This is a genomic window from Burkholderia sp. ABCPW 111 (assembly GCF_000773065.1).
GTDB classification, from domain to species: Bacteria; Pseudomonadota; Gammaproteobacteria; order Burkholderiales; family Burkholderiaceae; genus Burkholderia; species Burkholderia savannae.
In genome coordinates this window covers 1-40,419 of record NZ_JPWT01000093.1, presented here as the reverse complement: position 1 = coordinate 40,419, position 40,419 = coordinate 1, and the positions used below count along the sequence as shown (strand labels likewise).

Annotated in this window: 29 protein-coding genes and 2 pseudogenes; 13 read left to right on the top strand and 18 right to left on the bottom strand. The window is 68.6% G+C overall.

The window, feature by feature from the left end; genetic code table 11:
* Positions 1–644, bottom strand: a pseudogene (locus X946_RS21800) (beta strand repeat-containing protein); the annotation flags it as partial.
* Between the two features lie 829 nt (positions 645–1,473).
* Here X946_RS21800 and X946_RS36375 point away from each other — a divergent pair.
* Positions 1,474–1,626: pseudogene (locus tag X946_RS36375) on the top strand (NAD(P)-dependent alcohol dehydrogenase); the annotation flags it as partial.
* Between the two features lie 40 nt (positions 1,627–1,666).
* Here the strand turns inward: X946_RS36375 and X946_RS21795 are convergent.
* The 6 genes from X946_RS21795 to X946_RS21765 all read right to left on the bottom strand — a co-directional run bounded on the left by X946_RS21795 (position 1,667) and on the right by X946_RS21765 (position 8,800).
* Positions 1,667–2,683, bottom strand: a complete 1,017-nt coding sequence (locus X946_RS21795; protein WP_038751883.1) for a hypothetical protein — start codon at positions 2,681–2,683, stop codon at positions 1,667–1,669.
* Positions 2,684–3,170: 487 nt separating this feature from the next.
* The gene (locus X946_RS21785) at positions 3,171–3,686 is read right to left on the bottom strand and encodes a hypothetical protein (protein WP_038751877.1); all 516 of its coding nucleotides are present in this window, start codon (positions 3,684–3,686) and stop codon (positions 3,171–3,173) included.
* A 115-nt stretch (positions 3,687–3,801) separates the two neighbouring features.
* Positions 3,802–4,626: an OmpW/AlkL family protein gene (locus X946_RS21780; protein ID WP_038751874.1), complete on the bottom strand. Its 825-nt coding sequence runs from the start codon at positions 4,624–4,626 to the stop codon at positions 3,802–3,804.
* Between the two features lie 78 nt (positions 4,627–4,704).
* Positions 4,705–5,958: a DUF2957 domain-containing protein gene (locus X946_RS21775; RefSeq protein WP_038751897.1), complete on the bottom strand. Its 1,254-nt coding sequence runs from the start codon at positions 5,956–5,958 to the stop codon at positions 4,705–4,707.
* 59 nt (positions 5,959–6,017) lie between these two features.
* On the bottom strand, positions 6,018–7,616 hold the full coding sequence (locus tag X946_RS21770; protein ID WP_038751871.1) for a DUF2957 domain-containing protein: 1,599 nt from the start codon (positions 7,614–7,616) through the stop codon (positions 6,018–6,020).
* Positions 7,617–8,353: 737 nt separating this feature from the next.
* Positions 8,354–8,800, bottom strand: coding sequence for a winged helix-turn-helix transcriptional regulator (locus X946_RS21765; RefSeq protein WP_038751869.1), 447 nt, complete (start codon positions 8,798–8,800; stop codon positions 8,354–8,356).
* A gap of 283 nt (positions 8,801–9,083) precedes the next feature.
* On the opposite strand from X946_RS21765, the gene X946_RS21760 reads away from it, so the two are divergent.
* From X946_RS21760 to X946_RS21730, 7 genes are all read left to right on the top strand, one after another.
* The gene (locus tag X946_RS21760) at positions 9,084–10,316 is read left to right on the top strand and encodes an MBL fold metallo-hydrolase (RefSeq protein ID WP_081989931.1); all 1,233 of its coding nucleotides are present in this window, start codon (positions 9,084–9,086) and stop codon (positions 10,314–10,316) included.
* 225 nt (positions 10,317–10,541) lie between these two features.
* On the top strand, positions 10,542–11,129 hold the full coding sequence (locus tag X946_RS21755) for a helix-turn-helix domain-containing protein (protein ID WP_038751867.1): 588 nt from the start codon (positions 10,542–10,544) through the stop codon (positions 11,127–11,129).
* Positions 11,126–11,653 carry a GNAT family N-acetyltransferase gene (locus X946_RS21750; protein ID WP_038751864.1) on the top strand — a complete coding sequence of 176 codons (528 nt, stop codon included), beginning with the start codon at positions 11,126–11,128 and terminating at the stop codon, positions 11,651–11,653. The genes X946_RS21755 and X946_RS21750 overlap by 4 nt, the downstream gene beginning before the upstream one ends.
* Positions 11,654–11,936: 283 nt before the next feature.
* Positions 11,937–12,551, top strand: a complete 615-nt coding sequence (locus tag X946_RS21745) for a LysE family translocator (RefSeq protein ID WP_038751861.1) — start codon at positions 11,937–11,939, stop codon at positions 12,549–12,551.
* Between the two features lie 363 nt (positions 12,552–12,914).
* Positions 12,915–14,051, top strand: coding sequence for a glycerophosphodiester phosphodiesterase (locus X946_RS21740; protein WP_038751860.1), 1,137 nt, complete (start codon positions 12,915–12,917; stop codon positions 14,049–14,051).
* Positions 14,052–14,178: 127 nt separating this feature from the next.
* Complete coding sequence (locus X946_RS21735) at positions 14,179–15,621, top strand: DHA2 family efflux MFS transporter permease subunit (RefSeq protein WP_038751857.1); 1,443 nt, start codon at positions 14,179–14,181, stop codon at positions 15,619–15,621.
* Between the two features lie 476 nt (positions 15,622–16,097).
* On the top strand, positions 16,098–16,892 hold the full coding sequence (locus X946_RS21730) for a sulfite exporter TauE/SafE family protein (RefSeq protein WP_038751855.1): 795 nt from the start codon (positions 16,098–16,100) through the stop codon (positions 16,890–16,892).
* A gap of 387 nt (positions 16,893–17,279) precedes the next feature.
* On the opposite strand, the gene X946_RS21725 is transcribed toward X946_RS21730, so the two are convergent.
* The 3 genes from X946_RS21725 to X946_RS21715 form a co-directional block, all read right to left on the bottom strand.
* On the bottom strand, positions 17,280–19,127 hold the full coding sequence (locus X946_RS21725; RefSeq protein ID WP_038751853.1) for a S10 family peptidase: 1,848 nt from the start codon (positions 19,125–19,127) through the stop codon (positions 17,280–17,282).
* Positions 19,128–19,733: 606 nt separating this feature from the next.
* On the bottom strand, positions 19,734–21,833 hold the full coding sequence (locus tag X946_RS21720) for a D-(-)-3-hydroxybutyrate oligomer hydrolase (RefSeq protein WP_038751850.1): 2,100 nt from the start codon (positions 21,831–21,833) through the stop codon (positions 19,734–19,736).
* A 117-nt stretch (positions 21,834–21,950) separates the two neighbouring features.
* Positions 21,951–22,319 (bottom strand): BON domain-containing protein, encoded by a 369-nt coding sequence (locus tag X946_RS21715; protein ID WP_038751848.1) that lies wholly within the window; start codon positions 22,317–22,319, stop codon positions 21,951–21,953.
* Positions 22,320–22,757: 438 nt separating this feature from the next.
* Between X946_RS21715 and X946_RS21705 the strand changes: the two genes are divergently transcribed.
* The 3 genes from X946_RS21705 to X946_RS21695 all read left to right on the top strand — a co-directional run bounded on the left by X946_RS21705 (position 22,758) and on the right by X946_RS21695 (position 25,957).
* On the top strand, positions 22,758–24,194 hold the full coding sequence (locus tag X946_RS21705; RefSeq protein WP_038751845.1) for a TAXI family TRAP transporter solute-binding subunit: 1,437 nt from the start codon (positions 22,758–22,760) through the stop codon (positions 24,192–24,194).
* A gap of 97 nt (positions 24,195–24,291) precedes the next feature.
* Positions 24,292–24,930, top strand: a complete 639-nt coding sequence (locus X946_RS21700; RefSeq protein WP_038751842.1) for a 2-hydroxychromene-2-carboxylate isomerase — start codon at positions 24,292–24,294, stop codon at positions 24,928–24,930.
* 79 nt (positions 24,931–25,009) lie between these two features.
* Positions 25,010–25,957, top strand: coding sequence for a LysR family transcriptional regulator (locus X946_RS21695; RefSeq protein ID WP_038751840.1), 948 nt, complete (start codon positions 25,010–25,012; stop codon positions 25,955–25,957).
* A 597-nt stretch (positions 25,958–26,554) separates the two neighbouring features.
* Here the strand turns inward: X946_RS21695 and X946_RS21690 are convergent.
* The 8 genes from X946_RS21690 to xdhA all read right to left on the bottom strand — a co-directional run bounded on the left by X946_RS21690 (position 26,555) and on the right by xdhA (position 38,302).
* A complete protein-coding gene (locus X946_RS21690; RefSeq protein ID WP_038751837.1) occupies positions 26,555–27,634 on the bottom strand; it encodes a FecCD family ABC transporter permease in 1,080 nt (359 codons plus the stop codon).
* Positions 27,631–28,659: an ABC transporter substrate-binding protein gene (locus tag X946_RS21685; protein ID WP_038751834.1), complete on the bottom strand. Its 1,029-nt coding sequence runs from the start codon at positions 28,657–28,659 to the stop codon at positions 27,631–27,633. The genes X946_RS21690 and X946_RS21685 overlap by 4 nt, the downstream gene beginning before the upstream one ends.
* Complete coding sequence (locus X946_RS21680; RefSeq protein WP_038751832.1) at positions 28,653–29,444, bottom strand: ABC transporter ATP-binding protein; 792 nt, start codon at positions 29,442–29,444, stop codon at positions 28,653–28,655. Before X946_RS21680 ends, X946_RS21685 begins: the two co-directional genes overlap by 7 nt.
* Before the next feature lie 39 nt (positions 29,445–29,483).
* Positions 29,484–31,760, bottom strand: a complete 2,277-nt coding sequence (locus X946_RS21675) for a TonB-dependent receptor (protein WP_038751829.1) — start codon at positions 31,758–31,760, stop codon at positions 29,484–29,486.
* A gap of 547 nt (positions 31,761–32,307) precedes the next feature.
* Positions 32,308–32,712, bottom strand: a complete 405-nt coding sequence (locus X946_RS21670) for a nuclear transport factor 2 family protein (protein WP_038751827.1) — start codon at positions 32,710–32,712, stop codon at positions 32,308–32,310.
* A 597-nt stretch (positions 32,713–33,309) separates the two neighbouring features.
* A complete protein-coding gene (locus tag X946_RS21665) occupies positions 33,310–34,095 on the bottom strand; it encodes a substrate-binding domain-containing protein (RefSeq protein WP_038751888.1) in 786 nt (261 codons plus the stop codon).
* Positions 34,096–34,390: 295 nt separating this feature from the next.
* A complete protein-coding gene (gene xdhB / locus X946_RS21660) occupies positions 34,391–36,754 on the bottom strand; it encodes a xanthine dehydrogenase molybdopterin binding subunit (protein ID WP_038751824.1) in 2,364 nt (787 codons plus the stop codon).
* Positions 36,755–36,784: 30 nt separating this feature from the next.
* Entirely contained in the window at positions 36,785–38,302 is a 1,518-nt protein-coding gene (gene xdhA / locus X946_RS21655; RefSeq protein ID WP_038751821.1) for a xanthine dehydrogenase small subunit, read from the bottom strand.
* On the opposite strand from xdhA, the gene X946_RS36730 reads away from it, so the two are divergent.
* A complete protein-coding gene (locus X946_RS36730) occupies positions 38,276–38,500 on the top strand; it encodes a hypothetical protein (protein WP_081989932.1) in 225 nt (74 codons plus the stop codon). The two genes, xdhA and X946_RS36730, sit on opposite strands and share 27 nt — an antisense overlap.
* Positions 38,501–38,581: 81 nt before the next feature.
* Positions 38,582–39,796 (top strand): MFS transporter, encoded by a 1,215-nt coding sequence (locus X946_RS21650; protein ID WP_038751818.1) that lies wholly within the window; start codon positions 38,582–38,584, stop codon positions 39,794–39,796.
* Positions 39,797–40,419 lie beyond the last annotated feature (623 nt).

Below are 40,419 nucleotides of genomic sequence, written 5' to 3'. Positions count from 1 at the left end.
TTGTTCGCCACCGCGTTTTGCAGCGTGCTTGCGGCGGTGCTCAGCGCGCCCGGCAGCGGATTGTTGTTCGCCAGATTCGTCAGCGTGCCCACCGCGTTGCTCGCGACACCGGGCAGCGGGTTGTTCGCCACCGCGTTTTGCAGCGTGCTCGCGGCGTTGCTCAGCGCGCCCGGCAGCGGGTTGTTGTTCGCCAGATTCGTCAGCGTGCCCACCGCGTTGTTCGCGACGCTGGGCAGCGGGTTGTTCTCCACTGCGTTTTGCAGCGCGCTTGCGGCGTTGCTCAGTGCGCCCGGCAGCGGGTTGTTGTTCGCCAGATTCGTCAGCGTGCCGGCCGCGTTGCTCACGACGCCCTGAACGGGGTTGTGGCTCACCGCGTTCGCGAGCGCGCCCGCCAAGCTGTCGAGTGCGCCGCTGCTGATCGACGCGTCGGCCGAACCGAGCGCGCCGGCATGGATCGCCCCATGCTGCGCGTCGCCTGCGAGCGCCAATGTCGCGCCGCCGGAGCCGGCGCTGCCGAGATCGCCGGTCGATGCGGAGACCGGAAGAGTATTCAGCCCCCCTGCGACGGCCGGCGTCGCAGCCGCGACCCCAAACGCGACTGCTGCGGACAGTGCAATGCTCGTCAACTTGAAGTTTTGTTTCATATGTGACCTCGTGTGGATAGGTACCGCCGTCATTACGGCGCGGAGGTCATCGCACGGAGCATGCCAGCATGTGCGCCGAGTCGATCGCCCACTGTTTTCTTCAAAAATGCAAATCGTCGGCGAATTTAATTGCTCGATATGTCGAACGGGCAGCATAGTTAACGTGTCGCCATACAGTCGTTACGAACGCCGTAACGTAACAATGCATTGCATTCCGTTACATTCAATCTCAAGAAATGTCATTATTCAATGCATACATAAATTCCTTAAAAATCCAATGAAAATTCAATAAAAAATTGCATTGATATTTCATGAAAAATATGTCCTTCGCCACTCCCTCGAGACGACGACGTGCGATCATCGTCAGGATCGAGGATCGGCCTCTCATTACGCAGATCCGTTGGGGATGGCAGGGCACTCGGAGCGAAGCAAAACTCCTTCCCGCGCGGCCAGAAAGATCCGGAGACTCGAACATCCCTGCCTCTTCCTCACGGCTCCGTCGCCCAGACGATCTACGACATGGTCAGGCACGGCCGCACATGCGGCGACGTTTGCACGCCCACTCGCCCGCACACATTCAATCGGCGACCGCCAGCCATCATCTTTCATGTCGAAATGAAATATCGATTTCATTCGCTCGACATTCTTTCTTCTTCCACATGAAATGCACTTTGAATTGAATAAAAAATGTCGACTTGACTCCTCCCAAGGTTCGTGATTTAGCTCAAAAAAAATCGACCGAATTCGATGCCGTTCACGAAACGGACATCTTCATCAAGATCGCGCGCCGAACATCGCACCCGGCGATCCGACGACAGGGCTCGCGAGAAGCACGAAGGATCAGATCGACGTGGCGCGCACGATCGATGCGACCGGCATCAAGCCGGCGATCGATCGCACGTTCGCGCTCGACGACATCGCCGGCGCGTTTCGCCGCCAAGCGGCCGGCAGACACTTCGACAAGATCGGCCCGTCGATCTGAGCGCGAACCGCGTGGGCCGCCCGCGCGGCCGGCTCGGCACTCAGCGCATCGATCTGCGCTTCGTGTGAACGATCGGGTTGTACCGCGACGTGAAGCTCATCGTTGCGGACAACCGCGCAAGCGCAGCCGCGCCCGCACCGCCGACCTCGCTGTGCGCGGGCGAGGCGAGAAGCGCAGCGAGCCACGCGTTCAGCGCGTCGCCATGAAAGCGGCGAGCCATCGCAGTCACGATGTCGGGCGCCGCGATCATCACGCCCGCGAGCAGGTAGCACGCCCAGAAGCTGCCGGCGCCCGTCAGGCGATCGAGCCGGCAGACGGCGAGCGCGGCGAGCAGCCCCTCGGTCGAAGCGAGATCCTGTCGCTCGCCGCGAATCGCGGCCGCAACGCCATTGTGTTCGCCGCCGTACGCGGCGAGCGTGATGGGCACGTTCGCCGCGAGCGTTGCCGAAAACGCCGCGAGTGCAGCCATCGCGTCGATGCTCTTTTCGTCCGCGCCCCACATGCGTCCGATCGCACGGTCGATCACGCGGCCCGCCGCCCGTCCGTCGAAGCGCACCAGACCGCGCATCGCGTCTTCGGCGACTTCGCTGTCCGTGGCGAGCCCGCGCCCGACGCCGAACTCGATTGAGTCGAGCGCGGCCCAGCCGATTTCGGGACCGACGTAGCCGCACGCGTCGGCAACGCCATACGCGCCGTCGAACACGGCTTTCGAACCGGGCAGATGGCGATCCACGGCCGCAAGCAGCCGCTTCGTCGGCATGCGCTCGAATGTGCCGAAAGCCGTGGCGAGCGCCGTGTCCGCAGACACGCCGCCTTGCAGCGCCGCAAGCAGTTCGTTCAGAAGATCGGCGGCGGCCGCCGGGCCGTGTCGCGCGTTCGCGCCCGCCCGCGCGAGCGTGTCGCGCGCGGCGGTTGCGATGCGCGCCTCGCGGCTCGCCGCCGCCGAGGATGCGAAGCACTCCGCATGATCGAGGAGATGCCGAAGCCATGCTGCCGTGCGCAAGCTGCCGAGCGACAGGCCTTGGGCGTCGACGCGATGATTATGATTGTCAGGCATGGGTCATCCGAGAAATAGCGATGCGGATCGTGTCCGCACTCGGGCGACGGCAACTGTCGCTGCACGTCGCGCACGAGCCGCCTTCGCCCATGCGTCGAAGGCTCGACTCCGCGCGCCGCGTCGATGCGCGAACGCGTCGCCCCATTCTTTTCGACGACGGCCGCCCCGCTTTCGATCGGGCTCCGAAACGCCGGCGCGACGGCTGTTTCGCCTTCGCACCCGTTTCGCGCGCCTGCGCGCCACCCGCGCACGCATCGCGCGACGCGCATCGCGGCCCCACGCGCCTACCCCTTCAGCGCGATCGCGATGCTCGCCGGGCCGCGCATCCCGGCATAACGGCATGCGCGGCTGCCCTCGCGTCAGGCGGCCTTTCGGTCGCACTTCGTCTCGCGAACGCGGCGGCTCCTGGCGGCCGCGTTCGCGCAATGCACGCGCAGCGGCTCATGATCGACGAGCCGCCGCACGCAGGAACCCCGACGAACGCGAATTACTGCACGCGGAACTTCGGCGACGTCACGACCGTCCCCGTTACCTTGCAGTCCGGCGTCAGCACCGCATTGCTGAAGGTCAGCGACGAATTCGCATCGCTCCACGTCGTGACGATCTTGCTCGGGCCGCACTGGCCGAGCAGCGTCACGTTGACCTGCGCGTTGTTGATCGTCAGTTGCGTCGCGCTGTCGGCCTGGCCCGTCCACGGACTCGTGCCGCTCGCGCTGCCCTTGATGAGCCCGCACAGGCTGTTGCTGCCGGTAAACGTCGTCGACGTGATGTTGACGATGCCCGCGGGCGTGATCGTGCCGTTGAACGTCGCGACGCAGTTCGCGGAAATCGAGCCCTTGGTCAGCAGCGTTTCGTTGGGAGACGACGTCGCCGAGAACGGCTCGCCGTTCGGATTCATCGGCTGCCCGTCGACGCGAGATACGGTGACGGCGAGCGCTGGCGTAGCTGCGGCCGCTGCGAATGCCAACGCGACAACGAACGGAACAAATTTACGGTTACGCATGGGTCTGCCTCACTTGACGAATGGCGGCATGCCGCCAGTGACGTGACGTCGCAGCCGACGAATCGCGACCGCTCGGTCACAGGAAGCCCGGGCGCCGGCGCCGCGCGCCCATGGCTCAGAACTTGTAGGAAATCCCGACGAACGTGATGAGCGGATCGGCCTTCAGCCGCGTGCGCGTCGTCGCGAGCGTCGTGCCGTCGGCCGCCTTGATGACGAGCGACGAGTACGTCTTGAGCGGCATGTACGACAGCGTCGCCGTCAGCGCCCAGTTCTTCGCGAACGCATAGCTCGCGCCGAGGTTGTAGACCGGCGTGAACGACGACGAAGCCTTCCCCTCGACCGACGTCGGCCCCGGCTTGCCGGCGCCCGCCGCGAGCACGCTGCCGAGGTTGTCGTTGATGTCCTTCGCGAAATTGCCGTTGAGCTCGATGTTCGAGAACCAGCTGTACGCCAGGCCGATGCCGACGAACGGCCGGAACTTCGCGGTCGGCGAATTGAAGTAGTAGTTCAAGATGATCGTCGGGCTCCATTGCCGCGCATTTTTCACGGCGGGCTGATTCGCCGGATTGCCGAGATCGACGCTGCCGAGCGATCCGGACGGACCGGGCGGCCGGATGACGCCATGCCCCGTCAGTGCGAACTCCGGCGGAATCCCGAGCACGGACGTCACCGCGATATGGTCGGTGAAGAAGTACGTGAACGTGAGGCCTACCGTGTCCGCGTTGTTGACCGTGAGGCTCGTGCCCGGTGACGTGAACGATCCCGGCAGCCGCAGCGGCCCGTTGATCGGCGAATTGACGACGTTGGTGGTGAGGCCGTTGGTCGAATCCTGCGGCATCACGTGCAGCCAGCCGAGCGTCGCGACCAAATCGCCCGCCCCCTGCGCGAAAGCGCTCGTCGATGCACCGGCAACGACGCACGCGGCAATCAGCTTCTTCATGAAGTCTCCTGATACTCCGGTCGGTCGACGCGGGCTGCAAGCCGCGCGTCGCCGTGTGTCTCCTGTTGCGCGCGGCGTTCACTGCACGAACGCGCCCACCGTGAAATACGGGTTGTTGACGTCGCTCATGTCGAGAAAGCCGAACACGCCGCCCGTGAAGATGAACTTGCCGGTAGGCGGCCCCGACGCGGCATTCGTCTGGACCGTCGTGACGACGCCCGGCACGGCCTGCGTGTAATCGAGATCGAGCGAGCGCGTGAGCGCGACCTGCGACGCATGGAACGGATCGAGCAGCGTCGCCTGCGCGCCGACGAGCGCCGTCGCACGGTAGTCGAGCACGCTGTCGACCCCCGTGTACTCGCCGTTCTGCGAGCCCGACGCGATCGTCGCCTGCGGGCTGAGGATCGAGATCCCTGATTCGTCGTCCGCGACGGGCGAGCCTTGCGTCAGGTCGGCATTCGCCGCGCCGGTGCGGATGAAGATCGGCACCAGCTGATTGCGCAGCTTGCCAACGATCAGGATGCCCTTGCCCGCCTTCGTCGGATCGAGCGACGGCAGCGTCGCCGCAATCTGCGGCTGATAGTTGAGCGACTGGAACGCCGGCGCGTCCGCGCGCAGCGTCAGTTTCTGATTGACGGTCGCGCTCGATGCGAGCGGCTGGCCGCCGTTCTTCTTGCCGAAGTTGTCAGTCTCGACGTACGTGCCGTCCGCGTTGATCGTGACCTTCGCGTCGACCGCCGCCGGCGCGAAGTTTTGCGACGGCACCTGGTGATAGCCGAGCTGGTTGTAGTTGCCCGCGATCTTCGAAAGATCGGTTTCCTGATCGGAGAAGCTGATGAACGGGTAGTAAGGGAACGTCGTCTTCGGAATCTGGCCGACGCCGATCACGCCGCCGAACTGGATCGTCGCGCCGGGTATCGCGCCGCCCAGCACGCCTTCGCCGAGAAACACCCGCGCCGGACGGTTCGGATCGAGGCTCGCGTTGTTCAGCCGGAACGTGCACTGATTCAGCTTTTCGGTCGGCAGCCCCGTTTCGTCCGTCAGCGTGCCCGTCACGACGTTGTTCGGCGGCGTATCGCGCGTCGGCTGCACGGTGCCCGTCGCCGCCGGCACCGGCGACGCCAGATACGTGATCTGAAACGTCATCTTCGTCGTGTCGAGCTGCACGCGGACCAGTTCGCCCGAACCCGAGCCGCCCGTGAACACGGTGTTGTAATCGATCGTCTTCGGGCACAGACGGACGACGGGCGCGGGCGGCGGATCGTCCCCGCCGCCGCAGGCGGTCAGGACGGGAGCCAGTACGGCGGCGGCCAGCGATTTTCTCCAATACATAGGAATCCTCGATATCGTGAAGTCCGCGGCGGCGCCCGGCGCCGCCGCCATGTCATGCGTTACTGAACGAATGCGCCGACCGTGAAGAACGGGTTGTACTGGCTGTTGTTGACGACCATTCCGTACACGTCGCCGACCTTGATGAGCCAGCCGTAGTCGCCTTTCTTGAAGATCGCGACCGCGCCCGTGCTGCCTTGCGCATTGAAGTCGCGCGTCGCCGTCACCTTGATCTTGCCGGGCGTCGTCTGCGTGTAATCGAGCGAGAACTGCGAGCTCACGGACGACGTCATCGGATCGAGAAATGCCGCAGTCGCGCCCTGGAACAACGTCGACGTATAGTTCGCCGCGAGCGTCGACACGGCCGAGCCGTCCGTGCAGTTTCCGGCGGACGGATAGAAGAAGCCGTCGTGATACGTGCCGGGCAATTCGGGATGAGGCGTCGTGTTGTCGAACGCGGAGCCGCTGTTGGCGGGCGCGTTCGAAGTGCCGCCGAAGCTCACGACGCCGCACGCAACCGCGCTCGTCGCGCCGATGAAGCCGCCTTGCAGCGAATTCGCCGCGAGCGGCGTGACGGGCGCGAGCACCGAGATGCCGATCTCCGCATCGGCGACCGACGCGAGCGGATTGCCCGCGTTGACGTTCGCGTAGCCGACGCGAATGACGACTGGCACGAGCCGGCCGTTGAGCTTGCCGACGATCATCACGCCCTGCGCCTGGCTCGGCGTGATGATCACGAGCGGCTGCCCCTGCCCCGCGGACGGATACGGCTGGTTCGGTTGCGGATGGCTCACGAACACGTTGTCGGGCGAGCCGTCCGCGTTCGTGCGCAGCGTCCAGGGCGTGCCGGTCGTGCGGCACGAGTAGTCGCTGCCCGGCGTGATCGTGCACGAGCCGTCCGCATTGAGCGTCTGAGTCCAGTTCACGACATCGGGCTGCCAGCCTTGCGGCGCGGCCGTCTGGAACGACGTGCCCGTCGGCAGCAGGTGCACGCCGACTTCGTTGTAGGCGCCCGCTACTTTCGTGAAATCCGTTTCGGTGTCCGTAAAACCGATGAACGGATAGAAATCGAACGTGCGCGACGGCACCGTGCCTATCGTGAAGCCGGGAAACAGCTGAAGGCCCGAGAACGCGACCGTCGCGCCCGGAATGCCGCCGCCCACGACGCCCATGCCGACGAACAGCATCGGCGGATCGGCTCGGTTGATCGTCACCGAATAGGCGCCGTCGCTCGTCGCGCCGTTGTCGAGCACGAACGCACAACGGTTCTGCTCGGCGGTCGGCAGGCCCGTTGCGTTGTGGAACGTGCCGTTGATCGTGAGACCGGCGCGCGTGTTGTTGATCTGCCCCGCCGACGTCGGCACCGACGACGCGACGAACTGCATCTGATACGTCTTCTTCGCGGTATCGAACTTGACCTTCACGTATTCGCCGCTGCCCGACCCGCCCGTGTACGTCGTCGAGTAATCGAGTGCGTCGGGGCAGAGCTTCGTCACCGTGGGCGGCGTCGTGCTCGGGCCGCTCGGCGGGCACGAGCCGCCCGAACATTGCCCGACCTGTATCGGGCTGGGATCGTCGCCGCCGCCGCAGCCGGCGACGAACGGCATCGCGGCGACCACACAGGACAACACGGCAGCGCGAAGATTAGGAATGCAAAACATCACCCCTCCTTTTTGATCGAATCCGGTCTCGTCCGGCGTGACCTTACCGCCCGCCGGATGGTTGGTATCTCGGTGTCGCCGACTGGCGACGCGGCGATTCGCGACGCTTGGCCGCGAACGCGCGGTCAGTGCGGAATCGACCCGCGGAATTCAATGCGCGCGCCGATTCGCGGCGCGGCATGGCGATGCGGCGCCCTCAAGCGGAAATTGAATGAATATCGACGGCTAATTAGCGATGCGATTGCGCGGGAAAGCAATGCACGCGACGACTGCCCGAATGGGAATTTGAAAAGACAACTGCTCCGCCGACCCCTCGTATGTGCGTATCATCCTCAGTCTCCGTAAGTACGCTCGTAGTTATCGTGCTGCTTTATTTGCCATGACTATGATCCGATGAATGGGCCGTGTAAACCGACACATGGTTCCAAACATCCGAGCCACGACAAACCTCGACCACTCAATGTTCTCAACGTTTTTTCAAACGTCGTACTTGGCGATGTCAAATTCCGATCGAACAGCTTTCGCGTTGCTTTCTCGCAAGCATGATGAATGACGCGGCGCATCAAAGCAACCCTTTCCGCATTTTTCGCTCGTTTCGTACGATGCAGGAAACAATGGCGTTGTTTCGATTCGCCAGAAAAAACATCAGTCGGGAATAAAAATCACATTGCGCCGGCATTTATTTTTCTCGATATTTCGCGGCGCCGATTACGAACCGGCCGAACGCTTGCGATCGCTCAGTCGGTCGCGCCGCTTTTCTGGGCGTCATAGGCCGTGCGCGCGTCGAGCACGGCGTCAATGTGCGTCTCCGCCCACACGATGATCGGCGAGATCGAATGCGCGAGCGTGTGGCCGAGCGGCGTCAGCGCATATTCGACCGATACCGGCACCGTCGCGTAAACGGTGCGGGCGACGAGACCGTCCCGCTCCAGCCGCTTGAGCGTTTGCGACAGCACCTTCTGCGACAAGCCTTCGATGTGCCGCAACAGCGTGTTGAAGCGCAGCGGCTGATGCGACAGCAGCGCGAGGATCAGCACGGTCCATTTGTCCGCGATGCGATCGAGCACGAGCCGCGTCGGGCATTCCGACGCGTACACGTTACCCTTGCGCAGCGCGTCGAGAAGCGAAGGTTTCCTCTCGGTAATCTGCTCACCTTTCGGTGCGTTCTTCCCCATCGTTGCCATCCAGTCTATAGTTTCCACCGGTAACTACCTATTCCACAGATACTAGCACCAATTGCACGACGGTTCGCTTCCGTCGCGCAACGCGCGCGGCGCAAGGCTTCCCGGCTTTCGGAGCGACCGGCAACGCAGCCGGTGCCGTGTCGATTCATCGATTCGTTTTGCTAACTTTTCAGCGAGGTGACGCGCCCAGATTCCGATTCGATGATACCGTCCTGCTTCGACGACGCCGCATCGCTTGCCCGCGCGTCGCCTTCACAAAACCAATACTCTCAGGGAATCCTTCATGTTCATGCGCTCCCTCGTGGCGCTCGCCGCCGCAGCCGCCTCCTTGTTCGGCGCAAGCCCCGCTCATGCGGCGGACGCCGCCGCGCCGCTTCAGATCGACGTCTACAACCCCGGCGAGAAAAGCCTCTTTCCCGTGTCGTCGGAGATCGTCACCGGCAAGACCGGCACGATCCTCATCGACGCGCAGTTCCAGCGCAACGACGCAGAAGCCCTCGTCAACAAGATCAAGGCGACCGGCAAGCCGCTCAAGCTCGTCTACGTGAGCCACAGCGATCCGGACTACTACTTCGGCCTCGATACGATCAAGGCCGCGTTCCCGGACGCGAAGATCGTCGCGACGCCGCAGACGGTCGCCGCAATCCGGGCGAACAAGGACGACAAGCTCGCGTACTGGGGGCCGATCCTGAAGGACAACGCGCCGCGCTCGCTCGTCGTGCCGCAGCCGCTCAAGGGCGACAAGCTGACGCTCGACGGTCACGAGCTGCGCATCGTCGGGCTCGACGGCGCGTCGCCCGACCGCACGTTCGTGTCGATCCCGTCCGCGCGCGCGGTCATCGGCGGCATTCCGGTCGCGGCGAACATCCACGTGTGGATCGCCGATACGCAGACGCCGGAATCGCGCCGCAACTGGATCAAGACGCTCGACAGGATCGCGGCGCTGCATCCGAAACTCGTCGTGCCCGGCCACTACCTCGCGAATTCGGACGGCAGCGAACCGTACACGCTCGCGTCCGTGAAGTTCACGCGCGATTATCTGGTCGCGTTCGACGCGGAAGCCCCGAAAGCGAAAAACTCCGCGGAGCTGATCGCCGCGATGAAGGCGCGCTATCCGAACCTCGCCGACGTGTCGTCGCTCGAAATGAGCGCGAAGGTCATCAAGGGCGAGATGCAATGGCCCGTCGCCGGCGCGGCGTCCGCCTTCCCGGCCGCGGGGAGGAAGGCGCTCGTGCAGTTCGGCGACATCGGCTTTCGCCTCGACTTCAAGGACGACCACACGATGACGTTCGTCGGCACGTCCGGCCAGTACCAAGGCGCGACCGACACCGTCGAATACAAGGCGACGCAGATCCGGCCGCAAGTATTCATGGTCTATTGGCACGAGCCGAAGAGCGGTGACAACGTCGTGCACGTCGAAGACTTCGAGAACGGCGTCGTCTACACGAACATCGCGCATCGCAACGGCGAGTCCCTGCATCTGAAGGGGACGATCCGCCTCGAGGACGCGAAGTAAAGCCGAGCGTCGCACCTCCGGCCGCCTGAGCCGGGGGCGGCGGTGCAGCGGTGCGGCCGTACGACGGTGCGAGCGGCGCGGCGCTTCGCCAACGCGGCGCGCCGCGCCGCGCCGCGCGAGCGATCCGCTCGATCCGGCCGCCGAACGCGCCTTCGATGCGCACGTGATCGCATCGCCCGACACGTCATCTAGTATTCTGGATTTTTATCCAATATACTGGATTGCATGGACGTCAACCAACTGATCGCGCGCCGCGTGCGCGCCCTCCGCGACCTTCGCGGCTACTCGCTCGACGCGCTCGCGGAACGCAGCAAGGTGAGCCGCTCGAACATCTCGCTCATCGAACGCGCGCAAAGCAGCCCGACGGCCGTCGTGCTCGAACGGCTCGCGAATGCGCTCGGCGTGTCGCTCGCGTCGCTGTTCGAGGACGATCGCGACGCGCACGCCGCGTCGCCGCTCGCTCGCGCCGCCGAGCAGCCGGTCTGGAAAGATCCGGCGTCGGGCTACGTGCGCCGCAGCCTGTCGCCCGCGGTGGCGTCGCCGCTGCAGCTCGTCGAGGTGAGGTTCCCGCCCGGCGAGCGCGTCGCGTACGACACCGGCGAGCGAGACGCGGATTGGCATCAGCAGATCTGGATGCTCGAAGGCGAAATGGACATCACGAGCGGCGACGACACGTGGCGCGTCGCCGCCGGCGACTGTCTCGCGATGCGTGTCGATCGCCCGACCCTCTTCTTCAATCCGGGCCGCAAGGCCGCGCGCTACGTCGTCGCGCTCGCCGCTGCGAACGCGATCCGTGCCGGGAGAATCGAATGAGCGACTCGATCGACGTGCGCTGCGTCGAGCCGAACGAAGCGGCCGCGTGCATCGACGCGCTGTCCGACGTGCTGATCGATTGCGTCGAAGGCGGCGCGTCGGTGAGCTTCATGGCGCCGCTCGCGCGAGACAAGGCGCGCGCGTTCTGGCGCGACGTGGCCGATGGCGTCGCGCGTGGCGATCGCACGCTCTTCGTCGCGCAACATGCTGACGGCCGCATCGTCGGCACGGTCCAGATGATCACGCGCTTGCCGGAAAACCAGCCGCATCGCGCGGACGTCGCCAAGATGCTCGTGCATCGCGACGCGCGGCGCCGCGGCGTCGCGCAGCGGCTGCTCGACGCGCTCGACGGTGCCGCGCGCGCGGCTGGCAAGACCGTCCTAGTGCTCGACACGGTGACGGGCGGCGACGCCGAGCGGCTCTACCGGCGCGCGGGATGGCAGCGCGTCGGCGTCGTGCCCGATTACGCGCTGATGCCCGACGGCGCGCCGTGCGCGACGACGTTCTTCTACAAGCGGGTCTGAGCCGCGGCGCCGGGATCGCGCGCCGCGCCAGCCGCACGTGCGACGCCTGCGCCAGCCGTCCCGTGCCCGCCGCCATCTTTCGATTGCCCGGCAACGCCGCCGTGCCTTAAGCTCGCCTGATCGGCCGTTTCGTCTGCAGATTGCACCACGTGCCACGCATGCCGCAGGCGCGCTTGCATGCGGCATCGGCGCGCCGCGGTCGGTCGATACGCGCCGTGGCCGATTCGAGCCGCAGAGCATCGCCGCCCGGCCGGTCCCGCGTTTCCTCGACGAGCGATTCCCCATGACGGTCAACCCGACTTTCGCCTTCATTGTCACCTGTCTCGGCTTCGGCTTCATCCCGGGCCCGGCGCTGCTGCAAACGGTCTCGCTGACGCTGCAGCACGGCCGACGCGCGGGCGTGCTGTCGGCGCTCGGCATCCATCTCGGCGCATTCGTCCAGATCTGCGCGGTCGCGGTGGGCGCGGTCGTCGTCTTCGACACGTCGCCGTGGCTCTATCACGCGCTGCGCGTCGCCGGCGGCGCGTATCTGGTCTGGCTCGGCGTCGAGCGCATCCGCTCGCGCGCGGGCGACGACGGCGCGCCGTCCGCCGTGCCGAGGAACGTGATCTCGTCGAGCGCGCTCATCGAGGCGTCGAATCCGAAATCGGCGCTGTTCTATCTGTCGTTCCTGCTGCAATTCGTCGATCCGGCCGCGCCGCTCGGCGTCGGCTGGCAGCTCTTCCTGCTCGGCGCGAGCGCGAACCTGCTGTTCTCGCTCGCCGACCTGACCTGCATCGCGCTCGCGCATCCGCTGCGCACACGCGCGACGCCGGGCGGCGCGGCGATGATCGCCGGGCGCTATCTCGCGGGCGCGCTCTTCATCGCGCTCGGCGTCGCCGCGATCGTCGAGCGCTGACGCGGCATTGCACGGGCAGCCGGACGGGATCGCGCGCGTTCCCTCGCATGGAGCGCGACGCCGCGGCTTCGATCGGCGGCCCATCGCGCGTTCGCGCGCGCCGACGACGTGCTCGCATCCGCATCGCCGCGCCTTCGTCGCCGGTTCCGACGCGCGCGGCACCCGGCTTTGCGCCATCAGCCCGGCGCACGAAAATAGACAGCAATACGTAATACATATGTAATCATTCGCTGCGACGATCGCATCCCGGCCGGCCCAGGCCGCGCGGAATGCGCCGCGCTCGCACGCGGCGCGCGGGCGCAAACGCCCGCCGCCGACGCCACCCTTTTTCGAAGCCCGTTTTCGTTTCACAGGATCGACGACATGTTCTTCAAGCGCTTGTTCGCTTTCTCCCCCGTCGCGCTCGCGTGCGCGGCGACGCTCGCGCTCGCCGCCTGCGGCGGCGACGACCCCGCCCCCACGCAGCCGATCTCGGCGAAGGTGCAGGTGGTCGGCCATCGCGGCGCGAGCGCGCTGCGCCCCGAGCACACGCTCGCGTCGTACCGCAAGGCGATCGAGGACGGCGCGGACGTGATCGAGCCGGACCTCGTCGCGACGCGCGACGGCGTGCTCGTCGCGCGCCACGAGAACGAGATCTCGGGCACGACGAACGTGTCGGCGCTGCCGCAGTTCGCGAGCCGCAAGGCGACGAAGACGATCGACGGCGTGCCGCTCACCGGCTGGTTCACCGAGGATTTCACGCTCGCCGAGCTGAAGACGCTGCGCGCGCGCGAGCGCATCCCGCAGTACCGTCCGGCGAACACCGCGTACGACGATCAGTTCGAGATCCCGACGTTCGACGAGATCGTCGCGCTCGCGAAGCAAATGTCCGCGCAGGTCGGCCGCACGATCCATCTCTATCCGGAGACGAAGCACCCGACCTACTTCCAGTCGATCGGCCTGCCGCTCGAGGACCGCCTCGTCGACGCGCTGCGCCAGGACCCGTACACCGCGCGCGACGCGACCGTCTACATCCAGTCGTTCGAAGTCGCGAACCTGAAGGCGATCCGCAACCGCATCGGCGCGAGCCAGCCGAACTGGAAGCTCGTGCAGCTGATGGACGAGCCGAAGCAACGGCCGTACGACTTCGTGAAGGCGGGCGATGCGCGCACCTACGGCGATCTGTCGACGCAAAGCGGGATGCGCGAGATCGCGACGTATGCGAACGCGCTCGGGCCGTACAAGACCTCGATCATTCCGGTGGGCGCCGACGGCGCGCTGCAGCAGCCGACGAACTATGTGCGCGACGCGCACGAGGCGGGGTTGCTCGTGCATCCGTACACGTTCCGGCCGGAAAACAACTTCCTGCCGGGCTCGCTGAAGGACGGCGGCGCGCCGAGCGCACGCAACACGGCGGGCTCGGTGCGCGAGATCCAGGCGTATCTGCGCGCGGGCATCGACGGCTTCTTCACCGACGATCCCGCGGTCGGCCGCGCCGCCGTCGACACGTTCCGCCGGTGAGCCTGCGCGCGCGGGCCGCGCGTCGCCGCGGCCCGCGCGCGAACGACGCGTCGCCTGTCAGCAACCGGCAGCAAGACGCCTCACAGCGAGCTTACAATGCAGCCTCCCTTCCTTCGGAGGCCTCCCCATGACACACGGCCTGCACGGCCCGAAGCGCTGGTACGCGCTCGTCGTTCTCTGTCTGGGCGTGCTGATGATCGTGCTCGACTCGACGATCGTCAACGTCGCGCTGCCGTCGATCGGCGCGGACCTGCGCTTCGCCGAAACCGCACTCGTCTGGATCGTGAACGCCTATATGCTGACGTTCGGCGGCTGCCTGCTGCTGGGCGGCCGCCTCGGCGACCTGTACGGCCACCGCCGGATGTTCCTCGCGGGCCTCACGCTCTTCACGCTCGCATCGCTCGCGTGCGGGCTCGCGCAGACGCAGGCCGTGCTGATCGCCGCGCGCGCGGTGCAGGGGCTCGGCGGCGCGGTCGTGTCGGCCGTCGCGCTGTCGCTCATCATGAATCTGTTCATCGAGCCGGGCGAGCGCGCGAGGGCGATGGGCGTCTACGGCTTCGTCTGCGCGGGCGGCGGCAGCCTCGGCGTGCTGCTCGGCGGCTTCCTCACGAGCGTGCTCAGCTGGCACTGGATCTTCCTCGTGAACCTGCCGATCGGCGTCGTGGTCTACGCGCTGTCCGCCGCGCTGCTGCCGAAGGCGCGCGCGCAGGCGGCCGACGCGCGGCTCGACGTCGCGGGCGCCGTCGCGGTGACGGCTTCGCTGATGCTCGCGGTCTACGGCGTCGTGAACGGCAACGAGGCCGGCTGGCTGTCGACGCAAACGGTCTCGCTCCTCGCCGGCGCCGCCGCGCTCTTTGCGGCGTTCGTCGCGATCGAGGCGCGCGTCGCGCATCCGCTGATGCCGCTCGTGCTCGTCGCGAAGCGCAACGTCGCGGCCGCGAACGCGATCGGCGTGCTGTGGGCGGCCGCGATGTTCGCGTGGTTCTTCCTGTCCGCGCTCTACATGCAGCGCGTGCTCGGCTACGGGCCGCTCGAGGTGGGCCTCGCATTCCTGCCCGCGAACCTCATCATGGCCGCGTTCTCGCTCGGCTTGTCCGCGAAGATCGTGATGCGCTTCGGCATCCGCGGCCCGATCGCGGCGGGGCTCGTGGCCGCCGCGATCGGCCTCGCGCTCTTCGCGCGCGCGCCCGCCGACGGCGGCTTCGTCGCGCACGTGCTGCCGGGCATGGCGCTCCTCGGCATCGGCGCGGGCGTCGCGTTCAATCCGGTGCTGCTCGCCGCGATGAGCGACGTCGCGCCGAGCGATTCGGGGCTCGCGTCGGGCATCGTCAACACCTCGTTCATGATGGGCGGCGCGCTCGGCCTCGCGGTGCTCGCGAGCGTCGCGTCCGCGCGCACCGATTCGCTCGTCGCCGCGCACGCGGCGCTGCCCGTCGCGCTCAACGGCGGCTATCGCGTCGCGTTCGCGTGCGGCGCCGTGTTCGCCGCCGCCGCCGCGTGCCTCGCGTTCGCGCTGCGCATCCGCGCGCAGTCGAACGCCGCGGCCGAGCTGCGCGGCGCAGCGCATTGAGTGGCGCGAAACACGCGGGCTGCGCCGGCGGCGCGCATCGCTCGCGGCGGGGTGCGGCTCGCCTGTTGCCGATTGTCGGTTGCGGGTTGCGGGTTGCGGGTTGCCTGTGGCCTGTGGTCTGTTGCCGATTGCCGGTCGCCGGTTAAGCGTTGCGCCGTGCGTGCTCGCCTTCGAGCGCACCGCCGCGCGACACCTTCCAAGCGCATCGTTCGCGGCTGGCGATCGAGCTCCGGCGCCGGCGGCTGCGCGCGGGCGGCTGCGCGCGGGCGGCGGGGTGCGGCCGCGCCGTCCGCCGCCGCCCTCTTCACGCCCGATCTCGCATCGCATGCCGCGCGCGGCTGACTGCCTTCGTCCGCTCGACGCCCTCGCGGTTCTTCCCCGATCTTTTTGCGCATTTCCGCATCGACTCGCGAGTTTTGCGACAATGTCGGATTCGCCTCGCGCCGTCGCTTTCAAACGCCTAACGTTCTCCGCCGATGTCGTTGCCTCATATCGATCCGCTCTACTCCCTGTCCGGCCTCCTCGTCGGTTTCCTCGTCGGTCTGACGGGCGTCGGCGGCGGCTCGCTGATGACGCCGATCCTCGTCCTGCTGTTCAACGTGCATCCGGCAACCGCAGTCGGCACCGATCTGCTGTACGCGGCGATCACGAAGGCGACGGGCACCTTCGTGCACGGGCTCAAGGGCACGGTCGAATGGCGGATCACCGGGCGCCTCGCGGCGGGCAGCGTGCCCGCCGCCGCGATCACGCTGTGGTTCCTGCATTCGCACGGCATGCACTCGCAGGAAACGAGCCGGATGATCCAGCTCGTGCTCGGCGCCGCGCTGCTCCTCACGTCGCTGTCTCTGCTGTTTCGCCCGCAACTCGCCGCATTCGCCGCGCGGCGCACGCGCGCGCTGCCGCCAAGCCCGGCGCGCACGCTCGCCGCGACCGTGCTCACGGGCGCCGTGCTCGGCGTGCTCGTGTCGCTGACGTCCGTCGGCGCGGGCGCGATCGGCGTGACGGTCCTGCTGCTGCTGTACCCGGCGCTGTCGACGACGCGCATCGTCGGCTCCGACATCGCGCACGCGGTTCCGCTCACGCTCGTCGCCGGCATCGGGCACTGGATGCTCGGCTCGGTCGACTGGTCGATGCTGGTGTCGCTGCTGATCGGCTCGGTGCCGGGCATCGTCGCCGGCAGCCATCTGTCGGCGCGCGCGCCCGAAGGGCTGCTGCGCCGGCTTCTCGCGACGACGCTCGTCGCGGTCGGCGCGAAGCTCGTGCTTTCCTGACCCGCATCGCGCGCGCCAGGCGTTGGTCGGGCGCGCCGCGATCGCGCGGTGCGGTGCCGCGCCGGCCATCGCAGCCCATCGCTGCGCCTCGCCACCCTTCGCAGCCGTCGTCTCCTCGTCTCCTCGTCTCCTCGTTCCCTCGTTCCCTCGTTCCCTCGTTCCCTCGTTCCCTCGTTCCGTCGTCCCTTCGTCTCCTCGTCCCTTCGCTGTCTCCGACGCGGCTCGACGCAGCCACTCAGCCTTCGCGCAACCGCCACGCAAAAAAACCTCGCGAGCGCGATGCGCCCGCGAGGCAACGATCGCCGCGAAGCCACCGCCCCCCAGCGTTGGCCGCCCGCCGTCGCGAGACGACGGCGAGCGGCCTGGCCGAAAACGGCTAGCCCCGCGTCACTGCCCCTGCTGTTGCTTCTGCTGCTTCAACTGCAGCGCCTTCTGCTGACGCAGCAGCACGCGCTGCAGCGCCGTGCGGTCCGCCAGGACGCCGTCGTAGAACGTGGCGAGATCCGCCTTCATCGCGATCCGCGAATGATCGTTCAGATAGATCATGTGGCCCGACGGATAGTATTTCATCGTCAGGTTCGCCGACTTGAGCGACGGATCGAGCGGCATCTGCTGCAGCGTGAGCTCGGTCTGATGGAACGGCGTCACCGCATCGAAGTAGCCGTTCGCCGACAGCACCTTGAGGTCCGGGTTCAGGCTCATCGTCGCGGCAAGGTCGCCCGCCGTGTACAGCGTATTGCCGCCGCCGCGGCTCGCGCCCGTCGGATCGGTGTGGCTGAAGTCCCAGTTGTTGAACACCTGGTCGTTCAGATCGACGAACGACGACGTCGACACGTACTTCAGGTCGTTGTTGATGTAGTCGTTCCACAGCACCGTGTACGCGCCGCCGACGTTGCTGATCGACGGATCGTTGCTGCCCGAGTTCGGCAGGATGTACGGCGCGATGCCCTTGCCCGTGTAGTTCGCGCGTCCGTCGTACTGGCCGATCTGGATGCCCGGCACGAGCGTCAGGAAGAACGTGTACGGCGGGTTGTCGTCCGACGACGGCACGTTGCCGAGCGCGGCCGGATTGCCGAACGTCTGGATCAGCGAGACGGGATCGGTGCCGATGTATGCGCCCATCTGCTGCGCGGCCGCGAGGTTCAGGTTCAGGCGCACGTTGACGAAGCCCCCGTCCTGCGGATTCGGCGCCTGCGCGAGCGGCGTGAGCACGTTGTCCGCATAACTGCGCGCCTGCGCCATGTACGCGTCGAGATCGGCCGGTTTCGGGCTGACGGTCGTCTTGTTCCAGTAGAACGCGTCGGCCGCGAGCGTCGGGAAGATGCCGATCGCGCTCACCGCGTTCGAGTAGTCGAGGATCGACGATTGCAACGTGATCCCGTTCAGCTCGATGCCGTCCTCATGCAGCACCCATGACGTCACCGCGCTGCGCGCCGTGCCGTACGATTCGCCGAACAGGAACTTCGGCGAGTTCCAGCGCGCGTACTTCGTCAGGTAGCGCTGGATGAAGCGGTCGATCGAGTGCGCGTCCTGGTCGACGCCCCAGAAATCCTTGTTCTTCGCCGGCGCGATCGCGGCCGAGTAGCCGGTGCCGACCGGGTTGATGAACACGAGATCCGAGCGGTCGAGCAGGCTCTCCGGGTTGTCGCGCAGCCGGTACGGCGCGGGCGGCGTGAAGTTCGGGAACGACGACTGCAGCCGCTTCGGCCCGAACGAGCCGAGCAGCAGGTAAACCGCCGACGAACCCGGGCCGCCGTTGTAGAAGAACGTGACGGGGCGCGGCTTCTTCGGATCGGGATTGTCGAGCGTGTACGCGACGTAGAACATCTTCGCGTTCGGCTTCGACGTGATCGGATCGATCGTCACGAGGTGGCCGGCCGTCGCCGTGTAGGTGAGGGTCTGGTCGCCGAGCTTCACCTGCCGGTGCACGAGCGCCGCGCCTTCCGTCGCGTCCGTCACGGAATCGTTCGGGCCGGTGCCGTAGACGTCGTTGTCGATGTACGGCTGATCGGGCGGCAGCGCGGCGTTGGTCGTCGCGTCGGCGGCCGTCGTCGCGTTCGCGGACGTCGCCGAGTTCGCGACGTTCGCGGCCGCGAGCGACGGGCTGCCGCCGCCTCCGTCATCGCCGCCGCACGCGGCGACGAACAGCGCGGCAAGGGCGGCAGCGGCGACCGGTCGCGCCGCCCTGCCCAATCTGAGCGCGAAACCGTCTTCCAAGGACTTCTGTGTCTTCATTATTGCCCTCTCGAATAGAACGATAAATTCCGCCGATTGAAACGGATGATTTCATCGACGTTCCTCGCTTGGAATGCGACCGTTATGCGACGCGCACCCGAGCATTTTCGCCATGCGCAGCATTGGCGCACGGAATTATTTACCCGCTCGAATTTCCGGTTCGACGCACTGGAATCAACTCCAGAATAAAATCGGCAATCGAAATGCCGACCGCGCGGGACGCCCCCTGCGTTCCGAGCAGACAAGCCCGCCCCCTGCCAGCAGCCAAGCGGCCACGGGCATTGTTCTTTTACAAAAAATAATCCCCACCCGATTTTCGATTAATCATCATCCGCCAACGGAATCCGATTTTTCGAGGACCGAAAAATATTCCAGAAAGGATTAATTAATGAAACAGAAATATATTAGTCACATGTAATTTTTAAAAATATGAGCAAATATCGGCGCATATTAGAAGCGCCGGTCTGCAACGTAAAGTAAGAATTTGTTACAGGAAAAATGACGAATCGCGGCGATCCGGCCGATGCGGTTCGCCAATGAAAAACGGCCGGCCGCACGTGCGTGCGGGCCGGCCGTCGCGGGCAATCAGGTGCGTGCGACGCCGCGTCAGAGCGGCACGTCGATCGCCCCCGCGCTCACCGTGATCGCGTTCGCGCCGGGCGACTGGACGATGGGTGGCAGATTCGCCGTCGACAGCGCGGGCGCGGCCCCCGGCACGCCGCCGCGCGGCACCGTGCGAATCACCTGCGACGGCGGCAGCGGCGCGCCGTTCTTCAGGTGGTTCCACATCAGGTTGAGCGCCTGCTCGTCGTAGTAGTGAACGGGCACGAAGCGCGTGTCGAAGCCGGGCACGGGCAGGAACGCGTCGAAATGCTGGCCGTTCGTCACTTCGTAGAACGACAGCTGGCTCGCGTTGCCCTCGGTCGCGCTGTTCTGCGCGACATACGCGCGCGACGCGTGGTTGACGGGCACGAGCGCGTCGCTGCGGCCGTGCACGATGATCGCCGGCTTGTGCTGCAGGTTCGCGTTCACGCGCACCGCGTCGACGTTCGCGCCGATGCCGAGCTGGTTCGCGCTCCAGAGCTGACGCAGGCAAAACGCGCCCGCGAAGCTCGCGTCCGGCGTCGCGAGCCGGTGGTCGACGCCGCCCGACGCGCCGTTGAACACGAGATTGATGCCGTTCGTCGGCGGCACGCCGTTGCCCGCGCCGAACAGGTTCGTCATCGGCGACGTGGCGGGCGCGGCGACGGCGCCCGTCGCCGGGTTCGTCGTCGCGAAACTGAAGTTGCACAGGTTGTCGCTGACGCGCGAGCGCGTGTACGCGTTCGCGTACGTGACCGCGATCGCCGGCGTCGCCTGCGAATCCCACATCGGCGCCTGCAGCAGGTCCGAGTCAGCGAGATAGCCGGCCGCGTGAAGCTGCGCGAGCGCGTCGTTCGCCTGGCTCTGCGTATCCGCGCCCGACACGAGCCCGGCCGCGGCGAGCGTCGCGCAGCGCTGGATGCGGATCGACTGCGTGACGCCCGTCGGCAGCGCGCTGAGATAAGGCGCGCCCGTCGCGGCGGGCGCCGCGGCCGCGCACGGCTGCAGCAGGTTCGCGAGCGTCGCGTAATCGGCGAGCGGCCGGCCGAACGACGGCACGGGCACGCCGCCCTGCTCGACCGTCACGCCGGAGCTCAGGCGCACGTTGATCTGCGGCTCGCCGACGACGACCGCGGTGATCCAGCCGCGCGTATCCTGCTCGGCCGCCGCGAGCGCCGCGCCGCCGCCGTTGCTGACCGACGCGGCGATCGTCGTGATGTCGCCCGGGCGGTAGCGGATGCCGCGGCGCGTGCCTTCGACGACGGGCCCGAACTGCTGGTTCAGCGCCCAGTACGCGAACTCGACCGCCTGCAGCGTCACGCGCCCCCAGTCCTGCTCCGGGTTCTGCTGAGAATGCGCGTGCTTGTACGCGTAGCGATTCGGAAACGCGCTGTTGAACGAAGCGAGCGCGCCGCTCGACTCGCTCGCGGTGAAGAGGCTCGCGCTGCCGGCGCTCGCCGCGCTCGCGAGCGTGCCGTCGATCAGCGTGACGAGGCCCGTGCCGATCTCGTGCGCGCCGTTGCCGCCGCCCTTGTCGTTGTACGCGACCGCGCAGCCGCGCTTCAAGCCCCATTCGCCCGCCGACGCGATCGCGCCGTAGACGCCGCGCGAGCCCGACGCCGTCGCCGTCACGATGCACGGATTCGCCGGATCGAAGCTCGCCGGCACCTGCACGAGCAGCGTGACGTTCTTGCGGCCGGTGCCGTCGTCGGAGTACGCGAGATATTCGGTGCCGGCGATCTTGCCTTCGCCGAGCGTGTCGTTGCCGGCGAGATCGACGTTCGGCCCCCAGAAGCGCCCGTAGCCGCCGTTCGGCGTGACGTCGACGAGCGCGCGGTAGTTCGAGTAGATCGCGAGACGCCGCAGCTCCGCCGCCGTCGGCTGCGCCGGATTCGCGAAGCCGGGCCGCGTGTCGCCGCCCAAGCCCGTCTTGCCGAGGCCGGCCGTCAGCAGATCGTCGCTGACGCCGTCGAAGGCCGTGGTGCGCACGCTGCCCGAAACGAAGCCGGGCAGCACGTTCACCTGTGCGTTATCGTCGCCGTGGCATGCGCCGAGCAGCACGCTGCCGAAGAGCGCGAGCGCCAGCATCGACGCGCGCTTCGATCCGCCCCTGATCGTCGTCATTGTTGCCCCTAGTCAGCTTGATTGGTTCTAGCCGCCCGATCGTCGAGCGGCGCGCGCCGAGCCGGGCCGGCGCGCACGGCGGGCGGGCGGCGCAGCGACGCCGCCCGCGCATCGCCGTCACTGCGGCTGAACGGACAGCTTGTTGTTGACCGACGCGACGCCCGTCACGCCTTTCGCGGCCTCGACCGCCTTGTCGATCTGCGACGCATCCGGCACCGATCCCTCGAGCGTCACGACGCCGCCCTTCGCGCGCACCGTGATGTTCGACACGTTCACGCCGTTCACCTTCGAGATCGCCTTGCGCACCGCGTAGCCGAGCTTGCGGTTCGATTTGCGCGCGGTCTTCGCGGCCGCCTTCGACGCGTTCGTCGCGGCGGCGGGCTCGCTCGCCGCCGCGGCGGGCTCGCTCGCCTGCCCAAATGCGTTGCCGCACGCGAGCGCCGCGACGATCATGCCTGCGACAGCCTTCGATACGATCGATTTCATGCGTTCTCCTGATTCTGATGGTTTCGACGGGAACCGCGACAGCAGGCGATGCTCGGTCCGCGAGCGGACCGCGATGCGGCGTCGCGCGACGCCGCACGTCGGCTGCGCGAGATGATGCGGGACGTGCGCCGGCCGGGAATCGGGCCGGATGCGAACCGGCGCGCGGCGGATCGGAACCCGTCCGCTGCGCGCCTCGCCGCGCCGCCGCGCCGGAACGCTGCGCGACGACGGGCGCGGCCGTTGCGGCGCATGCGGCCGCATCGGCCGGCGCCCGGGCACGCGTTCGACAGATGAACACGCGCCCGGGCACCCTGCACAATGTAATCCACAGTCCGCGTGCGCGCCAAGTTCTCTTGCCGCGGCGCGACGCAGCGCGCCGCCGCAGAGCCGCCGAACTCGGGTACCATCGCCGCGAACAGACCGCCAGCCGTCAGTCTCATGAAGCCAGACCAACCTCGCCGCCGTCATCGGCCGCACCGCATCGTCGCCCGTTTCGTCGCGGTGTCGTGGCGCGATCTCGCGATGTCGATCGGACCGACCGTCGCACTGTCGATCGCCGCGATCTGGCTCGCGATCGCGCTGATCCAGCCCGCGCCGCCGACGTCGCTCGCGATCTCGGCCGGCCCGCCCGGCAGCACGAACTGGCGCGCCGCGCAGCGCTACAAGCAGATCCTCGCGAAGAACGGCGTGACGCTCGACGTGCTCGAATCCGAAGGCTCGGCCGAAAATCTCGCGCGGCTGTCGGACCCGGCGCAGAAGGTCGACGTCGGCTTCGTCCAGAGCGGCATCGAGCAGAAGGAGAAGCAGGAGAATCTCGTGTCGCTCGGCAGCGTCGGCTACGTGCCGCTCGCGATCTTCTATCGCGGGCCCGTGATCGAGCGGCTGTCGCAGTTCAAGGGCAAGCGGCTCGCGCTCGGAGCCGAGGGCGCGGGCGCGCACGAGCTCGGCCTCGCGCTGCTGAAGATGAACGGCATCGCGCCGGGCGGCTCGACCGAGCTGCTGCCGCTCGCGGGCGAGGACGCGGCGCGCGCGCTGACCGAAGGCAGGATCGACGCCGCGTTCCTGTCCGGCGACTCGACGCAGATTCCGGTGATGGCGAAGCTGTTCCGCGCGCCCGGCGTGCATTTCTATTCGTTTACGCAGGCCGAGGCGTACACGCGGCGCTTCCCGTACCTGACCGACATCACGCTGCCGATGGGCGTCTACGATCCGGGCACGAACCTGCCGCCGTCGGACATCCACACGCTGTCGCCGACCGTCGAGCTGATCGCGCGCGACACGCTGCATCCGGCGCTGTCGGACCTGCTCATCGAGGCCGCGCGCGAAGTGCACGGCCACGCGACGATCCTGCAGCGCGCGGGCGAGTTCCCGTCCTCCGTCACGCACAGCAGCTTTCCGCTGTCCGACGACGCCGCGCGCTACTACAAGTCCGGCAAGACGTTCCTGTACCGGAAGCTGCCGTTCTGGGTCGCGAGCCTCGTCGACCGGCTGCTCTTCATCGTCGTGCCGCTCATCGTCGTGCTGATTCCGGGGCTGCGGCTCGTGCCGGCGCTGTACGGCTGGCGCGTGCGCTCGCGGATCTACCGCTGGTACGGCGCGCTCATCGCGCTCGAGCGCAACGCGCTCGGCGAGCACACCGCGCAGGAGCGCATCGAGCTGCTCGACAAGCTCGACGACGTCGAGGAATCGGTCAACCGGATGAAGATGCCGCTCGCGTACGCCGGCCAGTTCTACGTGCTGCGCGAGCATATCGGCTTCGTCCGCGAGCGGCTGCTCGCGCGCGAACACGAGACGCCGTCGCCCGCCGCGCCGGACGCGCGAACGCAAACGCAGCCAAGGCCCGCCGGCAGCCCGCCTCCGTCAACCGGCGCTTGAGCCGAAATTCCGTCGCGGCGGCTGCATTTGCCCGCGCCGCCGCGTAACATTGAACAATGGGGCCGCGCGTTGCGTCCTTTTCCTCAGGAGACTCTCCATGACCGTCGGCCTCGACGCCTCCCAGCCGATATGGTTCTACGACTTCCTGTCGCCGTTCTCGTATCTGCTGCTGGAGCAGCACGGCAAGTGGCCCGGCATCGCGTTCGCGCTCACGCCGGTGGCGCTCGCCGAAATGCATCGCCGCTGGGGCCACCGCCCCGCGTCCGACGTGCCCGCGAAGCGCGTCTTCACCTATCGGCACGCGCTCTTTCGCGCGGAGCAGCTCGGCATCCCGTTCAGGATGCCGCCCGCGCATCCGTTCGATTCGACGCGCCTGCTGCTGCTCGCGATCGCGCTCGATTCGGACGTCCACGCGATCCGCGAGATCTTCCGCTTCGTCTGGCGCGAGGGGCGCGACCCGACGGCGCCCGACAATTTCGCCGAGCTGTGCGGCCGCGTCGGCATCGCGCACGACGACGACCGCATCACGTCCGACGAAACGCTCGCGCAGTTGCGCCGCAACACCGAGGACGCGATCAGCCTCGGCGTGTTCGGCGTGCCGACCTTCTGGCTGAACCGCCAGCTCTTCTGGGGCGAGGACGCGCTGCCGATGGTACTCTACTGCGCGCGCACGCCGAGCTGGCTCGAATCGGACGAAGTGAGACGAATCAGCGCGCTGCCGTCCGGATTCGCATGACGTCGCCCCGCTTGCCGCGCCGCGGCCGCGCGATGCGCCGCGCCTGCGCCTGCGCCTGATGCCGCCTTCCCCGCCGCAGATGCAACCGGATCAAGACCCCGCCGCGTCGCTCGACGTGTGGCTCGTGCGCGTGCTGCGCACGCTGCTCGTCGAGCGCAGCGTGACGCAGGCCGCGCTGCGCCTGAACCAGACCCAGCCCGCGGTGAGCGCCGCGCTGCGCAAGCTGCGCGACGCGCTCGGCGATCCGCTCCTCGTGCGCGGCAAGACGGGCATGGTGCCGACCGAGTACGGCGCGTCGCTCCTCGGCGCCGCCGAGCGCGCGCTGCACGACATCGACTTCGTCGCGACGCCGCACGGCCCGTTCGATCCGGACACCGCGCGCCGCACGTTCCGGATCGCCGCGCCGGATTACCTGAACGACTTCTTCATGCCGACGCTGATCGCGCGCTTTCGCGCGGCGGCGCCGCACGCGCGGCTCGAAATCGATTCGCTGAATCCGTCGCTCGATCACGCCGCCGCGCTCGATGCGGGCGCGCTCGATCTCGTGATCGGCAACTGGCCGAAGCCCGATCCGCGCTTCGTGCGCACCGATCTGTTCTCGGACTCCGTCGTCTGCCTGATGCGGCGCGACCATCCGCTCGCGCGCGCGCCGCTCACGCGCGACGCGTACGCGAACGCCGCGCATCTCGCGCCCGCGCCGTACATCGGCGCGCGGCACAACGCGATCGAGATCGGCCTCGCGCGTGCGGAGATCGCGCGGCGCGTCGTCGCGACGCTGCCGTACTTCGGGCTCGTGCCGCAGGTGCTGCTGCAGTCGGACCTGATCTTCACGACGACGCGCCGCTTCGCGATCCATTACGCGCAACTGCTGCCGCTCGTCGTCGCCGAGCCGCCCGTGCCGTTTCCGCGCATTCGCTGCTATCAGCTCCGGCATCCGGCGCCCGATCGGCCAACCGACGTCGATTGGCTGAGCGCGCTGATGGACGATGTGTCGGCGGCGTTGACGGTACGGGGAAAGCGGCGGTAAGGAGCCGGCGGCGAATGTGCCGCGCGAGCGTGATGCGCGACGCCGTCGGTATCGGTATCGGCATTCGCGTCGGCGTCGGCGTCGGTATCGAGCCGTCGATGGTTACTCCGCGCGTCGCTCGTTCGCCAACGAATGCATCGCAGAGCGAAACGCCGACAAGCGGCCGGGCCGGGCCAGGCCGCATCGCATCGACACGATGCACGCCCCGCGGATACGTCGCGCACGCATCCGTCGAAGGCCCTCGCCCGCGCCATCGCACCGCGCACGCACCGCCGAATCAGCGCGATGAAGAGCGCTCCGCTGAGCGCAGCGGCAACGTCTGCCAACGTCGGCGCGGTCGGCCCGCGGCGATGCGCGAAGAGGAGCCGCACCGCGAACGCCGCTCCGCGCACGGGCACGCCGAGCCAATCCCAGCGCGCACCAATCGCAGCGCGCACTCGACGCCGCCCAGCAAGCAATGAGGGGTTTGTCGCGACCTTATCGTGACCTTCTCGCATCTTGTCGCGACCTCATATACTGAATTTCGTGCCTTCCCCGCCGAACCGCGAATCGTCGATTCGCGGCCCCATGCGCCCACGCCTTCGCCTACGCCTTCGCTCACCGCCGCCGCATCAGCGCGATGAAAAACGCACTGCCGAGCGCCGCGGTGACGATCCCGATCGGCAGATCCTCCGGCGCGGCGAGCGTGCGCGCGGCGACGTCGGCCCACACGAGCAGCGCCGCGCCGCTCAGCCCCGCGACGGGCAGCAGCCGCCCGTGCTCCGCGCCGACGAGACGCCGGCACAGATGCGGCGTCACGAGCCCGACGAAGCCGATCGCGCCGCTCACGGCGACCATCGCGCCCGTCGCGAACGACGCGATCACGAACACTTCGCGGCGCATCCGCGCGACGGACACGCCGAGCGAGGCCGCCGCGACGTCGCCGGACATCAGCGCGTTCAGCTCGCGGCGACGCGCGAACAGCAGCAGCGCCGCGAGCGCCGCGCAGCACGCGGGCGCGCCGAGCAGATCCCAGCGCGCGAGCCCGACGCCGCCCAGCATCCAGAACAGCACCGACGACGCGGCGCGCGGATCGCCGAGATACAGCAGCAGGTTCGCGACCGCGGTCATCACGAACGACACCGCGATGCCCGCGAGCAGCAGGCGATCCGATTCGAGCCGGCCGCGCCGGTACGCGAGCGCGATCACGAGCGCGGTTGCGGCGAGCGCGCCCGCGAACGCCGCGAACGACAGCGTGAGCGGCCCGAACGCCGCGCCGAAGCCGAGCGTCGCCGCGACCGCGCCGAGCATCGCGCCCGAGCTCACGCCGAGCAGATGCGGATCGGCGAGCCGGTTCGCGGTCGCCGCCTGCAACGCGACGCCGACCATCGCGAGCGTCGCGCCGACGAGCGCCGCGAGCAGCGCGCGCGGCAGCCGGATCTGCCAGACGATGCTGTCTTCGGCGATCGACGCGCCGTGCGGCGCGAGCGCATCGATGCGCAGCAGATCGGCCACGTGCGCGGCGACGATCGCGACGACGCGCGCCGGCGCGATCGGTGTCGCGCCGAGCGCGACCGCGGCGACGATCGAGCTCGCGACGAGCGCCGCGAGCGCGGGCAGCACGAGCCGCGCGCGCCATCGGCGGCCGCTCGATGCGGCAGACCCATGCGATGCATCGACGATCGTCGCGTCGCTCATCGCGCCGCCCTCGCGAACGCGTCCGGATGCAGGCCGCGCGCGATCGTCTCGACGGCCGTCGCGTTCTCGACGCCGGGCGTCGCCGCATCGTACGGAATCACGATGAAGCGGCGCGCGCGTATCGCGTCCACTTGCGCGAGCGCCGGCTGGCTCAGCAGGAACCGCTTCTTCTGCTCGGCCGTCACCGCCGAATAGTCGACGATCACGATCGCCTGCGGATTGCGCGCGACGACGCTCTCCCAGCCGACCTGCGTCCAGCTGCGCGGCACGTCGTCCATCACGTTGCGTCCGCCCGCCGCCGCGATCAGCGCGTTCGGCATCGCGAGCGCGCCGGCCGTCAGCGGCTTGTCGGTGCCGCTGTCGTAGACGAACACGCGCGGCGGCGCCTTTCCGCGCGCCGCGCCCGCGAGCGCGCGGCGCACCGCGTCGATGCGCGCGCGCATCGCGCCGACGACCTGCGCCGCGCGCGCGTCGACGCCGAAGATCCGGCCGAGGTTCGTCAGATCGCGATAGACGTCGTCGAACGACGCGGGCGGCCGGCGCATCACGTCCGAGCACGACTCGCTCAGCTCATACGTTCGGATGCCGAACCGTTCGAGCGACGCGGGCGTGACCGGGCCGCCCGGATTCATCCCGTAGCCCCAGCCGGCGAAGTAGAAATCCGCGCGCGCGTCGATAAGCGCCTCGAGCGACGGATAGTGCGTCGCGAGCTCGGGCACGCCCGCGAGCGCCGCGCGCAGCCGCGCATTGCCGGTCTTCCAGCCGGCGATGCCGGTGTAGCCCGCCATCCGGCCCTTCAGGCCGAGCGCGATCATCATCTCGGTCAGGTTCGCGTCGTTGCTCACGGCGCGCGCGGGCGCGCGCTCGAACGTCACGTCGCGATCGCAGCTGCGCACCGTCACCGGAAAGGCGATCGCATCGCCCGTCGTCGCAGCGGCGGCGATCATCGCGGCCGTCGCGAACGACAGCGTGCGGGCGGCGTGCGCGCGCGCCGCGCCGGGCGAAGCAGCGCTTCGTTTCAACATCGTTCGGCATCCTCCGGATAGATCAGCGTGACCCGCGGGCGCCCCGACACCGGGTGCGCGTCGACGATCGCATCGACGCCGAACACGCCGGCAATGAGCGCGCGCGTCAGCACGTCGGCGGGCGCGCCGCTCGCGACGATGCGCCCGCCCGCCAGCACGTGCAGCCGGTCGCAATACGCGGCGGCGAGATTCAGGTCGTGGATCGTCGCGAGCGTCGTCACGCGCAGCGCGCGCACGCGCGCGAGCAATTCGAGCTGATGGCGCACGTCGAGATGGTTGGTCGGCTCGTCGAGCAGCAGCAGCGCCGGCTGCTGGACGAGCGCGCGCGCGAGCAGCGCGCGCTGCTTCTCGCCGCCCGACAGCGACGCGAAGCGCCGCTCGCGCCGCGTCCACAGATCGACGTCGCGCAGCGCGGCTTCGACGATGCGCGCGTCGTCCGCGGTGTCCGCATCGAACAGGCGCTTGTGCGGCGTGCGGCCCATCCGCGCGACTTCCTCGACCGTCAGCCCGAAATCGTCGGGCGCTTCCTGCTGCAGCACCGCGATTCGCTGCGCGCTCCAGCGCGGCGACGCGCGCCACACGTCCTGCGCGTCGAGCGTCACCGTGCCCGCCTGCGGCCGTGCGAAGCGGAACGCGCAACGCATCACGCTCGTCTTGCCGCTGCCGTTCGGGCCGATGAGGCCCGCGAGCTCGCCCGCGCGCACGGTCAGCGACAGTTCCCGCAGCACGCCGGGCGCGCCCGGCGGCGACCAGCTCAGGCATTCGATGTCGAGTGTCGCGGACATGGGCGGGCCTCGTCGAGGGTCGTCAGGATGGGCGGCGCGCTAGAAGCGCAGCGTCGCGACGAGCTCGGCCGAACGCGACGGCCCGAGCAGCCATTGCGCGCCGCCGTTCGACGTCGACGCCGCGTACGTTCGGTTCGCGAGATTGCGCGCATAGAGCGCGACGTCGACGTCGCGCGTCGCCTGCCACGCGAGCGACGCGTCGAACACCGTGTACGACGGCACCGGCACGAGGTTCGCGTCGTCGCCGTAGCGGCGGCCGACGTAGCGCACGCCCGCGTTCGCTTGCCAGCCGGGCGCGAACGCCCAGCCGATCCACAGGTTCGCGCTCTGCTGCGGGATGTCGTGCGGCACGTTGCCCGCGCGCTGCACGGCCGCATCGCCTGTGCGCTGACTGAAATCGTCGTAGCGCGCGCGCAGCCATGCCGCGTTCGCATCGATCGTCACGCCACCCGGCAGCCGCACGCCGCCCGCGAGCTCGACCCCGCGCGACGACTGGCGGCCGACCTGCTGCGCACGCGCCGGATTGAGCACATCGGTGCTGACGAGACCGCGCTTGACGATGTCGTACACGGCGAGCGTCCAGTACGCGCGGCTCTCCGCGATCTCGTGCTTGACGCCCGCTTCCCACTGGCGGCCGGTCGCGAGCGTGTAGTTCGCCTGCGACGCCGACAGCGTGACGAGCGAGCCGACGCCCTCCGCGCCCGTCGTGTATTGCGCGTACGCGGCGAGGCTCGGCGTGATCTCGTAGACGAGCCCGCTGCGCCAGCCGGTGTGCGCGAAGGTCTTGTCGAACGTGCCGCCCGCGATCAGATCGTCGCGTCGCAACGACAGATGGTCGTAGCGCAGCCCGCTCACCCACGCGAGCCGCGGCAGCACTTCGAGCCGGTTCTCGACGAACGCCGCCGCCTGGCGCGTGCGCGTGCGAAAGCGCGGCAGCGTCGGATCGGGGCTCGCGAACGCGCCGGGATCGAAGCCGTATGCATCGACCGTCGATGCGCCGCGATACGGCGAATTGTTCGCGCCGTCGAACGCGATCTGGTTGAACTCGACGCCGATCACGAGCCGGTTCGCCCGGCCGAGCACGCGCGAGTCGATGCGCGCCGTGAGCCGCTCGCCGAACTGCCGCTCGCGATGGAAGATCTCGAGATAGTCGCCGCGCGCGACGGTGCGCGACGCCGCGTCGAGCGCGTACGATTCCGCGTCGCGCCAATGGCGGCGCGTCGCGAGGTAATAGAGCTGGCCGTCGAGCGTCACGCCGTTGCCCGCGCGATACGTCGCGGCGAGCCGCGTCCACGTGTCGTGATAGGCGATCGTCGCGTCGCCGACGTTGTAGTTGCGCTCGCGCAGCGCGCGATCGAGTACGCCGTTCGTCACCGGCGCGCCGAAATAGGTCGCGGGCTTCTGGCGGCCGTAATCGAAATCGAGCGCGATCGACAGACGCGGGTCGACGTCGAGCTTCAGCGCGCCGCCGACGGCCGTCGTGTGCGCGTCGCCGCGATCGACGAAACCGCGCGTGCGCTCGTCGCTCAGGTGGAAACGATAGGCAAGATGCGAACCGAGCGCGCCCGTCGTGTCGAACGCGACGCGCTTGCCGCCTTGCGTGCCGATGCCCGCCTGCAGCGTCGTCGAACGCTCGCGGCTCGGGCGCTTCGTCACGACGTCGACGACGCCGCCGATCGCCCCTTCGCCGTACAGCACGGACGCGGGCCCGCGCAGCACCTCGATCCGCTCGGCGGACCACGTCGAGAACGGGAACGTGGCCGTGCCCGCGGCCGGATAGAGGCGCACGCCGTCGACGAGCGTCGTCACCGATTCCTGCCCCGCGAAGCCGCGCACGCTGAGCGCGGTGCCGCCGTTGCCGGGCGCCGCGGCCGTGCTGAAGCCCGCCGCGCGCGTGACGGCGTCGACGATCGTGCGATCGCCGCGCGCGGCGATCTGCTCGGACGTGATCGCCTCGACGCTCGCGGGCGTGTCGAGGCTCGCGAGCTTCAGACGCGAGCCTGCCGAAAGCGGCGTGGACAGCGCCGGCGGCGCGTGCGGCGCGCCGCTCGTCACGTGCACGGTCGGCAGTTCGCGATGGCTTTCGCGCGCGGGCTCGGCCGGGTCCGCGTCGGCGGCGAGCGCGCCGGACGCCGTCATCGCGCACGCGAGCGCCGTCACGCAGCGCTCGATAGTCGTGCTGCGCCGTGACGGATCGGCGCAGGCCGCCTGGTCACAATGCACGGCGTGGGCGGCGTGGGCGGTGCGCGCGCCGGCCGCTGCGGGCGTCCGGCGCAACGCGCGGCAACGCGACGGCGCGTGTGGAATCCGGCTCATCGGCGAACCGCCTCGGCCGTCATCGATGCCGGGGCGCGCATCGTGCGCCCCGCTGTCGTCCCCGCTGTCGCCCCCGTTTCGCGGTCCCGGATGCGCCCCGCCTGTTTCGCTACGTTCACTGCTCGTCGACTCCCGCAACCTTGATCGGCATCGCGCGGGCGACTCGACGCCGTCGATCGGCGGCAGGGACGACGGCCCCGCCGCATCGGCGTCGCGCACGCGCGCTTGTGTGCAGGCGACGCGCGCGTCGCGCGATCGCGATTGCTTGCGGTTCGCCTACACGGCGGGGACGATGATATAACATATCATCCTACTTTTGCACGGGGATCGAGGTCGAGGAATCGAGGAATCGAGGAATCGAGGAATCGGGAGAACCGGGAGAACCGTCGGAATCGGCGCGGACGATACATTCGACCGCGATCGGCACATCACGAGCCCGCCCGACGTCCGCGCGAGCGATCCGGACCGACACATGCCGATCACGGAACAAAGCGTTCGACGACATGCCGCCTGCATGCTGCAGGCGCGCGTGCCGGCCCGCACGCGCTCACTTCGCGCAGAAGGTTTCCTGCAAATGCGTCCAGCGCACCGCGCCCGTCTGCGAATCGCGCTCGAACACGACGGTCGAGCGGCGCGTCGGCAACTCGCCCGTCGCGTCCGTCTGATACTCGCAGTAGCTGACGACGCCGTGCGTCGACTCCGCCGCGAGCGCGCGCATCTCCGAAAACGTGATCTTCAAGCCGGGCTTGCGGCCGGCGAGCCGCGCGAACAGCGCGCGCATGGCCGCGTGATCGTAGACGTTACCGTCGGTGCCGATCATCGTGAAGTGCGGCGCGAAGCGCGCCATCAGCGCGTCGAGCGCCTCGGGCCCGGATACGTCGCCCGACAGCCAGCCGCCGATCGCGTCGCAGCCGGCGACGACTTCATCGAAATACGGTTGATGCGCTTGCATGGGCTTCTCTCGTCAAGGCGCGCGACACATGGCGCGCGAATCCGCGAGTCTACGCGATGCGCGCGGCGCGCGCATTCGATGCGATCCACGCGTCGGCTATTTTCAATGGCAACGAACGCTGGTTTCCCGCGTGTGCTGCTCGGCACGCGCATGTCGCGTGCCAATGTGCGGACTTTTCCGCAAACATGCCGTTCGCGCTCGAAGGCGCAACGCGCCGATGCGCTTGGGTGCGATCGCGCGCACGACCGAACGCCGACAGTCGACTCGAGCGCCCGCGACATTCCACCCCCGATCAGCACGCCGGGCGGCCGACGCGTGTCTGCGCCGCTGCACGAAATTCGACATCGCAAACGGTGGCGCTCCACGTCGACGCGCCAAAACCGGATCGAGAGATATCGAGCGCGCCGCGAATCGACGCGCCGCGCTCGATCGCAGGCACTCCATCTGCGTCCGTTGGGGCCAGCGCATGCCCACGCCGCTGCAAGACGCGCGACGTCGCAACGGGCACGGCTCCACGCCGATGCGTCAAAGCGGGAACGAGAGATATCGAGCGCGCCGCCGCAAGACCCGCGCCATCGCGGCCCGCGACGCAGCGGCTCAGCGCGCCGGAACCGGATCGAGGCCCGTCTTGCGCACGTCGTCGGCCGACGCGGGCGACGCCAGGTAATCGAGCAACGCGCGCGCCTCGCGCGGATGGTTCGCGCCGACCGGAATCCCGCCCGCGAACCGCGTGACCGATTGCAGCGCCTCCGGAATCTTGCCGACAAACGTCACGCCCTGCACCGGCAGCAGTTCGCTCACCTGCTGGAAGCCGAGCGCGTAGGTGCCGTCGGCCACCTTCGACGCAACCGGAATGCGCGGCACCATCGTCGCCTTCGGCCTGACCTCGGCCTCGACGCCGAGCCGCTTGAACAGCTCGTTCCCGATGTAGACGCCGCTCGCGCTGTCCGAATACGCGACCGACTTCGCCTGCAGCAGCGCGGCCTTCAGCGCGTCGGGCGAGCCGATGTCCGGCACCGGCTCGCCCGCGCGCACGACCGCGCCGATCCGCGAATCGGCGAGCTCGACGCGCGAGGCCGGATCGACCTTGCCTTCGCGAATCAGCGTGTCGAGCGCGTAGCCGACCATGATCACGACGTCGGCCGGTTCGCCGCGCGCGAGCCGGTTCGGGATCGCTTCGGGCGTCGCGCCCATCGACGGGCCATAGGCGATGTCGAGCGTGTTGCCCGTCGACGCCTCGAACTTCGGCGCGAGCAATTTGTACGCGGCGGTGAAGCCGCCGGAATTCATCACGTGCAGCTCGGCTGCATGCGCTTGCGCGAGCGCGGCGGCGGCCGCAGCCAGCAGCGCGACGCCGATCTGCTTCGTCAGGGCGTGTCTCATCGTTGTCTTCGTGTTCGGGCGATCGTCGGATGGGAAGCGACGGTCATCTTCGCGGAAACCGGTTTCGCTGAATAGCGCTGGTTTGTACGGATCGGCCGGCGACGGCGCGCCGTTGCCGCTCGCATTCGCGCAACACACGCGAAAGGGGCGGCTTCGGCGCGATTCGGTCTGATGCGATTCGATGCAATGCAGTGAAATGCGATGCGACGCAATGCGATGCGGCGATCGTCACACCGCGCGCCTCGTGCGCGCCGACGCGCGATGCCCGCTCACGCCGCCGCGCAATCGCCGCGCGTCACGCTCCCGCCCGCGCCGCGCGCACCGCCTGCGCCGCGCGCAGGATCGACTCGCCCGTCGCGGGCGCGGCGAGCGGCGGATTGATCGCGTACTCGCCGAGCGCCGCAATCGCGTCGCGGATCGCGAAAAACACCGAGAACGGCAGCAAGAGCGGCGGCTCGCCTACCGCCTTCGACCGGTGGATGCTGTCCTCCGCGTTGCGGTTGTCGAACAGCCTCACACGGAAATCCGGCGGACAATCGTTGACGGTCGGAATCTTGTATGTCGACGGCGCGTGCGTCTTCAGCTCGCCGCCGTCGCTCCACCACAGCTCCTCGGTCGTGAGCCACCCCATTCCCTGGATGAACGCGCCTTCGACCTGCCCGATATCGAGCGCCGGATTCAGCGACGCGCCGACGTCGTGCAGCACATCCGCGCGCAGCACGCGCATCTCGCCCGTCAGCGTGTCGACGACGACTTCCGACACCGCCGCGCCGTACGCGTAGTAGAAGAACGGCCGCCCGCGCAGCGCCGCCTGATCCCAGTGCAGCTTCGGCGTCGCGTAGAAGCCGTCCGACCAGAGCTGCACGCGCGCGCGATACGCCTGCGCGACGACTTCCTCGAACGGCACGGCCGCATCGCCCACCCGCACTTCGTCGTGCACGAAGCGCACGTCGGCCGCGCTCGCCGCGCCGGCGCCGAAGCGCTCGGCCGCGAACGCGGCGAGCCGCTCGCGCAATTGGCGCGCCGCGTCCTGCGCGGCCTTACCGTTCAGATCGGAGCCCGTCGACGCGGCCGTCGCCGAGGTGTTCGCGACCTTGCTCGTGTCGGTCGCCGTCGCGCGAATCCGCGCGAAGCCGACGCCGAGCTCGTGCGCGACGACCTGCGCGACCTTCGTGTTGAGCCCCTGGCCCATCTCGGTGCCGCCGTGGTTCACGAGAATCGAGCCGTCGGTGTAGATGTGGACGAGCGCGCCCGCCTGGTTGAAATGCGTGACGTTGAACGCGATGCCGAACTTCACCGGCGTGAGCGCGATGCCCTTCTTCAGCACCGGGCTCGCCGCGTTGAACGCGCGCGTCGCCGCGCGGCGCTCGCGGTACGCGCTCGTCGCCTCGAGCTCGGCGATCAGCTCGGGGAGCACGTTGTCCTCGATCGTCTGCCCGTAAGGCGTCACGTTGCGCTCGGTCTTGCCGTACAGGTTCGCGCGGCGCACGTCGAGCGGATCGCGGCCGAGCGCGCGCGCGACGCTGTCGACGACGTACTCGATCGCGAACGCGCCCTGCGGGCCGCCGAAGCCGCGAAACGCGGTGTTCGACTGCGTGTTCGTCTTCCCGCAGCGGCCGACGATCGACACGTCGGGCAGCCAGTACGCGTTGTCGAAGTGGCACACCGCGCGCGTCATCACGGGCCCCGACAGGTCGGCGGAGAAGCCGCAGCGCGACGTCATGTCGACCGCGACGCCTTCGATCACGCCCGCATCGTCGTAGCCGACGTCGTAGCGGTAATGAAAGTCGTGGCGCTTGCCGGTGATCATCATGTCGTCGTCGCGATCGGGGCGCAGCTTCACCGGGCACTGCAGCTTCCACGCGGCGAGCGCCGCGCAGCACGCGAACAGGCCCGATTGCGATTCCTTGCCGCCGAAGCCGCCGCCCATCCGCCGGCATTCGACGAGCACGTCGTGCGACGCGAGCCCGAGCGCGCGCGCGACGAGATGCTGCATCTCGCTCGGATGCTGCGTCGAGCTGTAGACCTGCATCGCGCCGTCCTCCTTCGGCACCGCGTACGCGATCTGCCCTTCGAGATAGAACTGCTCCTGGCCGCCGAGCGTCATCTCGCCCGACTCGCGATGCGCGGCGCGCGCGATCCGCGCGGCCGCGTCGCCGCGCGCGAGCTTCATCGGCGGCAGCACGTACGAGCCGGCCGCGCGCGCGGCCTGCGCGGTCAGGATCGCCGGCAGCTCGTCGTATTCGATCTGCGCGAGACGCGCGGCGCGACGCGCCGCATCGTGCGACGTCGCGGCGACGACGAACATCGGCTGCCCGACGTACTGGACGACGCCGTCGGCAAGCACCGGATCGTCGTGGACGATCGGGCCGCAATCGTTCGCGCCAGGAATATCGGCTGCGGTCAGCACCGCGACGACGCCCGCCGCCGCGCGCACCGCGTCGAGCCGCATCGACACGATCCGCGCGTGCGGCTTCGCGGACAGGCCGAGCGCCGCGTGCAGCGTGCCCGCGACGAGCGGGATGTCGTCGGTGTAAGTCGCGCGCCCGCTCACGTGCAGATGCGCGGACTCGTGCGGGCGCGACACGTGGACCTGCTTGAACGCGTCGCGCTCGGCGTCGGCGGCGACGCTCAGGAAGGGTTCGGCTTGCTGGTTCATGATGCGATGGCTCCGCTTGGCGTCGATCGGTCAGGAGGCGGCCGGCTCGGCGGCGACTTCGCGCACGTTCACGGCCGATGCGGGCAGCGGATCGTGCGGGCGGGTCTCCAGCCAGAAGCGGTACAGCAGGTTCTTCGCGGTCTCGAGCCGATACGCGCTCGTCGCGCGCATGTCGGTGAGCGGCGCATAGTCGCTCTCGAGCGCGCGCATCGCGGCGAGCGCGGCGGCCTCGTCCCAGACGGCGTTCTCGAGCGCGCGCTCCGCGTGCGGCGCGCGCTTCGGCGTCGCGGCCATCCCGCCGAACGCGACGCGCGGCGCGCGAATCGCGTCGCCGTCGGCGATGAACGCGAACGCCGCGCAAACGGCCGAGATGTCGGAATCGAAGCGCTTCGACACCTTATACGTGCGAAAGCGCAGGTTCGCGCGCGCGCCGGTGCGCTTCGGCACCTTCAGCGCGGCGACGAACTCGTGCCCGGCCATGTCCGTCTTCTGGTAGCCGAGATACAGATCCTCGAGCGGCAGCTCGCGCACGGCCTCGCCGCCGCGCAGCACGACGCGCGCGCCGAGCGCGATGAGGCCGGGCATCGAATCGCCGATCGGCGAGCCGTTCGCGACGTTGCCGCCCATCGTGCCCGCGTTGCGGATCGGCAGCGACGCGAAGCGCTTCCACATCTCCGTCAGTTCCGGGTAGTGCGCGGCGAGCGCCGCGTACGCGGCCTCCACCGTCGCGCCCGCGCCGATCTCGATCCACTCGTCGCGCTCGACGATCCGGCGCAGCTCGCCCACCTGGCCGACGTAGATCACGTCGCCCAGCTCGCGCAACTGCTTGGTCACCCACAGGCCGACGTCGGTGCTGCCCGCTAGCACGCGCGCGGCCGGTTTGTCGGCCTTCAGCCGCGCGAGCGCGTCGAGCGTGCGCGGCGCGTCGAACGACTGGCCCGCGTGCTCGTAGTGGAACGTGTCGTCGCGGCGCAGCGACGCGAGCGTGCGCGCGAGCGCGGCGACGTCGACGCTCGCCTTCGGCGGCGGTGCGTCGAACATCCGCACGGCCGCGTCGATGATCGGCCGGTAGCCGGTGCAACGGCACAGATTGCCCGTCAGCGCGTCGGCGATCTCGGCGCGCGACGGCGTCGTCCGGCCCGTGCGCGACGCTTCGTGCCCGTGCGTCTCGTACAGCGCCCACATCGACATCGCGAAGCCCGGCGTGCAGAAGCCGCACTGCGAGCCGTGGCATTCGACGAGCGCGTCCTGCACCGGATGCAGCGTGCCGTCCGGCTGGCGCAGATCCTCGACCGTGAAGAGCGCGCGGCCGTCGAGCGTCGGCAGGAACTGGATGCACGCGTTGACCGCCTTGAAATCGACGCCGCCCGCGTCGTTCAGTTCGCCGACGACGACCGTGCACGCGCCGCAGTCGCCTTCCGCGCAGCCTTCCTTCGTGCCGGTGCAACGCGCGTCCTCGCGCAGATACTGAAGCACCGTGCGGGTGACGTTCGCGCCGCCGATTTCGCGGATCGCCTGACGATGGTAGAAACGGATCGGCTCACTCATGTTGCGTCGTTCTCGAAAATGGGGACACGCCCGGACGGCGGCGGCGCGCGCCGTGCTCAAGCGGCGCGCGCACCGCCGCCGTCGGCGTCTTCGTCATATTTCGCACGCTATCACCGTCAAATTCCGGAACCCATAGCCGAGCGCGCATGCGGCTTATATCGCTGCGACGATATGCCGCTTTGCACACCGTTTAACTAAGCGGTACATGCAAGAAAACCGGTTCCATGTAAAAATTCGGCTTTCGCATCAAATGGATGCGCGTCTTCGTTCCGTCCCCCAATGTCCGCCGATTCCGCCCCCTCCCCGCGCAGCGCGTTCGCGACGACGCTGCAGATCGTTTCCGTCGTTTCGTTTACGTTCGTCTGCTACCTGACGATCGGCCTGCCGCTCGCGGTGCTGCCCGGCTTCGTCCATGACGAGCTCGGCTTTTCCGCGATCATCGCGGGCGCGGCGATCAGCGTGCAGTACTTCGCGACGCTCGCGTCGCGGCCGCTCGCCGGACGCTTCGCGGACACGCTCGGCCCGAAGCGCACCGTGCTGCGCGGGCTCGCCGCATGCGGCGCGAGCGGCGCGCTGCTGCTGTCCGCCTTCGCATTCGTGCGCTGGCCGGCCGCGAGCATCGCGCTGCTCGTCGCGAGCCGGCTCGTGCTCGGCGTCGGGGAAAGCCTCGTCGGCACGGGCGCGATCCTGTGGGGAATCGGCCGCGTCGGCACCGCGAACAACGCGCGGGTGATCTCGTGGAACGGCATCGCGACGTACGGCGCGCTCGCGATCGGCGCGCCCGTCGGTGTCGCGATCTCGCATGCGCTGATTCCCGCCGTGCTCGGCGTGCTCGTGATCGCGCTCGCGGCGCTCGGCTATTACCTCGCCCGGCTGATCGCGCCCGTGCCGCTCGTGCACGGCGAGCGGATGTCGTACGCGAGCGTGTTCACCCGCGTGCTGCCGCACGGCCTCGGCCTCGCGCTCGGCTCGGCCGGCTTCGGCTCGATCGCGACGTTCATCACGCTCTACTACGCGGAGCGCCACTGGCCGAACGCGGCGCTGTCGCTGACCGTGTTCGGCACGCTCTTCATCGGCGCGCGCCTGCTGTTCGCGAACACGATCAAGACGCACGGCGGGTTCCGCGTCGCGATCGTGTCGTTCGCGTTCGAATCGGCGGGCCTGCTGATGTTGTGGCTCGCGCCCGTGCCGCACGTCGCGCTCGTCGGCGCGGCGCTGACGGGCTTCGGCTTCGCGCTGATCTTCCCGGCGCTCGGCGTCGAGGCGGTCGCGCTCGTGCCGCCCGCGAGCCGCGGCGCGGCGCTGTCCGCGTATTCGGTGTTCCTCGATCTGTCGCTCGGGATCACGGGGCCGCTCGCCGGCTACGTCGCGGGCGCGTTCGGCTATCCGCAGGTGTTCCTGTGCGCGGCCGTCGCGGCGGCGGCGGGCGTCGCGCTGTCGACGGTGCTGTATCAGCGGCAGGCGCGCTTGTCCGGCAGCGGCGCGGCGGCCTGAACGCCTGCCGCACGGCGCTCGACCGGACGAATGGCCGGCCGCGACTCGACCATAGAGCGAGAAAACCAAGAAGCCGCCCGCGCATCTCGGGCGGCTTTGTTTCATGCGGCCATCGCGCCTTCGCGCAAGCGAGCTTGCGGGCCGCCGGGGGGTGTTGGCCTAGCCGCTGCGTCGGCCCGTCGCGATGCGCGAGCGCGCCCGCGAGTGATGAATCGAATGGAAACGGCGGCCGGTGGCTAGCAGGCTATTGAAATTCTCTCGCGAGAACTACAGCTGACAATTTCCGCCCTCGTAAAACGCTCTACAAGCCGCTCGCGCAACTTCGGGAAGAGGTAGACGACCCGCGAAACCGTCTGCGAGCCCCCCCTTCAAAGTAGTTTTTCAACAGCCTGCCAGAGGCTCGCGATTGAGTGGCGATTAACGATCGACGGCGGCTGGTCGTCCGTGGGCGCGCTGACTGTCGGCAGGCTTGAACGACTGGCGTTTAGTTGTTGGGCGATTGGCGACAATCGCGGTTGGCGGTTGGCGGTTGGCGGTTGGCGGTTGGCGGTTGGCGGTTGGCGGTTGGCGGTTGGCGGTCGGCGGTCGGCGGTCGGCGGTCGGCGGTCGGCGGTCGGCGGTCG

Excerpts from the sequence above, each read along its gene's own strand:
- X946_RS21795 (WP_038751883.1), bottom strand. The coding sequence starts at position 2,683 with ATGCCTGACAATCATAATCATCGCGTCGACGCCCAAGGCCTGTCGCTC.
- X946_RS21785 (WP_038751877.1), bottom strand. The coding sequence starts at position 3,686 with ATGCGTAACCGTAAATTTGTTCCGTTCGTTGTCGCGTTGGCATTCGCA.
- X946_RS21780 (WP_038751874.1), bottom strand. The coding sequence starts at position 4,626 with ATGAAGAAGCTGATTGCCGCGTGCGTCGTTGCCGGTGCATCGACGAGC.
- X946_RS21775 (WP_038751897.1), bottom strand. The coding sequence starts at position 5,958 with ATGTATTGGAGAAAATCGCTGGCCGCCGCCGTACTGGCTCCCGTCCTG.
- X946_RS21770 (WP_038751871.1), bottom strand. The coding sequence starts at position 7,616 with ATGTTTTGCATTCCTAATCTTCGCGCTGCCGTGTTGTCCTGTGTGGTC.
- X946_RS21765 (WP_038751869.1), bottom strand. The coding sequence starts at position 8,800 with ATGGCAACGATGGGGAAGAACGCACCGAAAGGTGAGCAGATTACCGAG.
- X946_RS21760 (WP_081989931.1), top strand. The coding sequence starts at position 9,084 with ATGTTCATGCGCTCCCTCGTGGCGCTCGCCGCCGCAGCCGCCTCCTTG.
- X946_RS21755 (WP_038751867.1), top strand. The coding sequence starts at position 10,542 with ATGGACGTCAACCAACTGATCGCGCGCCGCGTGCGCGCCCTCCGCGAC.
- X946_RS21750 (WP_038751864.1), top strand. The coding sequence starts at position 11,126 with ATGAGCGACTCGATCGACGTGCGCTGCGTCGAGCCGAACGAAGCGGCC.
- X946_RS21745 (WP_038751861.1), top strand. The coding sequence starts at position 11,937 with ATGACGGTCAACCCGACTTTCGCCTTCATTGTCACCTGTCTCGGCTTC.
- X946_RS21740 (WP_038751860.1), top strand. The coding sequence starts at position 12,915 with ATGTTCTTCAAGCGCTTGTTCGCTTTCTCCCCCGTCGCGCTCGCGTGC.
- X946_RS21735 (WP_038751857.1), top strand. The coding sequence starts at position 14,179 with ATGACACACGGCCTGCACGGCCCGAAGCGCTGGTACGCGCTCGTCGTT.
- X946_RS21730 (WP_038751855.1), top strand. The coding sequence starts at position 16,098 with ATGTCGTTGCCTCATATCGATCCGCTCTACTCCCTGTCCGGCCTCCTC.
- X946_RS21725 (WP_038751853.1), bottom strand. The coding sequence starts at position 19,127 with ATGAAGACACAGAAGTCCTTGGAAGACGGTTTCGCGCTCAGATTGGGC.
- X946_RS21720 (WP_038751850.1), bottom strand. The coding sequence starts at position 21,833 with ATGACGACGATCAGGGGCGGATCGAAGCGCGCGTCGATGCTGGCGCTC.
- X946_RS21715 (WP_038751848.1), bottom strand. The coding sequence starts at position 22,319 with ATGAAATCGATCGTATCGAAGGCTGTCGCAGGCATGATCGTCGCGGCG.
- X946_RS21705 (WP_038751845.1), top strand. The coding sequence starts at position 22,758 with ATGAAGCCAGACCAACCTCGCCGCCGTCATCGGCCGCACCGCATCGTC.
- X946_RS21700 (WP_038751842.1), top strand. The coding sequence starts at position 24,292 with ATGACCGTCGGCCTCGACGCCTCCCAGCCGATATGGTTCTACGACTTC.
- X946_RS21695 (WP_038751840.1), top strand. The coding sequence starts at position 25,010 with ATGCAACCGGATCAAGACCCCGCCGCGTCGCTCGACGTGTGGCTCGTG.
- X946_RS21690 (WP_038751837.1), bottom strand. The coding sequence starts at position 27,634 with ATGAGCGACGCGACGATCGTCGATGCATCGCATGGGTCTGCCGCATCG.
- X946_RS21685 (WP_038751834.1), bottom strand. The coding sequence starts at position 28,659 with ATGTTGAAACGAAGCGCTGCTTCGCCCGGCGCGGCGCGCGCGCACGCC.
- X946_RS21680 (WP_038751832.1), bottom strand. The coding sequence starts at position 29,444 with ATGTCCGCGACACTCGACATCGAATGCCTGAGCTGGTCGCCGCCGGGC.
- X946_RS21675 (WP_038751829.1), bottom strand. The coding sequence starts at position 31,760 with ATGAGCCGGATTCCACACGCGCCGTCGCGTTGCCGCGCGTTGCGCCGG.
- X946_RS21670 (WP_038751827.1), bottom strand. The coding sequence starts at position 32,712 with ATGCAAGCGCATCAACCGTATTTCGATGAAGTCGTCGCCGGCTGCGAC.
- X946_RS21665 (WP_038751888.1), bottom strand. The coding sequence starts at position 34,095 with ATGAGACACGCCCTGACGAAGCAGATCGGCGTCGCGCTGCTGGCTGCG.
- xdhB (WP_038751824.1), bottom strand. The coding sequence starts at position 36,754 with ATGAACCAGCAAGCCGAACCCTTCCTGAGCGTCGCCGCCGACGCCGAG.
- X946_RS36730 (WP_081989932.1), top strand. The coding sequence starts at position 38,276 with ATGGTAGAAACGGATCGGCTCACTCATGTTGCGTCGTTCTCGAAAATG.
- xdhA (WP_038751821.1), bottom strand. The coding sequence starts at position 38,302 with ATGAGTGAGCCGATCCGTTTCTACCATCGTCAGGCGATCCGCGAAATC.
- X946_RS21650 (WP_038751818.1), top strand. The coding sequence starts at position 38,582 with ATGTCCGCCGATTCCGCCCCCTCCCCGCGCAGCGCGTTCGCGACGACG.